The following is a 56,245-nucleotide window of genomic DNA, read 5'->3' on the forward strand; positions in this document are numbered from 1 at the left end:
AAGTATCCGCTGAGACAGCGCGCCGAAAGGCCTTAAACGCCAAGGCCAATGTGGCGGTCAGACAGGAATTCAGCGATGCCGATGGGGTTTATACCCGGGGAACTGTCGCCTATAATGACCAGGATTATGCCGGGGCTTCGGAACATTTCTCCCAGGTAATTCCCCTGTTTCTCACCGCTGCAAGAAATGCCGAGCTAAAGCGGGTAGTGGCTGAGGATGCTATCTCGACAGCCGAAACCAGGATAAGCAAAAGTGAAGAAACTGCGCGGGAAGCGGAGATTGTTTTACAGGGAGGAGTGCAATGAAACGGGGCGTGTTAATTTTATTAATTCTCTTTGCCTGTGGACTTTCAACGGTTTTTTCGCAGGAAGCTCCTGCGGATGTACGGAATAACCGGTACTATCTGGAGAGTGTGCGCCTTACCAAGCTGGCCCAGGAAAGTTACAGCTACGGTGATTACGACACCTCCGCCAATTATGCCGACGAAGCGCTCAGGTATGCCCAGCTATCGGATGAATATGTGGCGCTGCAGTTGAAAATAAAAGAGACCGATGATGCCATCGCCGCCGCGAAGATCCGTATTGACTGGGCGGTTTCGGTTGACGCTCCCCGGACATATCCGGAGGAATACGGAAAGTCGGAACAGGCTTATAACGAGGCGATTTCCTTCCGGGGTGAAGAATCCTGGGACGAGGCTATCGCCGCAGCCCGGCGGGTAATTGATTTCCTGGCCTATATTACCGGCCCTATACCGGCGCCCGCAGTTGTAATCGTTCCTGCGCCGGATCCCGCTCCGCCCGGAAAATCGGTATTACCCGCCCGGTATACGGTCCGCCCTTGGGCCAGTTCCAAGGACTGTCTCTGGAATATCGCCGGACGTTCCTGGGCTTACGGGGATCCCCATAAATGGCGGCTGATCTACAATGCGAATAAGGCAAAATTTCCTACCCCGGATAATCCCAACATCATAGAGCCGGGGATGGTTCTGGATATTCCCAGCGCTCAGGGTGAAAGCCGGGAAGGACTCTGGGACGCAGACAAAACCTACGAGTCTATTCGGTAGCCTGTAAATAGAGGCTGTATGCCGAGGCCATGAGGGCGTGTACATAGGGTGGACGCCCCAGGCCTTGGAATACTTCCCGGATCGGTACCAATTCTATGTCCACATATTCATCGTCATCCAAGTCCTGTGTGTCCAGGGCTCGTAAATCTTCGGCCAAAAAGAAATGAACATGGTTGGCCATAATTGCCGGGTTGGGGCTGAATACCCCGATTTTCCGGATTTTCCCCGGTGTATAGGCGGTTTCTTCCCGCATTTCCCGGGCTGCCGCTTCCAGTGCATCTTCCCCGGGCTCAAAAACTCCACCGGGAAATTCCAGGCTTAGTTCCTGGGAACCGTGGCGCCATTGGCGGACCATCACAAATTCCTTCCCCCGCTCTGTTTCAATTACCGGTACCACGATAGCCCAGTCCGGGGCGTCGATAACTGTAAAAACCCGGGACTCTCCCTCCGGTGATTTGCAGGTGGTGTCCCGGATCGACAAAACCCGGGAGCGGTAGACCTCTCGCCGGGATTCTTCGTGCCAGATAAGGTGGGCCGCTGATTCATGGTTGTTGCTCATGGGGATATGGTATATTTTTAGGGGTTTTTCGTATATGGCTTCGGACTTAGTAGTCGGATCGCAGTTTGCGGGAATACACCCGGTATGGTATACTAAATTTTAACGGAGCGAGGCAAAATGGTGGGAACCGTGTATGAAGAAATCATCAGGTGGGGCGTATTTTGTAACGTATCGGGCGCAGGGGGATTTTCCGGTTAGTTTTGACAATTCCCCGCTAAGGTCTTATGCTTTGTACATACGGTATAAAGCCGAGGAGGATTTTATGGCAATCATTACAATTTCACGTCAGTTGGCATCTCTTGGTGATGAAACCGCTAACGAATTGGCAAAACTACTGGATTACCGTTTTGTGGATAAGCTTAGCCTGGAGGAGCGGATAAAGTCCTACGGCGTTGAGGGGCGTAAGCTCGAAAAATACGATGAACGGAAGCCGTCATTTTTTGCGTCCCTTTCCCAGGATAGGGATGATTATCTGCATTATCTAAAAACCGCCATGCTTACCGAAGCCGGAGAGGGGAGCTGTGTTTTTATTGGCCGGGGCGCCACGGCGGTTTTTAAGCGTATTCCCGGGGTTCTTTCGGTGTTCCTGGTTGCCCCTATGGATATACGCTGTGAACGGGTAAAAAGCTATTTTCATTGTGACGATAAGCGGGCCCGGCAGATTATTGACCAGAGCGATCACGACCGGATTGGGTTCCATCGGTACTTCTTCGATATCGACTGGGAGGATCCTTCGAACTACCACATTACCCTGAACACGGGTAACCTGCACCCGGCCCTGGCGGCCGGGATCATCAAAGAACTGCGGGATCGGGCGCTTGCTTCCGATACGGAATCCCAAAGTGTAGCCCGGCTCAAAGAAATGACCCTTGGGCAGCAGATTATCCACCACGTTTTGTATGAAAAGGAACTGCCCATCCATTTCCTGGAAGCGGTGGTTTCCGGCGGGAATGTGGTCCTTTACGGGGTCGCGAATTCCCAGACCCTTGTGGAAGCCGCAGTTTCCGCTGCTAAGGAATTCGCCGGGGTTGCGGGAGTTCAGACGGAGATCCAGGTAGTTCAAGAATACAGCGTAATGCCCTAATTTTTTTTAAAAGATCTAAAGCAAAATGTACGGGAGCCCCCTAATACGGTTAGGAGGCTCTTATGTTACGGTTGTTTCTTTGTATACTCCCGGCGCTGATTATCGGGGGTTGTAGTTTGTCGGCGGGGGTGGAGGACCATGGTTCGCCCCAGGGAAGTTTACGGATAGTCACCTGGAATGTGCAGGCCCTTTTTGACGGGAGTCAAACCGGGACCGAGTATAGTGAATATCTTAATGAGGCCGGCTGGGCGGAGGATAAATTTTCCGCCCGGGTAAACGCCATTGCCCAGGCCATAGGCCGGATAGCCGACGGGGTTCCGGACATCATAGCCCTGGAGGAGATTGAAAACTCCCCGTGTTTGGAGGCTATCGCCCAAAGCGATCTTTCAAAGTACGGCTATGGGTATACCTTTTTTTCCAAGAACAAGGGAGCGTCCCTGGGAATTGGGGTATTAAGCCGTATCCCCTTTACGGAGACCCGGGTCCATGGCATGGTCTGGGACCAGGAGACCGCCCCGAGACCGGTATTGGAACTCTGGCTGAGGCCGGAGGATACTCCTCTGGTCCTCTTTGTCTGCCACTGGAAATCCAAGCTTGGCGGGGACGACAACACCGAAACCCTGCGCCGGGCTTCTGCCCGGGTTATCCTTAGGAGGATCCGGGAGATACGGGCGGAGTACCCTAATGTACCCGCCGTAATCATGGGGGACCTGAACGAAAACTACGATGAGTTTTACCGCCGGGACAGAAAGATACTCAGCGCCCTGCTGCCGGATGATCCGGATGCTGCGGATTTCATCCGTGCGGATTTCATCCCTGCAGATTACATCGGTACAGGAACGGGGAATGGGGAAAATTTTTTAATTCTGAGCAGTGAAAAACCACCGGCGGCATCCTACGTTGATTCGTCCATACCGGCCTTCTATTCACCCTGGGGACAGGAATTGCAGAAGGGTTCTTATTATTATAAGAACGACTGGGAAACTATCGATCATTTCCTGCTATCGGAACAGTTCTTTGATCGGGCGGGATGGGACTTTAGTTCCTGCCGGGTTCTGGATCAGGAGCCCTTTGTTAACGCCAAGGGAATCCCCGATACCTATAGCCCCCGTACCGGCCAGGGCTTGAGCGATCATCTCCCCCTGATGCTGGTGCTGACTAATTATTGACAGGTCAAGTATTGACCTCTATCATGAGTCGTGCGTAATAAATTGACCAACGAGCTGGCGGTCTGCGGGTTGAACGCCGTGAAAGCCCTGGGGGAGACCCATCCTGAACGGATCAACCGGTTCTTCCTCCGGGAAGACCGGCTGCCCTTGTTTACCAAGCTCTGCAAAAACCTGGCTGAATGGAAGCGGCCCTACAAGATCTGCGACGATGAAGAGCTGGAACGGGTTTGCAAGAGTAACCGCCACCAGGGTGTGGCGGCCATGATTGACGAGCCCCTGGTGGAGGGCCTTAGTCAGGAGGATCTTGATACCTGGGCCCGGGAAGGGAAGACGGGGCTTCTCCTCTCTGCCGTGGGCAACGACCACAACCTGGGAGCCATAGTCCGTTCCGCAGCTTTTTTCGATGTGTCCTACGTGGTGCTCTCCGACGCCGATGAGGCTGCCCAGCTTACCACCAGCGCCTACCGGGTTGCGGAAGGCGGTATGGAACATGTGGAGTTCCGGAAACTGAAAAATACACCAGGCTTCCTGAAAAGCGCCGCTAAATCGCTGCTTATTATCGGGGCGGACCATAGGGCGCGGCTTCGGATACGGGACCTGAAGGCCGTTGTTGGGGAGCATGGTGTCGGGCGTCCCGGGATTGCTCTGGTGATGGGTAATGAGGAAACCGGCCTTTCCCCGGAGATAAAGGAACACTGTACCAGCCTGGTGCGTATCCCCGGAAGCGGCGTCATGGAAAGTCTCAATGTGGCCCAGGCGGCAACCCTTTTCCTCCACGAAATCTATGAGCTCTGAACAAGATTCTGAACTAGCAACCTTTTTGCGGCTCCTTCGGGGCTTGCCGGGGGAACTCGCCCTGAAAATGCCGGTCCTACGGGATATCGCGGATCTGAGCGGAAACGGCGGCAGGAAAGATGGGGCTGCCGCAGATCCGGGAATAATCAGGCGGCGGCTTGACCGGCGATACGCCCGTATCGGTGTGGTCTACGGGGAACTGAGCAAACTGGATTTTAAGAAGGCAAAGCCCGGGACCGGTCTTGAGGATCTGGTCTTTGCACAGACCGATTTTGCGGTTTACCAAAAAATCAGCAGAGAAGATTTTAACATCTTCTTTGACGAAGGGCTGGATGACTTTGAGGATTCCTTCTATAAAAACAGTTTTACCATGGATCGCGCTGCGGTGCGGAAAGCTATTTTCCATTGGTATAAGCCGGAGGGGGAACACTATTCCTGTGCTGCAAACAGCGCGGAGAACCCCCTGCTCCTGGGGATCATGCGTACCCTGCATACCGCCCTGAATTTTGTCCCCCTGATACAAACGGAGGAGACCCTGAAGGAATGTGAGATCCTGATGCGTTTAGCCTTGGGGGAGGATGCCCTTGCGGGGCTGACCAAAAATTTCTCCGCCCTCTATTTTGGGCTGCTCCGCAGTCTCGACAAGGTTACGGTGATCCACCCGGACGGCATGAACACCGCCCTGTCCTTTCATACGGGCGAAACTCCGCCTGCGCTGTACGGAACATTTCACCCCTCCAACAAAGCCCACACTATTCGGCTGACTTAGGACCAGTAGGTCCTACCGGTCCTTAGATGGGGATGCTGAACTCGTTGGTAAAGAGGGTATCGCTCTGGAAATTGTTTATCATAAGCACCGGTTGATGGGTCGCGTCCAGGGTATCCCGCCAGAGGGCGCCCTCGGGGTCCACATGGCTGCGATGGGAAATTACCACCTTGGTAGGGAGGTGCACAAATTCATTGTTCACCAGACCGATGATGAGCTTCGTTTTTCCCGCCATGGCCGCATGGGCCGCAGCATTACCGAGCCGTTCGCAGTAAATCGAGTCGCTGGGCGCGGCAGGAGCGGAACGGATCATATAACTGGGATCGATGTACTTTAGGTTGGTCTCAATTTTTTTGTCATCAAAGTACTTTTGGATCCGGTCCCGCATATAGGTACCCACGTCGACCATCTTAACATTGCCGCCGGCATCGGTTTTTACTTCTTTTATCAGCTGATCCTGCAGGGCCCCTTCGGCAACAATTACTACCGCATGGTGCCGTTTGCTCAGCCGTTCCTCCAGGTGGTGGAAGAAGCCGTTGGGTCCTTCCAGATCGAAGGGTACCTCGGGGATGAGCACAAAGTTTACCTCGTGGCTGGCCAGGGCAGTATGGGCGGCGATAAATCCCGATTCCCGCCCCATTACTTTTACTAAGCCTATGCCGTTGATCTGGGAGTTGGCTTCCATGTGGGCAGCGGTTACAACTTCTACTGCCTTTGCAACGGCGGTGTCAAAACCAAAGGACCGTTCTATAAAGGCGAAATCGTTATCCACCGTCTTGGGGATACCCACGGTGGCGATCTTCAACCCCCGCCTCTCTATTTCGTTGGCAATGTCCAGGGAACCCCGCTGGGTCCCATCACCGCCGATGGTAAAGAGTATATTCATATTGAGCTGTTCAATGGCATCTACGATTTTAACGACCTCTTTACCGCCGCCCCGGGCGCTTCCCAGGAAAGTGCCACCCAGCTTATGGATATCATCCACTTCTTTCAGAGTAAGTGGCATGATATCAAACTTATATTCCGGCAGGAAACCCTTGTATCCGTAACGAATTCCCGAAACCCGGGTTACCCCGTACCGGGAAAGGCAGCGGACTATGGCCCGAATTACGTCGTTAATCCCCGGACAGAGACCTCCGCAGCTTACTATTCCTGCATGTACATGGTGGGGGGAAAAATAGATCATTTCCCGGGGGCCGGCGCATTCAACAACCTGGCTGCGTTTGATTGTAGCCTGTTCGCCCAGTTTTATCTGGGGTTTGAGAAGGACAAATTCGTCATCCGTGACATAGTTCGCGATCATATCGCCTAAGGTCTTTGACATGGCGATAGGCGAATGGACATTACGACTTCCTAATTCTTCAATAGTAAAATCGAAATTCTCGTTTTCACTCATAGCTGCCCCCTGTTTTCAATGAATATAATACTATAATACTCCTTATATAAGACCCTTTCAATGGGATAAAAAAAAAGGTATATTCTAAATAGCAAATATGGTAAATTTATGCTATATTATTACTATGCTATTAATAGGAGAACAGTATGCTTGAAGAACAGGTTAAAATCGCCCTGGATAATGTCCGCCCTTCCCTGCAGAACGATGGGGGAGATGTGGAATTTGTGTCCCTTTCAGACGATGGGATCGTGTCCCTTAAACTGACCGGCGCCTGCGGCACCTGCCCCATGGCTCAGATGACCCTTAAAATGGGGATTGAAAACTACCTGAAGAAGGAAGTTCCCGAAGTTAAGGCGGTTGTTGGGGTCTAAAAGCCCTATGGGTCCGAAAAAGCCGGGTTTCCTCCCCGTAAACCTCCGTGAAATGGGGGAGCGGGGTTGGGAATCCTGTGATTTTATCTTTGTTTCCGGCGACGCCTATGTGGATCATCCCTCGTTTGCCGCTGCGCTGATCTCCCGTTTTCTTGAAGCCCAGGGCTTCCGGGTTGGGGTTTTGCCCCAGCCTGACTGGAAAAATCCTCAATCCTACACTGTTTTAGGCCGTCCTCGCCTCGCCTTCCTGGTTGGAGCCGGTAACATGGATTCCATGGTTGCCCACTATACTGCCGCCCGGAAGCCCCGTTCGGAGGATGCCTATTCCCCCGGGGGCAAAGCGGGGTTTCGGCCTGACCGGGCAACTTTAAAATACGTTGAGGGTATCAGGGCGGCCTATAAGGACATACCGGTTATCATCGGCGGTATTGAAGCGGGGCTCCGCCGGTTTGCCCACTACGACTACTGGTCCGATACGGTACGCCGTTCGATTCTGCTGGATTCCAAGGCGGATATCCTGGTTTACGGCATGGGGGAGCGGCCCATCCTGGAAATAGCCCGCCGCCTGGGGAAGGGGGAACCGGTCTCGGCTATCCGGGATATCCGGGGTACCTGCGTCCGTTCCCAGGGTCTGCCGCCGGAACTTTCCACCGGGGCGCTCCGGCTGCCGGACTACGAAGCGGTGAAGGCCGGCGATCCCGCCTCCCTGCGAGCCTATGCGGAACACTTCATGCTCCAGAAGCTGCATGCCGATCCCGGGATCGCTAAGCCCTTGGCGGAACGGTCCGACGGGGACCGCTGGGTCCTCCAGAACCCCCCGGCCGTCCCCTTGGAAACTACGGAACTGGATCGGATCTACGAGCTCCCCTATATGCGCCGGGCCCATCCCATGTACGATGCTGCCGGCGGTGTTCCGGCTTTACAGGAAGTGTGTTTTTCCCTGGTTTCCAACCGGGGGTGTTTCGGCGGCTGTTCATTCTGCGCCATCACCTTCCACCAGGGCCGGGCGCTTACCAGCCGGAGCCCGGAGAGTCTGGTCCGGGAAGCGGAAACCCTGACTCACCATGCGGACTTTAAGGGTTATATCCACGATGTGGGCGGTCCCACCGCTAATTTTTACGGCGCTTCCTGCCCCCGCCAAGCCAAGGGCGGCTTCTGCCCGGAAAAGGAATGTCTCTACCCCAAGCCTTGTCCGCAGCTCAAGGTGAACCACCGGCCCTACATGGAAACCCTCAATGCGCTGCGAAACATCGGATCAATCAAAAAAGTCTTTATCCGATCCGGCATCCGTTTTGATTATATGGAACTGGATAAACAGCACGGCAGGGAATTCCTGGAAACCCTCTGCCAACACCATATAAGCGGCCAACTCAAAGTTGCCCCGGAGCATATCTCCGCACCGGTCCTTGCAGCCATGGGTAAGGGCGATCATGGGACCTACGAAAAGTTCCGCAGGGATTATACGGAAATGAATTCGCGGCTGGAACTCAAGCAGTATCTTATTCCCTATTTTATTTCCAGCCATCCCGGATCAACCCTGAAGGACGCCATAGAGTTGGCGCTATATATGAAGAAGAGCCGCTTTGTTCCGGACCAGGTACAGGATTTTTACCCAAGCCCGGGAACCATGGCCACGGTGATGTACCGTACCGGTCTGGACCCCCGGACCATGGAGGATATGTATGTGCCCAGGGGGGAACGAGAGAAACGGCTCCAGCGGAGCCTCCTGCAGTTTAACCACCCTGATAAGAAGGCCCTGGTGATTGAGGCGCTGCGGACTGCGGGACGGGCGGATCTTATTGGTATCCTTTTAACCTGATCGCCCGGGATATTTCATTTGTTCTGCTTAGAATACTTACAAAAAATGGTTTTACTATATATCTAAAATTCTGCGCATTCACCTTCATCCCCTTTGCCTTCAGGGCGGTTTTGATTTGCTCAAAGTCCCGGCGTAAAACAGGAATAAAGGCAAGGCTTATGGACACCATAAGGGATATATCTTTTCCGTCAATGTTAAATATCTTTAAAGGCTTGCTGAGGGTTTCGATTGTCCTGCAAAGATCGTTGGTGTTTACAACTTTTTTATAACACTGGGTAATGTTGCAAATTAAAATTAAACGGGCGCTTAGATAAAGTGCATGCTGCACAAATCCTAAAATAAAATTAAAAGACGCCGCTAAAAGGATGAAGGGCAAAAAAGAAAGAATGTATTTTACTGCGGCAAGGGGCCTTAGGCGGCAAAGGAACATCGCCGCAATATTGATTAAAAGAAAAACCGCAATAAAGGGCCATTCAAAAAAGAAAATACCTATGGTATAGACAAATATTGATAAAAACTTTACAGCGTTAAACATCGCTTCCTCCGGATGCGCCACTTCCTCTGGAAGCGCCTTTTATATATGCATAAATGTTATCCGCCACGTCATCCACGGACCATTTTTTTACAAAAATGTCTATGCCCTTTTGTTTCAATATATGGAGGAGGTCCATTATCAGGGGTATCTCCAGACCGAAGGACTTCATTTTTTCTATGTTGTCAAAGAGTTCCTGTTTTTTAATCTCGGCCTTAATACTGCCGTTTTCTATGACAACAATTCTATCGGCGGGAAGTACCTCATCGATCACATTGGTAACGTACACCACCGTAAGTCCGCTTTTATGCAGATCCGTAACAATATTTTGAATATCCTTTTTACCCTTAGGATCGAGCATTGCCGTGGGTTCATCAAAAACAATACACTGGGGATTCATGGCCAGGACGCTTGCAATGGCTACGCGCTGTTTTTGCCCCATGGAAAGTTCAAAGGAATCGGTAAAATCTTCTATGCCCATTGTTTTTGAAATTTCTTCAATCCGTTTGTCAATTTCGGCATCGGTAAAATTTAGATTTCGCAGGCCGAATGCAATATCATCCCGCACTTTTTCAAATACAATTTGGTTTTCCGGGTTTTGAAAAACCATGCCCATTGTTTTGCGTAATTCTATAAAGTTTTTTTTACTTTTCGTGTTTATGCCGTTTACAAATACAGCGCCCTTTGTAGGCTTTATGAGCCCCGAAACTACGCCGGCAAAGGTTGATTTTCCCGAACCGTTTCGGCCTACGACGGCGACAAATTCACCTTTCTGAATGGTAAGGTTTATATTTTTTAAAGCATGTTTACCCGAGGGATATATATACTCTAAGTTCTCTATGCTGATCATTTCTTTTAATCGACGCCATCTTCTGTATCGTCCCAGGATTCCGAGGAATCTTCCAGAAGATATTTTTTGACTGGCTTATCCAGGAAGATTTTTATGGCAAACATGGAGCCTATTTCTATGGGAATTTCAACAATGTTTGCAATAATTCTGCCCGCAATTACCACCATAAATGCTCTTTTATACAAGAGGGAAAGCCAAAGGGTTGTAAGGCCCAGGTGTATAAATATATGCACCACAAAAATACTGATTATGAGCCGTATCAGATAGGATTTATTTGAAGGCGCCTTGTACAGAAAAAGTCCGTAAACTAAACCGATTAATAGGGCATTAAGGGTAAAGCCCGGAAAAAAAGGCCCCTTGGGCATAAGAAGCATACCCAAAAGATCCACCGCAACGCCAAGGGCGGCGCCCCAAACCGGCCCTAAGAGTGTACCGGTTAAAATATACGGTACATAGGAAAAACTTAAACGTAAAATTAGGGTTTCTACAGAAATGAAACGTTCAAATACGATAAGGATAGCCAGGAGCAAGCCGGCAAGTACAACTTTCTTTACCTTAGGCATAAGGCACCTCTTTGTTTTGGTCCGTACAAGATTGGCACGGAAATTTCAGCAATTCGATGTTCCTTTAAGCCTGTCTGTTGAAGGCATAAACAAACAACTGAAGTATAAAGTATTTTTGCTTTAGTGTCAAGGAAATATGGAATTTACATGCGGCCCTTCCAAAAATGTTCTATTTATAGTAGATTACTTTTATGGAGAAAACTTTTGTGATGTTAAAGCCCGGTGTTTTGCAGCGCCGTATTGTCGGAGAAGTACTCAGCCGGTTTGAACGGAAGGGTCTCAAGATCCTCGCCCTAAAATTAGTGCAGATGGACCAGGCCATGGTGGAGGCCCATTACGCAGAGCATAAGGGGAAGGACTTTTACGAAAAGCTCGTGAGTTATACCCTCTCGGGGCCGGTGGTGGCCATGATCCTGGAGGGAGAGGAAGCCATCTCCGCCGTGCGCCGTCTGGTGGGGCCCACGGACATACACAACGCTCAGCCGGGAACTATCCGGGGAGATTTTGCATATCGGACCAGGCTTAATATCGTTCACGCTTCGGATTCGACCGCCAGCGCTGAACGGGAAATATCCCTGTTTTTTAAGCCTCAGGAGATCGTTGAATGGGAGGATGGGAATGACCAGTGGTACTGAGACCGGGGAAGGGCAAGTCGGGGCCCTTCCGAAATGGGACCTATCATCTATATATGTATCCTTTGATTCACCGGAGTACCGGCGGGATCTAAAATTGCTTACAGAAAAGATCACCGCCTTCCTGAAGCTTCTGGAAGCGCCCCTACCTGCGGATTCCGGACTGGCCGCCGCCCTGCTTGCCCTGATACGGGCCTACGAAGAAGCGGGGGATTTGAATGAAAACCTATCGGCCTATGCGGAGGCGATCTACACCGCCGATACCCGGGACAGCCGGGCTTTGACGGAGATCAATGCCATTGAAGCAGCGGCGCTGCCCCTGGGTAAAGGAGCGGTGATTTTCCGTAACCGGCTTGTGGAGGCAAGGGTTCCTGTATTAAAAGCCCTGGATTCCGATGCTGAACTGACGCCCTACGGATTTTTTATTCGGGAAAGCCTGGAGAAGGCGGCCTACCAGATGAGCCCTGAGTTGGAGGACCTTGCCAATGACCTTTCCCGATCCGGCGGTGATGCCTGGGGGCGGCTCCAGGAGGCTATTTCCTCCACCGTAACAGCGTTGTGGGATACGGCTTCGGGGGAGCGGAAGACCGTAATTGCCCTGCGGAATCTGGCGCACAGTCCGGATCGCAGCATCCGGGAGCGGGCCTACAGGGCAGAGCTTGAGGCCTGGGCCTCCATGGAGATACCCCTGGGGGCGTCCCTTAACGGTATTAAAGGAACTACCTTGACGGTGGATAAGCGGCGGGGCTGGAAATCGGCGCTGCAGAAATCGGCCTTCCAGTCCCGGTTGAGCGAAAAGGCCCTGGAGGTGCTTATCGCCGCCATGGAAAATTCTCTGCCCCTGTTCCGCCACTACCTTAAAGCGAAAGCATCTCTGCTGGGGCTTAAGGACTGCGCCTTTTACGACCTCTTTGCTCCGGTGGGGAATGCTACAAAAAAATGGACCTGGAGCGGCGCAACGGAATTTATCATCGGGAAATTTACTGCCTTTGATCCGGGTATGGGAGCCTTTGCCCGTAATGCGGTTTCACGCTCCTGGATAGATGCCCTTGGCCGGGAAGGTAAAATCGGCGGGGCCTATTGCACGGACTTTCCTTTGGCTGGCCTTCCCGGCGAAACGAATCGGGGGGAATCCCGGATACTCTGCAACTTCGAGGGATCCTTCGATTCGGTGTTCACCGTGGCCCACGAACTGGGCCATGGCTGGCACCATGAGTTGATCAAGGATCTAAGCCGGTTCCAATCCGCCTATCCCATGACCCTGGCGGAGACTGCCAGCATCTTTGCGGAGACCATCATCTTTGAGGGCGCTCTGGGCGCTTCCTCCAATGATGGTGACCGGATCGCTCTTATCGAGGGAAACCTCAAGGATTGCTGTCAGGTGATTATGGACATACTTTCCCGGTTCTACTTTGAGCGGGCTCTTTTTGAACGCCGGGACAAGGCGGAGCTAAGTGCAGAGGAACTCTGTGCCCTGATGATCGACGCCCAGAAAGCTACCTACGGGGATGGCCTGGACCCTGCGCAGCTTCACCCCTATATGTGGGCGGTTAAGAGCCACTATTACAGTCCCGGCCTTGCCTTCTATAATTACCCCTACGCTTTCGGGCAGCTTTTTTCGCTGGGGCTTTTCGCCCGGGCAAAGAAGGAAGGGCCGGGATTTGCGGCGGCGTACCGGAAGATACTCCGGCTCACCGGGCAGGCTTCCGCCGCTGATGTCGCCAAGTCTGCGGGGTTTGATATTGAGGATAGCGCCTTCTGGCAGGACGGTATTGCCCTTATCGCCGGACGGGTGGCGGAGTTTGAAAAACTTGCAGCAAGCTGGAGGCCATAAGGGGCGAGACGTACACTATTATTCATAATAACTCCATTTTTTATTTTCTATAAATATTTATTCACTAATTCGTTAAATCTATCTTGTGTCTTTGCAAATCCTTTTTCCTTTTTATTAAACCCTTTCTCAAATTCTTCCAATTCTTTCTCATCTATTTCATATGATTTCCCTTCATCAAATATTCCCTTTATTCCATTTAGGGCATTTGGGTATAATTCTAAAACCAATAACGCTGCGGGATATTTTTTGTCCTTATTTGTTATGGTATATTCCTTTGATTCTTTAAATCCAAATCTTTTATAATATTCAGGATCGCCATATATTATTATTGCCCTATACCCCAATTCTTTTGCTAAATTTATGGTATGTTTTATTAATGTACTTCCAATTCCATTGTTTTGATATTCCGGTGATACACTTAGTGGACCAAATGTTAATACGGTATATTCTTTATCCATGTTTTTAATTTTTGCTTTTACATATACAATGTTTCCAATAAGTTTATTGTTATAAATTGCTACAAAATCCAATTCTTTAATAAATTCAGTGGCTTTTCTTAAATTATGAACAAGTAAATGTTCACCACAACCTGGAAAATACACATTCCAGAATGCCTCTCTGGTTAGTTCCTCAACAATTCTATAATCTTTTTCTTCTTCAAGCCTTAAATTAATTTCCATAAAATCAAGAATATCCTTGCCATTTTTAGCTTCCATATTGTATGTTATGCATGATAATGTGTAATGTCAAGCTTTTTTATGCTTGTAGAATGCCGCCGGTAATGGTACAATTCAGGTATAACGTAAAACGTAAAGGAAAGGGTATGGCAAAAATAGGTATTTTGGGCGCCGGCGCCTGGGGAACCGCGGTGGCCAAGGTTATCGCCGATAAGGGAAACGATGTGCTGATCTGGAGTCACAGCAAGTCTACCCTGGAGGACATCAACGAGCGGCACGTCAACTCCCGGTACCTGTCCGAGGTGGCCCTGCCGAATAATCTCCAGGCCTGCGATGATATCCTTGAAACAGTTAACGGTAAGGAATACCTCATCCTGGCGGCCCCGTCACTCTATCTGCTGGATACGGTAAAACAGATTCTGACGGCGCCGTCCATACGGGAAGGGGAGACCGTCATTGCGGTGCTCACCAAGGGCTTCCTCCCCTCGTCCAAGGGGCCCCGGCTGATCCTGGAAACCCTGGAGGATTACCTGCCGGGATTTTACCGCCAATCCCTGGTCTATATCGCCGGGCCAAGCCATGCGGAAGAAGTTTCCCGGGGGAAGATCACCGGCCTTATCGCCGCCAGCGAGAATGCTAAGAATTCCATACGGTTCCGGGATCTGTTAAAAAGCCCCCGGCTTTTAGTTTTTTCTTCCTTCGATGTCCGGGGGGTTCAGGTTGCGGCGGCGGCGAAGAACGTTATCGCCATCGCCTTCGGGATGCTGGACGCTCTGAAGACCGCCAAATCCTATGCCGGCGTAGAGGATATGTTTGGAGACGGAACAGAATCGCTGCTTCTGGCTGCCGGGCTTAACGAGATACAGACCCTGGGCAAGGCTATGGGGGCGACCCATGCGGAAACCTTTACGTCCATCTCCGGCGTAGGGGACCTTGATGTTACCTGCCGTTCCGTATTCGGCAGAAACCGCCGCTTTGGCCGGGAAATTATCGAGAAGAATATTCTGGGCCCCTTTATCAATCTGGATGATCTCATCGCCCGGATCGCCGAGGTCGGGTACCTGCCCGAGGGGGTAGTGGCCGCCAGATATGTAAAAGCCCTGACGGAAAAATTCAAGCTCAAGATGCCCATATCCACGGGGCTCTATCAAATATTAAACCGCGAGACCGAGCCGGAAGATTTTCTGCGCTCCTTCTTAAAAGGAATGGAATAACCATGTTAGATAAACTAACCCAAAAAATTTCCGATGCCCTCCGTATTGTTTCGGGGAAGGCGACTATCACTGAGAAAAATATTGACGATGCGGTGGAGGCCATCAAGATGGCTTTGCTGGAGGCGGATGTAAACCTCCGGGTAGTCCGCCGTTTTGTTAATTCTACTATCGAAGAGGCCAAGGGTGAGAAAGTTCTCCGTTCGGTTGATCCGGGCCAGCAGTTTGTCAAGATTATCCACGACAAGTTAACCAGTTATCTGGGGGATACCACCCCGAATGCCAACGGACGTTCGGCACAGGAACTCCAGCTCAAGGGGCCGGACACTATTTCTGTTATCCTCATGTTGGGGCTTCAGGGTTCGGGGAAGACCACCAGTTCCGCTAAACTTGCCCTGCGGCTTAAAAAGGAAGGCCGCAAGCCCCTCCTGGTAGCCTGTGACCTAGTGCGGCCCGCGGCTATGGAACAATTAGCGGTACTGGGAAACCAGATCGGCGTACCGGTGTACAAAGAAGACGGAGCGAAAGATAGTGTTAAGGTTTTTAAGGATGCCTGGAACTATGCCGGAAAAAATCTGATCGACACCGTTATTGTTGATACCACGGGCCGGCTTCAGATAGACGAACCCATGATGGAGGAACTTTCCCTGCTCAAGAACGCCGCCAAGCCCGATGAACTCCTCCTGGTGGCGGATTCTATGACCGGCCAGTCCGCAGTGGATATCGCCAAGACCTTTGATGAAAAAATCGGCCTTACCGGAGTTATCCTTACCAAGTTCGATTCCGATACCCGGGGCGGCGCGGCGCTTTCCCTCAAGACCGTTACCGGCAAGCCCCTCAAGTTTGTGGGTACCGGGGAAAAGCCCGAAGACTTTGAACCCTTCCACCCCGAGCGTATGGCAAGCCGTATCCTTGGCATGGGGGATGTGGTCACCCTGGTGGAAAAAGCCCAGGAGGTGATCGACCAAAAGGAAGCGGAAGAGCTCCGGAAAAAAATGGAGAAGGAGAACTTCACCCTGGAGGACTGGCTGAGCCAGCTTCGTTCCATGAAGAAAATGGGTTCCCTTCAGTCCATGCTGGAAATGATCCCCGGTATGGCGGGGCAAATCAGCGAAGAGGATATCGACAAGGCGGAGCTGAAATACCAGGAGGCCATACTTTCTTCCATGACCCGGAAGGAACGGGCGAATCATCTGATCATCGGCCCCTCCCGCCGTTCCCGGATTGCCCGGGGTTCCGGTACGTCGGTGTCCGAGGTGGGAAGGCTTCTCAAAAAATTCGAGAAGATGCGGACCATGATGAAAAAGATGTCCAAGATGAGCAGGAATCCTGCGGCTGCTCAATCTATGTTTTCAAAGATGGGGCAGTTCCAGGGGCGGTGATTGTTTTTTCTCAATCATGGCCAGGGTGACCCCGGAGATTACCAGGGCTGCGCCCGCCCATTGAATGGGGTAGAGCCGTTCGCCCAGGAGAAAGAAGCCGCCGATGGCGGTTATCACGGGAATAAAATTGATAAAGATCGAGGAGATAGAAACTCCCAGGACTTCCAGAGCTTGGGCGTAGAGCCAGTACCCCAATGCGGAACAGCAGATCCCCAGGAAAACTACGTGGAGAATTACCGGGAGGCCCGGCATGGCCCAGCGGGAATGTTCGGCAAGGGAAAAGGGGATGAACCCGATGAAGCCGAAGACGGTCTGCCAGAACACGATGTGTATTCTGGAACAACGGGTAAAGAGAGGCCGGGTGAGGAAGCAGTAGGCTACCCAGCACAGGGCGGCCCCGCCCATGTAGATGTAGCCAAGGATGCTGCCTGAGACGGAGAAGGAAACCCCCGCCACAAGCCAAACACCGGCGATGGAAACCGCCGCACCCAGCCAGCGCCAAAGGGCGATGTATTTTACCCTTCCAAAGATCCGTTCCACCACCAGGGTGAGCACCGGAATTGAGGCGATAATAATAGAAGCTTCCGAGGCGCTAACCAGGGAAACCCCGTTGTTTTCGCAGAAAAAATAAATGGTAACTCCGAAGATCCCCGCTCCGGCGAGGAGGGGCAGATCCCGGAGTTTGAGTTTTTCCCCGGGCACTATCTTTTGTTTTATAAAAACCAGGAATACCAGGGCTATGGCAAAGCGGAGGACCCCAAGGGTCATGGGAGGGATTACCGCCACCGAAACTTTGATGGAAATGAAGGAGAATCCCCAGAAAAGGACACAGAGGATGATTGCTAAAAGAGCGTTGTTACGTTTATTCATGAATTTACCTGCGGCTACTATATACAATTTCCGTGATCTTTCATAGCGTGGAGAAATACTTTATAATGACCGGAGGAGTGGTGATGGGAATACGTATAGTATTGGCGTCGGTACATCTTTACGACGGTCCCGAGGCGGTTCCCCTGGGCGCAGCTTCGGTAGCCTCCGCCCTGAAAGCCGCTTTCCCGCAATTTGCTATCTCCCTGGTTGAAAGCTTTGTTGCCGACGGGGCGGATGTCCTGGCTGCAAAAATCATTGACGGGCTTCCGCAGGCTGCCGGATTTTCCATTTACAGTTGGAATCGATCTATTATGCTGGAAGCTGCAAAATGTATGCGTACCGGGAATCCGGACATTTTTCTTTTCTGCGGCGGTCCTGAGGCGACCGCCCTTCCCCAAGGCCTCTCTGTTTCCGATGGCGGTCCCTTCGACGCGGTAATCCCCGGTGAAGGGGAGGCTGCCGCAGTGGAACTTATTAGCCGCCGGTTTTTGGGGGCAGGTCCCGAACCGGCCAATTCCGTCAATGTGCTCTCACCCTGGCTTGACGGAACCCTTAGTGTCAAAGGCCGTGAGGGGGCGCTCTGGGAACTGGCCAGGGGCTGTCCCTATTCCTGCGCGTATTGTTATGAATCTAAGGGAAAGCGGCAGGTCCTGTATTTCTCCGGGGAGCGTATCCAGGAAGAACTGCGGCTTTTTGTCCGTGAACATATCCCCTATGTGTTTGTCCTGGACCCGACCTTCAACAGTAATAATAAGCGAGTCCTGGGGATCCTTGATATGATAGCCGGGGAGATCCGGAAAAATCCGGGATCCGAAATGCACTGGCACTTTGAGGTCCGGGGTGAACTGCTTACCCGGGAACAGGCCCGGCGTTTTGCGAGCCTGGGGGCGTCCCTCCAGATAGGTCTCCAGACCGCCGACCCCAGGGTTTCCGCCCTGATAGGCCGGGAACTGGATCGGAATCACTTCGCTTCCCGGATAGGGCTGCTCAATGAGGAGGGGGTGGTCTTCGGGCTGGACCTTATCTACGGCCTTCCCGGGGACAGCCTCGCGGGGTACCGGCGGAGCCTGGATTACGCCCTTTCCCTTTACCCCAATAGTCTGGATATGTTCCGGCTTTCGGTACTGCCGGGGACGGCCCTCTTTGACAAGGCAACGGAATACGGCTTGGAGGCGGATAGCAAAGCCCCCTATATGGTTCAGGCCGCGCCGGATTTTTCCGCCGCCGATTTAGCCCGGGCAGAAGCGCTATCCCAAGCGGCGGATCTGTTCTACAACCAGGGCAGGGCGGTGGCCTGGTTCAACCAGGTTTTAAAGCCCCTGCGGATTAAGCCCTCGGTTTTTCTGGAAGATTTTGCTGTCCGTACTAAAACTATATCTTCTATAGAGGAAATGCAGCTGGCTTACCTGGAAGAACGGTACCGGCAGGCGAAAAAAGAGGCGCTCCTTCCGGCGGTACGGGATCTAGTCCGGTTTCACGGCGCCTGGGGCCGGGCCCTGGCAGAGGGGGCATCCACGGAAATCGGTCTTACCTATCACCCCGATGATGTACTGGGAGAAAGAGCCCTGGATTTAGAGTCCTTTGTCCGCGGGGTTAAACCCCATCCGGGGAAGTTTCGGGTGCGGCCCGGAAAAGACGGACCCGAGACAGCGTGGATATAAGGGAATAATGTAGCTATACTATATCCATGGGTAAACCCAAAACACAGATAGAAACGGCGATACGTCACTGGTATAGTTCCCGCTTGGCGGTAGTCCTGGAAAGCATTCTCATCGGCTTTATCGTGGGCTTTGTGATTGTGCTATTTCGCATTTTGCTGAGCCGGGCCGATACGTTGCGGCATTGGGTTTATGGGATCCTCCTGCCGGGAAAACCCTGGTACTGGATAGCCGGTCTTGTCCTGGCGCTCTGTTTGGTCGGTCTCTTTCTAGGCTGGGCAGCCAAAGCAAGACCCATGATAAAAGGGAGCGGCATACCCCAGGTAAAAGGCGCCCTAAGCCGGGAACTGAGCCTGAACTGGGCGCCGGAGCTGCCCCTTAAGTTGATTACCGGAGTGCTTGGTCTTGGGGCCGGCCTTTCCCTGGGACGGGAGGGACCGTCCATACTGATCGGCGCCTATGTGGGCATGGGTGTGCTTAGCCTGTTCCGCAGGCCCTATGGGGAACGAAAATTTCTCATCACCGCCGCTTCCGCCGCCGGGTTGTCGGCGGCCTTTAACGCTCCCCTGGCAGGAGTGCTCTTTATTCTGGAAGAGATGCAGTCCTCCTTCACCCCCCTGATGATAGCCTGTGCCATGGGCGCTTCCATGGCGGCGGATACGGTGGCGGGCTATTTTTTCGGTCTGGGTCCGGTCTTTGATTTTCGGCATATCACCCTTCTTCCTATCCATGCCTTCCCCTGGGTGGTCCTTTTGGGTGTACTCTGCGCCCTCCTGGGCGATCTTTTCAAGCGCCTCCTCTACGGAGCCCTGGACTTCTACGATAAACTTGTGATCCCCCAGCTGATCCGCCCCATACTTCCCCTGATGGTCTCCATCCCCCTGGGTTTTTTCCTTTTCGATGTTACCGGCGGCGGTCACGGTCTGATAGAATCCCTATCCGATACGAACAGAACGCTAACAATGGTAGTAATACTGCTCGCAGGGAAACTACTCTTTACGGTATTCTCTTTCGGTTCCGGAACCTCCGGGGGAATTTTTCTGCCCCTCCTGGCCTGCGGCGCCCTTACCGGAGCAGGGCTGGGGAAGCTGCTGACCGGCTGGGGATTTATCGAAGACGCCCAGACCCTCAACTTTATGATCCTGGGGATGGCCGCCTTTTTTGCCGCCGTGGTTAAGGCCCCGGTTACGGGCATCGTTCTGATCCTGGAGATGAGCGGTAGTTTTAATCACATGGTGAGCCTGGTTCTAGTTGCCCTTTCCGCCTTTGTTACCACCGATGTGATCGCCTCAAGGCCTGTGTACGCAGTATTGCTGGAACGGATACTGCGAAACAAAAAGCAGCAAACCAATGTACCGGAGAAGCCTGAAGCTGACGATGGGTATGATCTTGGGTGAACCCCTTTCGCCGGACCCGCCGATTCTTGCAGTGGAGTTTCCCGCACCGTTCAGGGGCTTTTTGGTCCATGCCTGGGCGGATCATCGCCAGGATCGGCTCTATCTTACCGGCCGTCTTGAGGATGGACGTTCCTTCGCTGCAGTCCAGTTTTGGCGGCCATGTTTCCATATCTACGAACACGATACCGCCCGTTGCACAGAATTGCTGTCATCTATAAAATACGAAGTATTCCCTTCCGATCTCGAATCTTTTTCAGGGAAAGAAAAGCTGCTGCTTCTTTGTTTTTCCCGTTATGGGGATCGCTCCCGGGCAGCGAAAATTCTGGAACAGGCTGGGATACCCAGCCCTGACATGGATATGAAGCCCCAGGATGTATTTCTGGCTGAAAAATACATCCGTGGCTTCCTGCGGATCCGGGGCGATTCCCGTCCCGGCCGCCTGGTAAATTTGGTTTTTCCGGATGCGGAAATTCTCCCCCCCGATACTGATAGTAATCCTGTTAAGGTTCCCCTGCGGGTTGCTTCTATAGATATCGAAACCGATACCCGGAATGGGACCATACGCGCCGTGGCGATTGCCCTGACGGATTCGGATTTTTGCGGGACAAACGGGCTGGTCCGGGTCCTGGCGTCGGCCCTTTGTAATACCGATTGTATTACAAATGCCGGTACCGGACCTGTGTTTCATGCTGATGAACCATCTCTCCTCCGCTCCTTTGTGGCGGACATACAGGACATGGACCCGGATGTACTTACGGGCTGGAACTTTCTGGACTTCGATTTCCCACGGCTGGCTGAACGCTGTGAGCATTACGGCATCCCCTTTGCCCTGGGCCGCGCTGCGGGATCGGCAAATCAGGAGGGGACCAAGTTTTTTTCCGGTGAAGGCAGGCGATCCGCCGCAGCATTAGTGCCGGGGCGGCAGGTTATCGACGCCCTGCGAATAGTCCGGTCCGGCCCGCGGCGTTTTTCCGACTATACCCTGGAAACCGTATCACAGGCAGTATTGGGGGAAGGCAAGATCGTGGCCGCCTCGGGGAAAGATAAGATCGCTGAGCTGGATCGGCTCTACGCAGAGGACCCCCGGCTTTTTGGGGAGTATTGCTACAAGGATGCCGTCCTGGTTCCTGGGATTCTTGCCAAGACCGGGCTCTTCCGGCTTACCCTGGAGCGGGCTGCCCTAACCGGGGTTTCCCTGGATAAGGCATGGACCAGCGTGGTGAGCTTTGAACGGATCTACGGCATGGAACTCCGCCGCCGTTCCATTGCCCTGCCGCCGCCGAACCCGCCGGATTTCCAGGTGTCCGGGGCTGCCGGAGGAACCGTGCTGGAGCCTCTGCCCGGGCTTTTTAGTAATGTTGCGGTTTTCGATTTCCGCAGCCTCTATCCAACCATCATGCGGAGTTTTAACATCGATCCCTTAGCCCACGAGCGGGCTATTGCCAACGGGTGTTCTCCCCAAGATCAGTCCGCGATTATAGCCCCCAACGGCGCCGCCTTTTCCCGGCAGCCGGGGATACTGCCGGATCTTATTGCGAATTATTTTGCCGAGCGGCGGAGGGCCCTGGATGCGGGGGATGAAAACGCAGCATTTGTGTATAAGATACTGATGAACAGTTTCTATGGCGTTCTTGGAACTGCCAGCTGCCGTTACGGCCGCACGGAACTGGCGGGTTCCATCACCGGCTTTGCCCGGAAGTGGCTCCTCCTCTCCCAGGACTGGTTTACCGAACGGGGCTACCATGTGCTGTACGGCGACACGGATTCCCTCTTTGTGGAAACCGGTCTTGGCGATGAGGCCGGCCTGGATGAGTATATCAAAACATGCGGTAAGCTTACCACGGAACTGAATAGTTTTCTTACGGAACGGATATGGTCAGAGTATAATCTGGAATCATTTTTAGAACTACGGTTCGAAAAAGCCTATCGCCGTTTCCTTATCCCACACCTCCGGAATATCCACGCCCCTCAAGCGCTCCTGCTAGGGGGATCTTCCTCTCTTGATGAAGGTGAGACCCGTGGCCGGGCTAAGGGCTATGGAGGTTATCTTATAGATAGTGATGGCGCTATGTCGGTAGAAGTAAAGGGTATGGAGGCGGTACGGAGCGATGCTACCCCCCTGGCCCGGCGGATACAGGTGGAGCTGCTGGAACTCGTGTTCAGCGGGGGCGGCGAAGAGGCCTTTGGGAAACGGATGGGAGAAATACTGCGGGAACTCCGGCAGGGGGAACTGGATGGGGAACTGGTATACCGTAAGCGGCTCTCCCGGCCTCCGGAGACCTACACAGCCTCCACTCCGCCCCAGGTAAAGGCCGCCCGGCTATTGGGCTGGAAGGGCCGCAAAGGTACGGTGGAATATGTCTGGACCAGCTCCGGGCCTGAGCCGGCGTCCCTGCCCCACGCTCCCTTCGATTACGATCACTACACGGATGCCCAGGTACTTCCGGTAGCCCTGTCCATTGCCGCCGCTGCGGGGTGGGATACGGAACCTTTCCTCAAGAAGGGCAGGAGCCGTCAGTCCCGAAAGGATTTTGTCACAGGGCAGCTGGAATTGGAATTTTTGTGAAGCGATGATCCCCTTGTATGTTTTACCAATAGATACTAAAATTCATCTATTGTAATATCAATCAACATGGAGGGAATTATGAAAATTGATGGATACCACCATATCGGTGTGTGGGTTAAGGACGCTCAGAAAAGCCTAGATTTTTATACCACCGGGTTGGGCGGTAAGGTTACTTTCAGCTTTCCCATGGCCGAAAACGGCAAACTTATTTACCTGGTAGATCTGGGAAACAATGCGGTGGTGGAAATAATTCCCAGGGGGAACGGTGAGGAAGAGGTGAACGCCCATTTTGCCCACATTGCCCTGAGGACCGATGATACCCGGGCGGCATATGATCTGGCTATTAAGGCCGGCGCCGCTTCCAGCACCGCTCCCCAGGATGTACTGTTGGGAACCATGGCTGTAACTAACGCCTTTGTCCTAGGGCCGGATCATGAGGTGATAGAATTTTTTCAGGTGAATTAGAATAATCTGTATTATAGTGTTTCATTTCTCTACATAAGGGGCGCGAAAATCCGCAGTACATCCCGGCCAAAATTGCGTATGGCGCTGCGGGAACAATCTTCCAAGGTGATCTGTTTGGAGATAGGAATCGTCTTTAGAAAATCCTCTTTAACTTTACTGACGGCGCTGTTTTTATAGATCCAGACCCCGCACTCAAAGTGCAGATACAGGCTGCGGTAATCCAGGTTGGTGGTGCCCACGGTGGCAACCTTGTCGTCGGACACAAAGGTCTTTGAATGATTAAAGCCGCTGGTGTATTCGTAGACCTTTACCCCAGCCATGACCAGCTGCCGGTAATAGGATCGAGATACCGTCCGTACAAACCATTTGTCCCAGCGATGGGGGGTGATGATTCGCACATCAACACCGCTCTTTGCCGCCAGGGTCAGGGCGGAAAGGAGATTATCGTCTATTACCAGGTAGGGAGTGTTGATGTACACATATTCCTTAGCATTGTTGATGATCTGGATGTAGACATGTTCCCCTACGTTTTCTGTATCAATGGGGCTGTCCGCATAGGGCTGCACATAGCCGTCGGATGTTACCGGACAGGGAGCTTCCCGCCAGGGATAAAAATCCCCATAGCTCTCCATTACCTTTTTCCCCAAGTCCCACATTTGTAAAAAGATTAGGGTAAGACTCCAGGCGGCTTCACCTTCGATCATGATTGCTGCGTCCTTCCAGTGGCCGTATTTTGGGAAAATATTGATATACTCATCCGCCAGGTTCATGCCCCCGGTGAAGGCAACCTTGCCGTCGATGGAAACGATCTTCCGGTGATCCCGGTTGTTTTGCAGGGAGGAAAAGATAGGCTTAAAGAGGTTGAAGATAGTACAGCGAATCCCCCGCTGTTCCAGCTGCTGTTTAAAGTTCGGCGGCAGGGACATGAAGCACCCAAGGTCATCGTACATGAGCCGCACGTCCAGACCCTTCCGGGCTTTTCGTTCCATGATATCCAAAATGGGGTCCAGCATTTGCCCTTCGCTGAGTATGAAAAATTCCAGGAAGATATATCGTTCCGCCTTTTCCAGTTCCACCAGAACCTTTTTGAAAAAATCTTCCCCCGATGGAAAGTATTCGGCCTGGGTATGGACATAGATGGGAAACCCCGCGTATTCCTGAAGATACCGGGCCTGGGGCAGGCAGTCCTCGTAATTTTCCATGAGGAAGGGCAGGGAGTCTCCGGGAAGCAGGAAGAGAGGCCTGCACTGCTGTTCGCTTGCCGCGAAGTACCTTTTTAACTTGCGGGGATTAGACTGAAAATAAAAGATGATGTACAGGATCCCCCCGAAGATGGGGAAGAGCATGATAAGGAAAATCCAGGTTAGTTTATAGGCGGATTTTTCTTTTTTATTGACTATATATATACAAACCAGCACGCTTACCACATTCAGAGCCCAACTCGCATAGAGGGAATTCATACTTGTGCTGGCGATGAGGTACAGTATAAACGCTATTTGTATAAGCAGGATGGCCATAACAAAAATCCGCCTCCTGAATACAGCCCGAAACCATTTTTTTTCTTTCACCGAATACTCCGCTCCTTATGAAGTATATACCAAGCGGGGGATCAACACCAGATTAGGTGGGTTGGAATATACTTTATATTTGTTTAGTAGTAACTAATCCGGTAATCCCCAATCACCTTAAACCCAAGCTGCCGGTAGATTTTCTGTGCCGCCGGGTTGTCTTTCTTTACAAAGAGGGTAAGCCCCCTGCCTGCTTTGATGAGTTCCCCGACAAAAGCTGCGGTCATCCGGCGTCCTATGCCCTGGCCGCGGTATTCCGGGAGGACGTAAACACCGCCGATCTGGACGCGGGAAAAGGAGGCGGCGTTGGTGTTGATTTTCCCTACGATGCGGTTACCCAGGCAGGCTATGAGGGATTGTTCCCGGGTCAGGATTTTGCTTAGGTTTAAACGGCATGCTGTGGGGTTGAAAGCCGTGTCCCTGGGAAGAACTTCTTCCTGTTCGTATGCAGCCTGGAGAGGGTACAACAGTTCCAGGTCGGTAAGGCCCGGCTTGCGGAGAACAAGCCCTTGGGGGCCGGGGCAGTTTTCCCACCTGCTCTGACTATCCAGGGTCATGAGATCGTAATTTCGGTGTTCCGCAGCATGGTAACCCCGGCTTGCTAAAACGGCTTCCAGGAGCTCCGCTTCGTCAAGCATACCCAGGACCGCACGGATACTGATCCTGCCCAGGAAGCTTTTTATAAACCAGGGCAGGGGAGGATCCCGGGTACTGCCAAAGACGGGGAAGAGCATGCCGCCGAAGCGGAGGAGTACCGCCGAGATGGTTCCGTCCGGATCGGTGAGATACCACACCTGTTCATGCGGCGACTGTTTTTGCAAAAATTGTGCGCAGGCGTTTACACAGTAATACTCATGGGATCTGAGAAACTCCTCCGTTCGGATCCCGTCTGATTTGCCGGCCCTTCGCCACCGGTTTTTCATTGCAGGGGAAGCCGGCCCTGGGCGGGGATGCGGCCAAGCATGGAGGAGAAGCCTGCCACAAAGGATTCCGGCGCATAACTATAGACTGCCACGGCGCCGTCAACCCAGGGAACCTGATCGAGGTAAACCGGACTGAGAACGGAAAAAACGATAACCCGCTTTCCCAGCCATCGAAGGTTTTTAAGAACGTTCAGCCCCTCGGGATCGGAGAGGCAGAAGATGATCGTGTCCGACCGGCGGGCATAACCCTGCAGCTCTTCTATCGCCTCCTCCGATGGGGTGTACCAGTAGCCGGTGGATCCGGGATAGGCCGATTTGCCGGTGCTGAAAAAGTCCAGGTATTGACCTGCCAGGAGTACCCTCCCGGCCTTTTCCCGGCTTAGGGGGAAGATGGTCTGGTCTTGATCTTCACCCTTAAGAATAGTAACGCTGCGGGCTGCCAGGTCCAGGAAGAAACGGATTCCATCGGGATCGGGCAGACCCGCTTCCGCCTTGCGGAGGTCCGGCACGTAGGGTACTGCAGTTTCTCCCCGCAGGTGTTCCAGCTTCGTCTCAATAATTCTTCGGGCGGCATCCCGTACCCGGTCCCGGAAGACCGGTTCCTGCCGCATGGAGGAGAGCAGGCTGGTCCAGACCGGATCGCTCAGGTTGGGGGTTTTGGAGAGCATGATAATATCGTTACCCGAAAGAAGGGCCTGTTTCGCCGCCTGGGAAAGGCTTCCCGCCCAGGTGGTAGCGCCGTTCATCATCAGGTCATCGGTGATGATCAATCCCTGAAATCCTATCCGGTCCCGGAGTATATCCCGGAGAAACCAGGATGAAAGGGATGCCGGGGTGGACGCCGCCTGGGTATTGGGAAAGGCCAGGTGCCCGCTCATGATCGCCGGGATTTTTTCCTTGGCGAGCATACGGTATGGGATCAGCTCCCGGTCCCAGAGCACCTCGAAGGGAACCGTTATCCGGGGCAGGACCCCGTGGGAATCCAGGTCCGTATCGCCGTGCCCGGGGTAGTGTTTCGCCGTGGCGATAACCCCCGCCGCCTGCTGCCCCTTCATAAAGGCGGTTCCCAAAAGGCCCGCCCGCACAGGATCGTTACCGAAGGACCGGGGACCGATGACGGTGGAAGCCAGGTTCGTATAGATATCCACCGTGGGGGCGAAGTTCATATTGATACCCAGGAGCGCCAGTTCCCGGCCTATGTAGTAGCCCGAAAGGTAGGCGTCCCGTGGATACCCCGAGGCGCCGATAGCCATATTACCCGGGGTCTCGCTGGTGGCGCCCTTTACATGGCGTATCCAGCCCCCCTCCTGATCCGTGGCCACCAGGAGCGGTACCTTAAGTTTCCCCGCCAGGGACACCTGTTGCAGGGCCCCCACGGTTTCCGCCAGCCTGAGGGTATCCCCGGTATTCCACCCGAAGATCTTCACCCCGCCGATGTGCCGATCCCGGATCCAGTCCAGGATGAGCGGCGAAGGCTCCGCGCCCACCCAGCCAAGCATGAAGGTCTGAGCCAGGGCTTCTTCATCGGACATGGCTTCCACCAGGGCGGCCGCCAACTCCGACCTGTCACCGGTATCGGTAAAGCTAAGCGGAAAGATGTTTGCAGTACAAAGAAACAATGAAAGTAAAAACCATGATAGGGTACGGCTGCGAAGTGTCATATGTTGTATTCAATTATATTATGAAGAAATAGTCAATTCTATATGTAAATTGGGGATATATTTATATTCATAGGTGGATTATAATTCATAAAAATGGAGTATTTGTGGTGAAATTGAATATTTGTTCTAAAACTATCTTTATTTTTATAGTAAGGTATTTGGGGGCCAAAGGTACAGTTGGATCGAAAAAACTATGAGATACAATGAAGTAAAACCATCTTCCCATACCGATTTAGAAATTATTCTCAGCAGACTGGATAAAGAGGATCTCGCCGCCTTCATACTGGAATATGCGGCTCAGAATGATGAATTCCATGATACTCTTTTAATCCGTTTTTCTGAAAAGGCCGATGTAGTTGAACATGCTAAAAACATAATCAGGTCATCAATAAACAGGGCTAAGCATCGCGGTTTTGTGGATTACCGTAATGCCCGCAGGGCCGTGGAGGGGACTTGGCAAATTCTGAATACAGCCGCTGCTACGGGAGAGACCGGAGATATCCTTACGGCAGTGCAACTTTGTATAACAGTGCTGCGCGAAATGGTAAAACTCATAAATCATGCAGATGATTCTGACGGAACGATAGGGGATCCCATCCGCTATTCTCTGGAGCTGTTAAGCGAAATCACGGGGAAAATAAAGAGCGGGTATTTGAAAGGGGAGGAAGTTTTTAATGTCATTTTTAAGCATGCAAGGGAAAAAATATACGATGGTTGGGAAGAATGGCGTCTTCAAATACTGGGATCCTGCGTTCCGCTCTGCTATTCAAATCCGATACGAAAGAAATTGCAAAACCAGCTTGAATCTATGATACCTGAAAAGACAAATGATTCTTATATTGGCAGGTGGATATTAGGGGGTGTACAAAATATAAACTATAAAATCATGAGTTCCTTTGATGATCCGGAAATTGCTTTTCAATATATTGAAGAAAATCTTGATAATCGGGATTTTAGAAAGATTGCCATTGAGCATGCTGTGGCCGAAAAGAAATATGAAAGGGCGTTGGAACTATGTTCTGGGGGTGAAAAAGCAGAGACCGGATATAAAGAGAAAGTTGATGAATGGCAGCATCTTAAGTACATGATCTATGAAGAACAAAAAGATGTAACTAAACAAAAAGAACTGGCCCTTATGTTAACCCTTGGGGGTGATTTTTCCTATTACCAAAAATTGAAGACCCTCTACCTCGTAGAAGAATGGCCTGATGTTTTACAGAATATCTTGGAGAAATTGGAAAAGAGCAATCATAAATATGGTGTTTATATACAAATTTGCATCCATGAACATTTGCAGGAAAAGCTTTTGGCCTATTGCCGGGAGAATCATTCCTCAGCCGTTGAACTCTATCCTCACCTAATTCCCAAATTTTCTGATGAGTTGAATGAAATCTTTATGGCTTATATTAGGCAGGAAGCAATCCGGGCGTCCAACAGACATGAATATAAAGCGGTTACCGGAATCATTAAACATCACGTTAAGGCTTGTGGAAAGGAGAAGGCGAAATTTATTATAACGGAATTACTTGCCGCCTATCCCAGACGACCGGCCTTTATTGATGAGCTGAATAAAATTAAGGTTTAATACCCTATAGCATTGAGTTGCAATTATTTGCGTAATTTTTTGCTAATTATATGTAATATATAGAATTAGCAAATGCAATTAATGATATATGCGGCCCCTTGTTGTTAGGTATCAACCATGAGCATAGGAGAAAAATTTCCGATGTGTGTCCTTTGCAGTTTTTGTATAAGAAATGATAGTCGAAAATAACACATCAGAATTCAGAGCCGGGCAACACAAGATAAAGCTGGTTTTTGAAACCGTTCGTGTTGCTGACGGCGGCAAGTGGATTAGGTGGGGCGGAAGGGCAGGATATTGACTTTAAGAGGGTAATACCGCATAATAACATTATGAACCAAGAAATCCCATATTTGAATGACATTATTTCAATTATTTGTTCCCTTGTTTCTCCTGATGGGATAATTCTTTTTGGCTCCTATGCCCGTGGTGATAATAAAGAAAATAGTGATATAGATTTGTTGATCTTAAAACGAGGATTAAAAAACGAACGTGAGATGACAAATAAATTATACAAAGAATTTTTTGATAAAAAAATACATAAGCCTGTAGATTTGTTGGCAATAGATAACGACAAGTATGTTGCATTAAGCAACGAAATAGGGTTAATCTATAAAACAATAAAAAATGAAGGGCAATTGATATATGGAACGATATGAATCATGGCTTGATAGGGCTAAAAGCAGTTTTGAATTATCGAAGATAACAACCAATGAATTAATCTATTATGAAGATCTCTGCTTCCAAGCACAGCAAGCCGTAGAAAAAGCACTAAAAGGTTTACTGATTTATTTTGGCGATGATCCGGATTTTACACATAATTTAGGAATACTATTAGCTACACTAATAAAATATACTGAAATACCGGAGGAAATAGAAGAATCAATAAAACTAAATAATTTTGCTGTCCAAACAAGGTATCCTGGTGAATATGAAGAAATAACAAAAGACGAGTACGAAGAATGTATCAGAATAACGGGCAATTGCCTTAAGTGGGTTGAAGAAATAATAATCGCGGATAAAAGGAAAAATGAAAACGACGCGGCATCCGGTTTACAAAATGATAAAGTGATTCGTTAGTAAATCAGACTGGTAGTTCAAAATGCTCACAAGCATTGTTAATTTCCGATGAATTAGCCCTTACGAAAACGGAGTGAACATGAAATCTATAAAATCGCTGATCCATCGATATATCTTTTCGGATGAACTTTCTCTGGATGCGAGAATTTTAAACATGGTATGCGCCTTTGGTTTGGCAGCGGCGGTGGCCGCCACAGCCGCCCGCATCATAGAAAAAGCTCCTCCCATCGCTATGCTTGCCATGGCTGCCATGTTTGTTTTCATTATCGGCCTCCTTATTATGAGTAATCGTTTTAAGCTGTATAAGATCGGAATCTTGATTACCTTGATTTCTCTTGGCGATATCCTATTCCCCGTCATTTATTTTACCAATGGCGGCATCAACAGCGGTATGGCGGCGTATTTTGTGCTGAGTATGGTCATCATCTTTCTCTTGTCCCGGGGAAAGAGCTTCGTTGTTATCCTTATACCCCATATTATTATTATTCTGGCCTGTTATTTTATAGGCTATCGTTATCCGGATTTGATCCGTCCCGTAAGTAGTTTTCAACTATATGTGGATACTATCCAGTCCCTGCTGGTTTCGGGTTTTTTTATCGGCTTTGTTATTAAATTCCAGAGCCGGATTTACAATGACGAAAAGCACAAGGTCGAAATTACGGGAAGAGAACTTGCCCGGCAGGATCAGCTCCTCCATGTCATAAACGAAGCTGCAACGCTTCTGCTTGCTCCCGATGCAAATACCTTCAAGGCGGCCCTGGATACCAGTATGGAGATGATGGCCCGCTGCGTGGACGTGGATCGTATCCATGTCTGGAGAAATCAGATTGAGGGTGATCAGATGTCCTACTCGATCGTGTATGGATGGGCTGCTTCCCCTGAATTGAAACAGGAAAAAATGTCCTTTCTGTACAATCAAAGCTTTCCGGACTGGGCGGCAAAGCTTTTTGCCGGTCAATGTATAGGGGGTCCCCTTACCAGCCTTTCCAAAACTGAGCAGGAACGGCTTGGGCCTTATGGCGTACGGTCTATTCTGGTGGTTCCCCTGTTTTTACAGGATTCCTTTTGGGGCTTTGTTAGTTTTGATGACTGCCGGAATGACCGGGATTTTCCCGATGCTGAGGTCGGGATTCTGCGTTCCGGGGGAATGCTCATCGCCAACGCCATACTGCGTTTTGAAATGACCGAAAACCTTATCCAAGCCCGGGAAGAAGCCCTTTCCAGTACCAAGGCTAAGGGAGATTTTTTGGCGAACATGAGCCACGAAATGCGTACCCCCATGAACGCAATCATCGGCATGACCAATATCGCCAAATCCTCTGCGGACCCGGAAAAGAAGGATTATTGTCTTTCTAAAATAGAGGATGCTTCCAATCATCTTTTGGGGGTCATCAACGACGTGTTGGATATGTCAAAAATCGAAGCGAACAAATTTGAACTTTCCTTTACGGAATTCAATTTTGAAAAAATCCTTCAGCGGGTGGTGAATGTAAATAATTTTCGGGTTGAGGAAAAGGAACAGAATTTTACTGTAAAGCTGGATAAAAATATTCCCCGTACTCTTATTGGGGATGATCAAAGGTTGGCCCAGGTTATTACCAACCTTCTTTCCAACGCCATCAAATTTACGCCCCAGCATGGTTCCATCCAACTGAGTACCTTTTTTGAAAAAGAAGAAAACGGCGTCTGTACTATCCGGATTGAGGTAAGCGATTCGGGGATCGGGATCAGCGAAGATCAGCAGCGCAAACTCTTTACGTCCTTCGAGCAGGCGGATAGTAATACTTCCCGGCGTTTTGGCGGTACCGGCCTTGGGCTTGCGATTTCCAAGCGTATCGTCGAAATGATGGATGGGCATATATGGATAGTGTCGGAACTTGACAAGGGTTCAACCTTTGCTTTTACCATTCAGGCAAAACGGGGATCGGAAAAGAACGGTCTCCTCCGGCCTGGGATAAATTGGAAAAATATCCGGCTTCTTGCGGTGGACGATGATCCGGATATATGCGCCTATTTTCTGGATCTAGCCCAGCAGCTCGATCTCCACTGCGATACTGCCGCCGGTGGAACCGAGGCCCTCGCCATGATTGAACAAAAGGGGCCCTACGATATTTATTTTGTTGATTGGAAAATGCCCGGCATGGATGGTGTGGAATTTTCCCGCCGCGTTAAGGAGCGGAGTTCGGGGACCTCCGCGGTTTCACAACCAGAGTCGGTTGTGATCATGATATCCGCGGTGGAATGGAGTACCGTTATGGACGAGGCACGGCAAGCCGGTGTGGACAAATTCCTCTCTAAGCCCCTCTTCCCTTCCGCCATCGCCGACTGTATCAACGAATGTCTGGGCGCCGAAAATGTACTTGCGGAGAATCAGCAGCCGGGGCATATTGATCGTTTTGAAGGGTCTCATCTCCTGCTGGCGGAGGACATCGACATTAACCGGGAGATCGTACTTGCCCTGCTGGAACCGACGGCTATTGAGATTGATACTGCGGAAAACGGAAGGGAAGCGGTGGAAATGTTCAGCGGGAACCCGGACAAGTACGATATGATTTTTATGGATATCCAAATGCCCGAAATGGACGGCTATGAGGCGACTCGGCGTATCCGTGCCCTGGATAATAAGCGGGCGAAGGAAATTCCCATCATTGCCATGACTGCCAACGTGTTCCGGGAGGATGTCGAAAGATGCCTTGAAGCAGGGATGAACGGCCACGTCGGCAAGCCTCTGGCCATGGACGAGGTGTTGACAAAACTCCGTACCTTTTTGCGCAATAATACTGCGGGTTGAAAAATTAACTCAAATTGCTAGAGCAAAGCCATCCCGCCCGGCTTCTTTTGCCCGGTAGAGAGCCTCATCGGATTTGCTGAATAATTCCTGGTATACCTGTCCATCCTGCGGAGTAAAGGATATTCCGATACTTGCGGTGATACCCTTCTCGCCGCCCGGCGGAATAATTTTCAGCCATTCATCGCGAATCTGCCGGGCCTTTTGTTCCGCCATAGCGACAGAACCGATACTTTTGCAGAAGACCGCAAATTCATCGCCCCCCAATCTGCCGACAATATCCGACTCACGAACCACTCTCTGCAGAGCGTGTGCGCATTCCGACAGAACCATGTCTCCTGCGGCATGGCCGTAATTATCATTGACCGCTTTAAAATAATCTACATCAATCATCAAAAAGGCATTAATCTGACCTGTATCCTGCCGGAGGCGCAGGACGGCGCCTACCTGCTGCTCGAAAGCGCCTCTGTTGCAAAGCGAAGTCAGCACATCCGTTTCTGATTTGATGGTAACAATGTTCAAGCTGGTGATGTACTCGTCAATCTTCCGCACCATGGATTTCAAGGATTCGGCAAGGCTTTGCATCTCATCCCCGGTGTTGATATCCATAGATAGAATATCGGATGCACCGATTGATTTCCCGCCCTTCGGAGGAGAACCCTGCTCGTCGGGTTTTCCGGAGGGTTCCAGGCTGTTGACAAGAAAGCTATCCGCCGCCTTTGCCATAATATTGATCGGGCGGATGATGGCTTTCTGAATAATATATAGATATATTACCGCAAACAACGCAGTAATTATAAGTATGATAATTGCAAGCTGCCAGAGATATGCAGATTGCATGGCTACCACCTGGTTCACATCAAAATCAATTCCCACATATCCTTTACACGTTCCGTCGCTGCCAAAGAGCGGCTCGCTCACGGTTATTATCCAGCCGTATTGGGTCATTCCCATGACGGTGTCAACTTTTCCACCCTTTCGCAGCTGCTGTGCTGTGGCGTCAGGGTAAAGACGTCCAACCGTTTCGTCATCGTCAATATATGTATAGGGATCATAATGCCCCAATTCACACCACATATCCGATGGGTCGGTATCATATATATACGTAATTCCATCCTCTGCCGCCCGAAACACATACAATGCCTGAGCCTCACATTCAAGATGAGCTTTCGTAAGTAATTCCATGGTGTCATCGTACTTTTTATCGGTGGTAAGGGTATCGAGATATGTATCCAGGGAATCGGGATCAATAATTGCTGCCACAATGCCTGCGGTGGTTTCTCCCATTCTAAAATAATATTCTTCCGTTGATTTTTTGAAGCGTAAATACCCAATTATCATCATAGCGCCGCTTAGCACCACAATCATAAGGACAATTAAGGCTGTTAGCCATCTGCCTACCGAGCGACTGGTTTTTCGTCCCTGCATTGTTTGGTTTTTCATTTGTATGCCTGCTAGTTTAACCTCATTTAGCAAAAACATTCAATGTATGGGAATATACCACACATATGTATAGTTATATGTCTATAAATCATGAAACAGCGAATAATTTTCAAAAAACCCACAAAAAAAATTAATACCCGCTAAAAATACCGGTACATTGAATTTGCCTGGAATACGGGCGATCCTTAATACTCAGATCATGATATCCTCTAAAAAAAACTGGAAAATTGACCTGAAAAAGAAAATCTGCCGGAATGATGTAATTGGAATCGAAGTTTCGTTTATTATTACAAACGAAAACAAGCTCTTTGGTAATATCACCAGAACGGACATGGGCTTGCATCAGTATATCGCCAAAATTGAATGTGATCTGGAGGGTATTCCTGAACAGTTAATTAACTTGGCCAGATATTATTTTGCAAAAAAATACTACAAAAAGAACAATCCTTATGAAAATTTGCCGAATCCGGTTTTAATCCTGCAAGGGTATGGCTCATGACTTTAGCGTATCGATATATTCCGCGGCGCAATGGGCGGCGATGGCTCCTTCGGCAGCGGCGACTACCACCTGGCGGAAAGGGCTGCAGCGGACGTCCCCGGCGGCGAAGAGGCCCGGGATAGAACTGGCCATGCGCTGATCCGTGATGATATAGCCTGTTTCGTTGGTTTTTGCATCCGGGACGAGGGCGGTCTGGGGGGTGGTTCCGGCGAAGATGAATACTGCGCTGACCGACTCTTCGTACTGGGTTTTGTCGGCGGTGTTTTCCAGCAGTATTGATGTGACCTGTTTTTCACCCCGGATTTCCAGGGGGCGGGTATTGAGGCGTACATCAATGCGGGGGTTCCGGAGGACCCGCTGGGCCAGGCCTTGTTGGGCGCGGAAGGTATCACGGCGGTGGACCAGGATGACCTGATCGGTCAAGAGCGAAAGGTATTGGGCTTCATCACAGGCTGCGTCACCGCCGCCAACCACCAGGACCTTCTTGCCCTTAAAGAAAGGGCCGTCACAGGTGGCACAGTAGGAGACGCCCCGGCCTGCGTACTCCGCCTCGCCGCTTATGCCCAAACTCCGGTGGGTAGCGCCGGTGGCGAGGATTACCGCGTAGGCGCGGAGTTCCTTGCCGCTGCCCAGGCTTGCGGTGAAAAGGCCGCCTTCCTTCTTGAGTGAAAGGACCGCATCGCCGATGATTTTGGCGCCGAAGTTTTCAGCCTGGCGGCGCATGTCCTGGGCAAAATCGAAACCCGACCGGGGGGTGGCATCGCCGGGGTAGTTTTCCAGCTTGTCGATCACCAGGGTCTGACCGCCCGGAGACATCTGCTCTATGGCCAGGACCTTAAGGTTGGCCCGGCTGCCGTATTGGGCGGCGCTCAGGCCCGCGGGACCGGCTCCTAAAATTAATAAATCAGCGTCTGCCTGTGCCATGAATGCTCCTAACACTATAATAAGTAATGCCCCATAGTACCGTCAATAGGAATATGGTACAATTCACATTGATGAAAAGGATGTTTTTTTCGGGGTTGTTTCTTTGATCCTGGCGGAATTGGTGTTCATACCCTGTCTGTCCGCACAGACGGTTCAGTTCCCTGCCCTGGAGCCGGATCCACGGGCTCTTGAATTTGCCCGGCGTGGGGATTATTCCTGGCGGGATATCGGGGAGATTGCCCTATGGGCTTCTTCCATCGGAACCCAGGGGGCGTCCAATGAAGCTGCCCAGGCGGAGCTTATCAGAAATACTGTGGCGGAGCTCCTGGCCATGCCGGATCTGCCCATGGACGCCAAGGGGCGTGGAGAATTTGTTCTCACCTTTGTTCACCAGCGTTTTCTCAAGGGCTATGTGGAAAATCAAACCCGGCTGGATGAGGTTTTCAGGACCGGGCGGTATAACTGTGTTTCTTCGGCGGTACTCTACGCCGTCTTTGCCGCTGCGGCGGGACTGGATGTTTCGGGGGTGATGACCAAGGACCACGCCTTTATCACGGTGAACACCGGCGCTGAGTCTATCGACGTGGAGACCACCAACCCCATGGGCTTTGATCCGGGGAATCGCCGGGAATTCCACGACGGCTTCGGAAAGCTTACGGGCTATGCCTATGTTCCCGCCCGGAATTACCGGGACCGGACTTCTATCAGCCAACTGGAACTGGTTTCCCTCATCTTAACTAACCGCATATCCGAACTGGAACGCCGGAACCGTTTTGCTGAGGCAGTTCCCTTGGCGATAAATCGGGCCGCGTTCCTCAGGGATCGCCGTAACCCTGTGTCCTCCCCCTTCTTTACAGACCCCCAGCGGGATCTGATAGACCGGCTGCTAAACTATGGATCAGCCCTCATGAAATCCGGGCAGGAAGCAACGGCCCTCCAATGGGCGGCTCTGGCGAGTAACCGGTACCCCGATGATGACCGATGGCAGGAATTTATCTACGCCGCTTTGAATAATCTTCTGGTTAAGCTTGTACGGGCTCAGCGTATAGCAGATGCCCGGAACACCCTGGATGCTAATACTTCTATTCTGAGCCGGGATAATTTTAACCGTCTGGAAGCGCTGGTACTGGACGCAGAATTGGTGCAGCGATCCGAGGCAGTACGGACCGCGGAGGAAGCCCAGGCAGTTTTACTGGCCCTTGACACTGCCCGGAGCAGGGGGGCCATCAACGAAGGCAGGGCTAAGGAGCTGCGTAATTTTATCATCCTTAAGGAAGGGGAACGGCTCTCCTCCGCCGAGGGTTCCCTGGCTGCCATACGCTACACCGATGCTGCCATAGCCCGGTATGGCCGGGATTCCCAGCTGGAAAGCGCCATCCGCATATACCGTAATAACCGCTTGGCAGAACTGCACAATGCCTTTGCGGATCTGTACAACAACGGAGACTACGATGGGGCTGCCCGGGTCATCCGCGCGGCTTTGGAGGAATTCCCGGGGAACCGGAATCTGACCCAGGATCTTAACCTGGTGGAGCGGGCTTTGAAAAGCCGGTGATGAAAATCATCTCTCCCACGGGTGGTTTTAGCCTTGTTATGTTATTTTTCCATAAGATCGGCGTATAACCCTGCTAAACGTTTCCGTAAATGTAACACCGCGTAATGTTTGCGTGATAAAACCGTATTAACCGGCGTATGGGTTTTTTCCGCCACCTCTTTTACCGAAAGCCCCATGTATTCCGTCAGCTCAAAAACTTCCCGTTGTTCCTTAGGTAATTCTTCCAGAGCATTGTTTATCTCATCTAAAACAAAGGATCGCAGATATTCTGTCTCCGGCGTTGTTTCGGTGTCAAAGACAAGGTCCGCTATATCCTGTAAAACAAATTCATCATTCTCATCATCATAGTACACGGGCATTTGTTCATCATGCTTTTTGTTCTGATGGTTGATTATCTTGTTGCGCGCTACCCGGTAGAGCCATGCCGCGGTTTGTTCCACCGGCTGGGCTAAACTGTTCACCCGTGTAAATTGGTAGAAAACTTCCTGAAGAATATCATCTGAATCCTCAGGAAGGCGTACCCGTTTACGGATGAACCTTGAGAGCCTTTCGCGGTATGTATTAAAAACTTCGGTAACCGTCTGTATTTTAATTTTTCCTTTCTATAATTATCGGTTTGTCTCTGAACGTACAAAGGCAATGGTTCCTGCTACAAAAAACACTGCGGTGAATGCGCCGATGATCATCAAATCAAGGGCGGGGGCAAAGAGGGTAATGGTATTGGCAGCGCCCATGGTTTGATAAAATACCCCGCGGGCAAAGTCAATGCAATAGGTCATGGGCAGAAGGCGGCTCAGGACGGCCATGAGGCCCGTAGAGTGGTTCACCGGGATCAATGCGCCGGAAAGAAACATCTGTACCATGGACAGCATCATAACAACAAACCCGGCGGTGGCGCTCTTGCGGATAAAGCCTATGCACAGGAGGGCGAGGGAACCTGCGGCAAGGCACATGAGGGGTGATACGGCCAGGAGAAGCAAAAATTGTGAACCGCTCAAGCGTGCGCCTATACAAAGTCCCACGGCGAGGGTTGCAAAAAATTGTATATAACTCATCAGGGATGCACCGATTATTTTTCCAAAGATGATGGCATAACGGGAAATCGGTGAGACGAGGATCTCTTGGGTAAAATCATTTTCTCGATCCTCAACCAGGGAGGTGATCCCCATCATGGTTATCATAAATAAGCCGTTGACCAGCATCCCGACCAGCATAAACTGGTTAAAGTCAAAGCCCATATTGAAGCCCATATTTTGAGACAGCTGGCTGCCGAACATTCCCAGCATCATAACCGGCCAAATGAGGGCCATGATAATGCGGGAGGGCGATTTAAGGCTTAACATAAATTCCCGGCTTGCGATGGTAAGCACGGCGTTTACTTCCCGGGCAGCTTTGTTCATGTGGGTATTCATGCGGCGCCCCCTTCGGTAAGCAGGTTGATATAGGCGTCTTCCAGGGAGCCCTGGCGCCGTAGTTCCTTTAACTCCTCCGGCGTACCCTCAAAAGCAATGCTGCCCTTGTTTATCAAACAAAGATGATCCACCTGTTCTGCTTCGTCAATATAGTGGGTGGTGAGAAATACGGTGGTGCCGTATTCCCTGCGGGTTTGGTTGATATAGTCCCAGAGGGACCGGCGGCTTACCGGGTCAAGCCCCTGGGATGGCTCATCAAGGAACAGCACCTCGGGCTGATGGATAAGGCTGCGCACAATTTCTATTTTCCGCTGCATGCCACCGGAAAAAGTTTTGAGGGGCTTCCAGAGTTTGTCCGCAATGCCCATAATCTCCGCGAGCGTAATAACCCGTTCCCGGTAGCTCTTCGGCATCCAGCTGAAAAATGGGCGGTAGCCGTACATTCCATAGAGGCAGGCGTGGAGCCGGATATTTTCTTCCGCCGAAAGGTCCAGATCCAAGCTGGGCTTTTGGAAGATGATGCCGATATGCGCCCGCGCTTCCCGGGCGTTTTTTTCAATGTCGAAACCCGCAACACGAATTTCGCCGGAACTTTTCCCCAGGGTGGTGGTAAGTATCGAAATGGTGGTAGTTTTTCCCGCGCCGTTAGGTCCCAGGAAGGCAAAGAATTCGCCTTCCTCAACAGAAAAACTGATGTTGTCCACCGCTGGTTTACCAGCGCCCTTATACTGTTTGGTCAAATTTTGAACGTCTATAGCCATTTTCATTTTGTATCGTCCTCTTTTTTTGTATTATCGTGGTCATGGCCGTTATGGCCGCCCCAAAAGTCGTGAAACCCATGGCGCTTTGCGATAAATTCCCTGCGTTCCTCCTCCGACATCTGCATCCATTTTTCCCGAAATGGATTGTCGTGTCCCCGGCCTCCGCGGGAAGTTTCGCTGGAAGTTCCGGCAAGTCCTATTCCCGCCAAACGGTGGCTTCCTCCAAGCCCCATTCCCCCAAAGAGGATACGGGCCAGCGCCAAAAGCCCCACTGCCTGAAGATAGTTTATCTCGGGCAGGCCGAAAATCGCCGGAAATAACCAATTCCATAGGAACAGCACGACGCCACCGAACAGGACAATGATTACTAGAAAAATGCCCATGTAGGGTAATCTACTAAAAGGTTTGTTCATTTTTTTATTCTCCTTATCTATGTAGACAAGTGAGCTGGGGAAATATTTTATATTTCTGATGAATTTCTGGCGATAGCCCTAATCCTTATTGGAACCTGCAGCGCCGCCTTTGCCGGACCTGCCCGAGGCGGCCCTCCAGAGTTTTTTTATCACCCCTATTTTCCCAAAAAGGAGCCAGAAAAGCAGGGTGAGGATCAGGATGGAGGGGATACCGTAGATCACAATCCCCAAAAGAACCACGAGAACGGCGGAAACAAATTCTCCAAAGCCGTTAAAGAGTTCACGGAAACGATCCCCTAGACCAGGCGCAGAATAGGAACTGCTCGCCGGGTTGATTATAGTGAGTTCCAGGGTTGCAAAATCCACCAGGTTTGCCAGATAGCGGAGTTCCTTTCCCGTTCCGTCAATTTCATCCTGCAGCTCTGCGATCCGTTCCTCCACCGAGAGGATCTCCTCAATATCCTTTGCCTTTCCCAGATAATTCTGAAAGGTTTTAAGCAGTTCCCGTTTCGTCCCAAGCCTTCCCTCAAGGTCATAATAACGGAGGGTTACATCTTCGGCGTTTTCAGAACGGTAGAGCAGCCTGCCCATGCCATTCATCTCCGCAAGCAGTGAATCGTAGGATGCCGAGGGAACCCGGATCGTATAGCTTCGGGAATTTTCGTTGATACTGGATGAGGAGGCATAGGCGCCGTATTTTTCCATCGCCGCGGTGATCGAGGCATCCGCTGCCGCCGGGTCCTCAACCCTGAGGCGGAGATCCGCCCGCTTCACCAGTTTTCGCTGGACCGGAACAGCAGCGGTCCCGGCGGAAGTATCATCTCCGGGAGCCCCTTCAGCGTAATCCGCATCAGCTGCCGGCAACGCTTCTCTTTGATCCGCCGCCGATATGCTGCTTTTCGCAGAGGCAAATCCCCTCGACGCCTGTTGTCCGCCCCTGGCAGAACAGCCACCGGCGAAAATCACCGTCACTAAAAGAACTATCCCGAGCGTACCGCACTTTTTCATAGATACCTGCCTTATTCTTCCGCTAAATCATTCGTTAATATATTTATCCAATCCCGGCGAGCATACATAAATCGGTATAGAAATATTTCATTTGTTTTTTCTTCCACATAATATAGCAGCATATAATTTTTTATCTTTATAAATCTAATCCCTCTTGATGCTAAATATTTATTATGAACTAATGGCCTCGAAAAAGGATTTTCTTTTAATTTCTCATATACTTTTTTTAATTCAGCGACATGCTTTTCCGCTGCCATAGGCACTTTTAAGATGTTTCTTATGTAAGCAATTACTGAAACTATATCATCATTAATCGTGGAAGAAAATGTCAATGTATACATTTTTATTTTCCCAATGCAGTATCCATATTTTTGATAATCTCGGCCTCCGTTAATGTTCTTCCATTTTTTATATCATCTATTCCTTCCTGAAGTAATTTATACAATTCGTTTTTCCCTGATAACGCTTCATATGTTTCTATACTCATTACAGCAAGATCCCCCTCACCATTTTTAGTTATAAATATTGGTTCCATGTATTTATGGCAAAATGCGGAAATTTCACTATACTTATTTCGTAAATCGGCGCTTTTCTTTATAACCGGCATAAAAAACCTCCAAAAGTATCTATACCTAAATATTATCAATATTTTGATATTTTATCAAGCGTTATTCCGGATGGGCTGTAAAGGCTGAAACCCATCCGGACCCTTTCTTTACCGTCCTATTCCTATTATACTAATGAAGATATTCAATTTTCAGGAGGAATCATGGCTCATTGCGTAGTTCCGGAAGCGGAAGCTATTTTAGATAAGGAATACTCCGTTTTGGACAAGGGGTTTATACGCCTGGTGGATTATCTGGGGGGGGATGAGCGGGTGGTGCAGTCCGCCCGGGTTTCCTACGGCGAGGGGACCAAGAGTTATCGGGAAGATGCGGGGCTCATCGACTACCTGCTCCGGCACCGACATACCAGCCCCTTTGAACAGATTGCCCTGACGTTCCACATAAAGATGCCCATCTTTGTAGCCCGCCAGTGGATACGTCACCGGACGGCCAAGCTGAACGAGATTTCCGGTCGTTATTCGGTGATGAAGGACGACTTTTATGTTCCTGCTCCCGGGGATGTTGCACTCCAGAGTACGGACAATAAACAGGGCCGCTCGGAAGAAACCCTGAATGGGGGGGCGGTGGAAAAGGTGCGCTCCTCCCTGGGTGAGGAGCAGAAACACGCCTACGGGGAGTATACGGCGCTGATCGACCAGGGCATAGCCCGGGAATTGGCCCGGATCAACCTGCCCTTGTCCTTATATACCGAATTGTACTGGCAGATTGATCTTCATAACCTGTTCCATTTTCTGGAACTCCGGCTGGACGTTCATGCCCAGAAGGAAATCCGCCTTTACGCCGAGGTTTTGTTGGAAATCACCAAAAAGGTGGCACCCCGGTGCTGCGAATCCTTTGAACGGCATCTCTTTGGGGGGGTGAGCTTCTCCAAGGAGGAATTCGCCGAGCTAAAAAGGCGCCTTGATGGTAATTCCGCTTCCGGGAGCGGTCTGAGCGGTAAGGCGCTGGAACGGTTTGAAGAGAAGATCCGTAGTGGAAAACAGGCATAAGGTAAAATAAAATTAAGGGAGAGGTTTAAAATGAAAGGACCAATTTTAGTCGTATTAGCCGCCGGTATGGGAAGCCGTTATGGCGGGCTTAAACAAATGGACCGGATAGGGAAGAGCGGTGAAGTGCTGCTGGACTTTTCGGTGTTCGATGCCAAACGGGCGGGGTTTACCAAGATTGTGTTTATTATCCGCCACGATATCGAAAAGGATTTCAGGGAAATTGTTTTGAGCCGGATCAAGGACCATATCGAATGTGAGCTGGCCTTCCAGGATCTGGACACCCTTATCCCGGCGGATGTTCTGGCGAAAAGCCGGGAAATAGGCCGGACCAAACCCTGGGGAACCGCCCATGCTCTGCTCTGCGCCCGGGACAAAATCGACGCCCCCTTCACGGTGCTTAATGCGGATGACTTTTACGGCCGGGAGGCCTTTGCGGCTATGGGAAAATATTTGGCGGATCCCGCTATCACCGACGGCGCCATTGTGCCCTTCCGGCTGGAGAGTACCCTCAGCCCCCAGGGTACGGTTACCCGCGGAGTCTGCGAGGTGACCCAAGGCTATCTTTCCTCGGTGGATGAACTTAAGTCTATCGAAAAAAAGGACGGCAAGATTTTCAACACCGGTTCTGATGGGGCGCGGCAGGATCTTGCTGCGGATACCCCGGTATCCATGAACTTCTGGGGCTTCCCGGTGAGTATCTTCCCAAAACTGCAAAACTATTTTGATGATTTTCTTAAGACCTCGGGTTCGGAGCTGAAGAGCGAATGTTACCTCCCCCTCGCGGCGGACTGGTTCATAAAAAAAGGGTTCCTCAAAATTAAGGTTCTCAAGGCGGATTCCGAATGGTTCGGGGTTACTTATAAAGAGGATCGGGAAGCTGCGGTTAACCGTATTGCGGAACTGGTTTCCCAGGGGGTTTACCCGGCATCGCTTTGGTAACGGAACAGAAAAAATAGACTGTGGGGAGATTCTTGCAGGAATTATCTGCATAAACGGGAGGAGGAGGGGTATCCCCGGCCGAACGTGCATGTAGAGCCTGCTTGCGGAGCCCCTTCGGGTCTCCTCCAGCAGAGAATTCCATATACGTTCGGTCGGGGATACCCCTCCTCCTCCCGCCTATGTTAGCTATACTGTGGGGAATAGCTAATCGGTAACTATGTTTTGTTATAATACAACGTTATTGCGATAGTATTACTATACTGATCTCATACTAGGTATACCCTTCCCGAAAAGCGTCCACTTCCCATACTCCTGACACCGGCGGATGGGGGAGGGGGCGTCCCTGGCCGAATGCATTATGGAATTCCTCGCTGGAGGAGACCCGCAGGGGCTCCGTAAGCGAATTCTACATGCGCATGAGCGCCAGGGATGCCCCCTCCCCCATCCGTCTTTGCCGACAAGTCCGGGAAAAAGTGTACGCTTTTCAATCCTACTTGAGACGCTTCCTCAGCTTCCGCCTATTTTTCCGCATATTCTCTCTTTCCTGCAATTCTTCCGCAGTAGGCGGCTTTGACGGATCCGGAGCATCGGGATAGATACGCACCGCTTCGTTGTCGGGAAGTTTGCGGGCGATAAAGAACCAAACTATGGCCAGGAGTACCATGCAGAAGGAAAAGACCTGACCGGTGGAGAAACACAGGGGCGGATGAGCCTGGGCGGGGGAGAGAGTTGTGGGAATGAGTTGGATGCGGTAACCCAGATCGGAATCGGGCTCCCGGAAGTATTCGATGAAAAACCGGAAGATACCGTAGCCGCCCAGGTAGAGGCTGAGCAGGAAGCCCTTGAAGGGTTTTCGATTCCGCCAGATCCAGATGATCAGCCAGAGGATCAACCCTTCGAAGAGGGCCTCGAAAAGCTGGGAGGGGTAGCGGGGCAGGTTCACCAGGGTGGAGCCGCCGGGAATGGTGACGCCGGTTTTTTCCGCGGCCTCCCGGACCCAGCTTTCCTGCGGGGAAAGGGGTTGGGCATAGGGGAAGATTATCCCCAGGGTGCCTGTGGTTACCCGGCCATAGAGTTCGCCGTTGATAAAGTTTCCCAGGCGGCCGAAGGTGTAGCCCAGGGGAATGCTGGCGGCGTACATGTCGCCGATTTCCCGGAAGTCAAACCGTTTTACCGCCGAATAGATCAGGATCGACAGGGCGCCGCCTATAACACCGCCGTGGTAACTCATGCCCTGGAGACCGGTGAAGCGGCCGTTCTGGAAGGGCCAGAATATCAGCCAGGGCTGGCGGCGGTAGATGTCCCGGGTTTCGTAGACAAAGGTGGCAAAGACCCGGGCGCCAACCAGCAGGGCCAGGATGCCCCAGAAGAAGAGCCCCGAAAGATCATCTTCGCTCATGGGGAAATGCCTTTCCCGCACCTGTTTACGGTAGAGCAGAAAAGCGATACCAAAGGCTACAATATACATGAGCCCGTACCAACGGAAGGGAAGGCCGGGGATTATCTCCGCCTTCAGCCATGGGGGAAACTGTACGGCAAGTAGGTTCATGGTTTAAATCCCTTTTGCATAGCGTTGGACAGGGTATACTTCAGAAAGTTATTTTCTTTTTTCAGCTTGGAGATTTCGATCTGCTGGGTCTTCACCGTTTCTATCAGATCCCCCTGGCTTAAAGCGCCGGAGTGCATCAATTCTTCCACATACTCCATCTTGTTTTCAAAGTCGATCTCCGCTTCTACCGTAGCTTCCTGGAACGTTTCGTTGATTTCCTCATCGGTCAGGGTAAAGTGGTCCTCGTCGGACTGGAGGATCTTGTCGGCAATGCGGTAGATGGCCTGGGAAATGACTGCCTGGGGTTTATAAATAGTTACGGGCATCCTGGAGGCAAGACTGGTATCCTGTATGGAGTCCCGGTATACAACCCCCAGGTGTTCAATTTTAAGATCCAGGTATATCTCGCAGGACCGGCGTATCTTCGTGGCAATATCCGCATCCTTGGGGTCCTGAACCATATTCATGATCAACCGGGGGTGGAGGCGATCCACATGGGCCTTAAACTTATTGTAGGACTTACCGTCGATCTTCTTAATTTCCTGAAGCATCTTGGGCAGGTAGAGCCGCTGCAGCCCGGAACCTTCCTTGCGGAGTTTTTCCAGGTAGTTGTAGGCCTTGGTTTCCTTGGCAAAGGCGGTGTACATGATCCGGAAGATAGTATTCTTGAGGAACACGTAGGCGTTCAAGGTGGCGGTTACCGTTGGGGCGGAGACGATGATCCCCTGGCCGGAGAGGAGGAAGAAATCCAGGATAGACTGATGGGTCCCGGCTCCTAAATCGAGGATCAGGATGTCTGCGTTCAGGGATAGGAGCCGCTTAACCAGGGCCTGGCGTTGGCTGGTCTTGAGGTTAGCGGTTCCGGGGATTTCCATATCCCCGGGAATGAACTTGAGGTTGGGTATGTCCGTATTGGCTACAACCTTGGAAAAATCCGAACGGGGATCGTTGAGAAAAGTCCCGATACCCAGCTGGGGGGCCTGGTAGCCAATGACCAGATGGAGGTTCGACGCCCCCAGGTCAAGATCCGCCAGAATGACCCGCTGACCCGCCTGGGCAAAGGCTACCGCAAGATTGGCCGCTACCATGGATTTGCCGACTCCGCCCTTGCCGCTGGCGATTGGAATGATACGCATTTTTAACCTTCCTCAGGAGCATCTTCGGGGAGCTCCTTTTCCCGTGGCAGCGTTTCCACGACCAGGATTCGTTTTTTCAATACCGCCCCACCAAGAACCGTAAGGGCGTCTCCGGCGGACAGAAGCAGGGCGGTTCCGATTATGGTAAAAATTCCCCGGGGAATACCAATCAAGTCGCCCTTAATGGTGGGTAATAAAAAAGCAAGCCACGCAAAGACCGCAATTACCGCAAGGATCTTCCCCGCCATGTACAGGGCGATATAGGGCTTATAGGCTTCAAGCCGGATCCATAGGAAAAAGCTCATCAGGGGAAACAGGCCGTTGGGGACGGCGTAAAAAACGTGGGGGAATATACCGCCCTCTCCGGATCCCCCGGGGGGAATAAAGGCTACAAGGAGACTCGTCATCACAACCAGCCGGATAAAATCGTAGATAAAAAAAATGAGCCGCAAGGGCCGATATGGTTCCATCATAGAAAATTCTACGGTTCTCGGGGATTAGGGTCAAGGGGGTTGGAGATCATCCCTGGCCCTTTCTGATATGCAGGGGTATGGAGCTTAGTTCCTTATTATCAATATATAAGACAAAATTCACCACCCCTTGATTGGCGAAATGCAGATTGGAAAAGGTAAACACCAGATGGGCTATGGCGGCGGCGCTTCCTTCCCCATGGACATCCACATGACCGTTTATGGGCTCAATGTTCAGCTCCCCGTTCAGGTCTAGGGTCTCAATCCGGAAACTATGGGTGTTGAATTCCCACATATCAAAGCGAATCCGGATAACCACTGCTAATTGGGGGTGGACGCAGGGAAAATTCCGGGCGATGATTGTGTCGAAGGTCCCCACTATGGTAAGTTTACCGCCGTTTTCCTGGGCAAAATCACAAAATGTAAATATTTCAGTTTTCATTGCTTGTTCTTAAAGCATGGGTTATATCCTTGATAAAATCAATATGCACAGGTACTATTAAGCCACCATGACCGATTTTGTTCACCTCCATGTCCATTCCGACTTTTCTTTATTAGACGGCGCCGCCTCGGTAGAAGCCCTGGCCGCCAAGGCAGCGTCCCTGGGGATGAAACATTTGGCTATCACGGACCACGGCAATATGTTCGGAGCCCTGAAGTTCCGTAACGCCTGTTTGGGCGACAAGGACCACCCCTTGGACCGCGCACCGGTACATCCCATTATCGGCAGCGAATTTTACATGGCCCCGGGGTCCCGGACCGAGCGGAAGGGCGGCGAGAACGGGAACAAGTACTACCATCTGATCCTCCTTGCTACCAACGAAGAGGGATACCGGAACCTCATGAAGCTTTCATCCTATTCGTATACCCAGGGGTTCTACTATAAGCCCCGAATCGACCGGGAGTTGCTGGAAAAATACTATGCCGGGCTTATCTGTCTTTCCGCCTGTCTGGCGGGGGAAATTCCCAGTCTGATCCTTCGGGGGCAGATCCAGGAGGCGGAAAAAACCGCACTCTGGTTTAACAGCCTCTTTGGGCAGGACAATTTTTACCTGGAAGTTCAGGATCACCGTATTAAGGAGCAAAGGCAGGTAAACCCCATAATCGCCGAAATTGCCGGGCGTACCGGCATCCCGCTGGTGGCCACTAACGATATCCACTATATAGAAAAGGAAGATGCCGTTGCCCAGGATCTGCTCCTTTGCATCGGTACCCAGGCGAAGCGGGGGGATGAAAAGCGCATGCGCTTTGAAACTGACGAGTTTTACTTCAAAACCGGGGACGAAATGGCAGCCCTGTTCCCGGAAGCCCAATACCCTGGCGCTATCGTCAATACGGTGCGGATCGCCGAGCGCTGTAAAACCGAGATTCCCAGCCCGGGACCCCTGCTGCCGGATTTTGAAATTCCTACGGGATACGCCAATGCGGATGAATACCTGCGGCAGCAGACCATGGAGGGGCTGGAAAAACGGTATCCCGCTATGGGCACTGAAGTTGCCCAGCGGGCGGAATATGAGCTTGGGGTCATTATCTCCATGGGCTTTACGGGCTACTTCCTCATCGTGGCGGATTTTATCAATTGGGCCAAGGAGCATGATATCCCAGTGGGGCCTGGGCGTGGTTCCGGGGCGGGCTCCATTGTGGCCTACGCCCTGCGGATTACCAACAACGACCCTATTAAGTACAAGCTGCTCTTTGAGCGTTTCCTCAACCCTGAACGGATATCCATGCCCGACTTTGACGTGGACTTTGCCAATGAGGGCCGTCAGGATGTGATCGACTATGTGACTGAAAAATACGGCAAGGAAAAGGTGGGGCAGATTATCACCTTTGGTACCATGAAGGCTAAGGCTGCAGTTAAAGATGTGGCCCGGGCGCTGGACATAAGCATTGACGAGTCCAACATGCTGACCAAGCTTATCCCGGAAGACCCTAAGATGACCCTGAAAAAAGCCTTTGAGCAGGAGCCCCGGCTGCGGGAACTGGAACAGGACCCTAAGTATCAGGAACTTTTTGCCATGGCCCGCAAGCTGGAGGGGAAGAACCGCAATTCCAGCATCCATGCTTCGGGGATCGTGATCGGGAAAACCGATTTGACCGACTATGTGCCCCTGTATCAGGATAAGAGCGGCGTTGCGGCGAGCCAGTACACCATGGACCTGATTGAACCCCAGGGTCTGGTAAAGATGGATTTTTTAGGACTTAAAACCCTGGACCTTATTGACCATTCGGTAAAACTTATCCGCCGCCGGGGTGGTGAATATGCGGACTTTGACATCGAAACCATAAGCGAGATCGGAACGGCGGAGTCCGATGCGGTTTTTAAAATGTTGGGGGAGGGGAAGAGCTACGGGGTGTTCCAGTTTGAATCTGAGGGAATGCAGAAGGTCCTTAAGGATGCCCAGCCCACCAGTATTGAAGACCTTATCGCCTTAAACGCCTTATATAGGCCGGGGCCTATGGATAATATCCCCCAGTTTATCGCTTCCAAACACGGCCGCCAGTCCATCGTCTATCCCGATCCCAGCCTGGAAGACATTTTGAAAGAGACCTATGGGGTTATCGTCTATCAGGAACAGGTCATGCAGGTGGCGCAGATCATTGCAGGGTACAGCCTAGGGCAGGCAGATATACTGCGCAGGGCTATGGGAAAGAAGAAACGGGAAATACTGGACAAGGAAAAGGTTCCCTTCATTGCCGGGGCGCTTAAGCGGGGCTTTAAAGAGGCGGACGCGGACCGGATATTCGAAATCCTGGCGCCCTTCGCCGGCTATGGGTTTAACAAGAGCCATGCTGCGGCCTATGCGGTGCTGGCCTATCAAACCGCGTACCTTAAGGCGAATTTTCCGGTGGAATTTATGGCCGCCAATATGTCCAATGAAATTTCCAGCGTGGATAAGCTCCCCCTCTATATCGATGAGGCCCGGCGTATGGGAATTTCCATTGATCCCCCGGACGTCAACCGTTCGGACCGGCTTTTCACCGTGGTGGATGGCCGCATTGTTTACGGCTTTGTGGGCATTAAGGGCCTGGGGGACGCTTCCGCAGAGGAGATTATAAACTGCCGCAAAGACGGCTCCTACAAGAATTTTATAGATTTCCTTGACCGGGTGAACATTAAAACGGTGGGTAAAAAGGTGGTGGAGATCCTCGTTAAGACCGGAGCCTTCGATGCCTTTGGCCAGACCAGACAGACACTGCTGCTGAATATGGAAATGGCGGTGGAACATGCCCAGAGCAAAAAGGCGGACAGGGAGCTGGGACAGGCCAGTCTCTTTGAGGATACGGACGAACAGGCCTACCCGGATTACCAGTTTACGATCCACCCGGAAATGGACCGCATGGAAAAGCTCAATATCGAAAAGGAACTTATCGGTTTTTATTTTTCCGGCCACCCCATGGATGATTACAGGGAGGCCTGGGAACAGTTTGTAAAGCTGGATCTCTCCGATACCGACAAGGCCCTCGAAAGGGATTATACCCTGATAGGGATATTGAAGACCCTGAAACCCTACACCAATAAGAGCGGCAAGTCTATGGCCTTTGGGTCCCTTTCGGATTACCGGGGCGAAATAGATTTGGTGTTTTTTGAAAAAACATGGGAAAGCTGCCGCGACAGGATTGCTGTGGGGGATACTGTTGCCATTAAGGGCCGTCTGGATAAACAGCGTGGCAGTCCAAGCCTGCGGGTAGATTCGTTACTCCCCGGGGATCGGCTTAAAATAAAAGAAGACCTTTTGGAATACTGTTCCTCCGCAGGCAGCTCTTCGGGAAACTTCGCCGGAAGCGGCGCTTCTGGAGGAAGTGATACTTCCGGGGCTGCCGTCTCCCGTGGAAGCGGCGCTTCCGGCGGAACTGCCGGTCATGTTCCGGAAAATTTTACGGAAGATCTGACGCTCCTGGATAATTATAAGGACGCCTGGGAACAGTTTGTAAAGCTGGACCTCTCAAAGCCGGAGGCCGCCTCCGAAGGGGAGTATACCCTGATAGGGATACTGACACGCCTCAACCCCATACTGACTAAGAAGGATAATAAGCCCATGGCTTTTGGATCCCTTACCGATTACCGGGGCGAAATAGATCTGGTCTTTTTTCCAAGTACCTGGGAATTCAACCGGGACAATGTTGAAGAAAATCGTTGTATTGCGGTTAAGGGAAAACTGGACAAGAGCCGGGAGAAATTGAGCTTCCAGGTAAGTTCGGTGCTTGAACTAGGAAAGCTCAGGCGAAAGGCCGCTAAAATAAACGATGGGGCCGAAACATCTCCTGCCGTTCCTGCGGGGCCTTCCTATCGGGAACTGCATATACGGCTGGATAAGAAGGCGGCGGAACGGGAGGAGAACCTTTTCCCCCTGCGGGATTATCTCTATGGAAGTTCCGGTTCCTGTTCGGTTTTTATCCACGTTCCTATTTTAGAGGACGAGGCGGTGATCCGTACCGCCGCCCAAATTACTGCATCTGCGGAGGCTTCTTGTATTGAAGCCCTAACCCTTTGTACCGGAGTTGTCGAAGTATGGCCGGAATAATGAACATACTGGGGGGGATCACCAGCCTTTACATGATCCTCATCTTTATCCGTATCATGCTTACCTGGTTTACCGGGGCAAATTACGGCAAGGCGTACCATCTTTTAAGCGGCATCACCGACCCCTACCTTAACTGGTTTCGCCGTTTCTCCTTCCTCCGGGTAGCCAATCTGGATTTAACTCCCGTCGTAGCCTTAGCGCTCCTGACGGTGGTGAACAATATTTTTCTTACCCTGGGCCGCTACGGTACCCTTACCATTGGTATTATCCTTTCCATGCTGTGTTCCGTCCTCTGGTCCGTGGTTTCCTTTGTCCTGAGTTTCTTTATCATTTTCCTGGTACTGCGGCTTATCGCCTACCTTGCCAACCGGGATGTGTACCACGGTTTCTGGCGGATCATCGACACGGTCTCCCAACCCATACTGTACCGCATTAACCGGATGATTTTTGGGAGACGGCTGGTACGGTTCATGACCGGTATCCTCACTTCTATTGGGGTTCTGCTGGCTCTCCGGGTCGGGTTGGAACTGCTGGTCCGGTTTGTACTGGATCTTCTGGTCCGGCTCCCCTTCTAATGTTCCTGCGGGAGCTTACCGCGTCGGCGGATCACCTCAAGGGCGCCGGTCCCGCTTCGGTTAAAGCCCTGGCCAAGGCCGGTATAAACAGTGTTGCTGCGCTTCTCTGTTATTATCCCCGGGACTGGGAAGACCGGAGCCGTTCGGTGCCCCTGGCGGATTATTCCCGGTACCCCGCGGTGTGTACCGTGGTCCGGGTTATCGCCCATGACTGGTTTGGTTTCGGCGCCATGAAAACCCTCAAGATTCATGTGGAGGACGAAAGCGGCCGTGCGGTTTTGGTTTGTTTTAACCGCCCCTTCCTGGAAAAACAGCTCGTAACCGGAATGCAGTACCGGTTGTGGGGCCGCTTCTACTATAAATACGGGGAACTCCAGTCCACCGCCTTTGAGTTCGAACCCGTGGAGGGGGCCGTTAAAGGCTTCGGCCATGTGCTGCCGGTGTATCCTCTCACCGCGGGCCTTAACCAGGGTCTGTTCCGCCGGCTTATCCGCCAAGCCCTGACCCAATACGCTAAACCCCTGGAGGATGAAATCCCGCCGGCCATAATCCAACGGGACGGCCTCCTCCCCAAAAGCGAAGCTATCCGCGCCTACCACTTTCCCGCTTCCGTGGAAGAACTGGACAGGGCCCGGAAAACCCTGATCTACGAAGAGCTTTTCTACCTGGAAGTGATAATTGGGCGGAGAGCCATGGAGCGGAAAAATACGGCGCCCCTGGTACAAAAAAAGCGGGAAGCCGGGAAGGATGGAGAACTTTCGGCTTTGCAGAAGCGGCTTCTGGAGCGGCTCCCCTTCAGCCTGACCGCGGGGCAAAGCGCGGCGGTTACGGAGATTAACCGGGACATGGATGGGGAGTATCCCATGGCGCGGCTGCTCCAGGGGGATGTTGGTTCGGGGAAGACCCTGGTAGCGTTTCTGGCGGCGCTCCGTGCGGTAGAATCACTATCTGGGGAAGGCGGGCAAGCGTCGTCGCCACATGGGCAGGCGGCGATCCTGGCTCCCACAGAATTACTGGCACGGCAGCATGCGGAGAACGCCGCGCGGCTTCTGGAACCGGTGGGCATCAGGCCGGCATTTTTGACGGGAAACCTTAAGGCAGCCGGACGCTCCAACCTTTTAAAGGCCCTGGCCGCCGGGGATATCGATATCGTGGTGGGAACCCACGCCCTCTTTTCCCGGGACGTGGTTTACCGGGATCTCCGGCTGGTGGTGGTGGACGAACAGCATCGCTTTGGGGTAACCCAGCGGCAGGCCATCATGGCCAAGGGTGATCACCCGGACCTTCTGATGATGAGCGCCACCCCCATACCCCGGACCCTGGCCCTTACCGTTTTTGGGGATATGGATGTTTCAGTGATCCCCGATCTGCCCCCGGGGCGGAAACCCGTAAAAACCCATCTGGCCAAGGAATCTAACGAGGCTAAGGTCTACGACTTTGTCCGTAAGGAACTTGCCGCGGGGCATCAGGCCTATTTTGTCTATCCCCTTATCGAAGCTGATACAAACAAGGACCTAAAGGATGCGGCTTCCATGGCGGACCGGCTGGGACGGCAGGTCTTTAAGGGGATGCGGGTTGCCCTGGTCCATTCAAAACTGGACGAGGAAGAAAAGCGGCGGACCATGGAGGCTTTCCGGCTGGGAGAAATAGCAATACTGGTGGCTACCAGCGTGGTGGAGGTAGGGGTGGATGTACCCAACGCCACCTGCATGGTCATAGAACACGCCGAACGCTTCGGCCTTGCCGCCCTGCACCAGCTCCGGGGCCGGGTCGGCCGCGGGGAGGCGCAGTCCTACTGTTTTCTGGTCTACTCCGATGCGCCGCCGGACCCGCCGGAATCCTTTGTCCAGGATGTCCTTACCGAGGACGGCAAGGTCCGGCTTAAGGTGATGCTGGAAAACAACGATGGCTTTGTTATCGCCGAGGAGGACCTCAAACTCCGGGGTCCCGGTCAGATTGCCGGTATCGAACAGTCGGGTTACCTGTCCCTGGGGGTAGCTGACCCCATTCGGGATGCCGAGGAACTTGCCCGGGCCCGTACCGACGCCTTTGCCATACTGGAGGAAGACCCGGGACTGCTGCTCCCGGAACACCGCCGCATAGCCCAGGTGCTGGAACGGGCGCCGCCGTTTTCGAATGTAACTCTTTAGGGTAATGAATTATTACGCAATCAACCAATCTAATACATTGATTTGTTTAATGCCCTTGTGCGATAAATCCATATAATCCATGCTTAGCAAAAATTTGGGATAATGATCGTCGATTTTATCCAGTGGGTCGATTTCCCGTGCAAAGGTTTTAGGGTCAATGACGGTTTGCGCCACTTGGTAATATTCTGTGATATCGCCTTCCTTTTCGGCAACGAAATCCACCTCCTGGCTGCCAATCTTGCCTATCGATATGTTGTAACCCCGATGGAGCAATTCAAGGTATACAATGTTTTCTAAGATATGTCCTATATCACCCTCATTCCGTTTGAGCAGAAAATACCGTAACCCGATATCCGCAACATAATACTTATCATTGGTTTTGAGCAGCTCTTTGCCTTTTACATCATATCTGCCGACTTTATACAAAATGAAACTTTTAAGGAGCGCTTCCAGATAATTTTCTATAGTCCGTGCATCGATCTTAAAGTTATCGCTGGCCATTTTATTTTTTATATTGTTTATGGATGTTTCATTACCGATATTATCAAAAATAAACTGTACCACTTTTTCCAGACGGCCAAGGTCTGCAATTCCTGTACGCTGCATTACATCTTTTAAGATCACCGCATTATATACAGCATCCAAATAATCATTGATCTGAGTGCGGTTACCCTTAAAATTCAGCGTATAAGGGAACGAACTGTTTCTTAGATAATCATTGAATTTTTTGGGCAGGTTGGTCTTATCAGAGAACGTGGACACATATTCCTTAAATGACAGTGGAAACATTTTGATCTCCACATATCTGCCGGATAACAGAGTCGCCAGTTCACCTGACAGCAGGTAGGCATTGGATCCGGTAACATATAGATCCACATTTTTTTTCAAATGCAAGCTGTCCAGCGCCCGCTGAAAATCCGTTACATTTTGAATTTCATCGAGAAAAATATAATTTTTTTTATTTGAAATGAGTCGTGTTTCTATGTGATCATTCAAGGTTTCCCACTCCAGCAGATTCCTGCTGCGCGCGTCTTCGAGATTGATGCTTTGAATTTGGGCAGGCTTTACTCCCCCATGGGTAATCAAATAATCCTGATACAATTCAAACATGGTGGATTTACCGCAGCGGCGCATTCCTGTGATAACCTTGATCAGCTGCGCGGTATCTTTGTAACTTATCAGCTTATTGAGATATATTGGACGGTTTATCAGCATTCTGAAATTATATCCCTCCTCAAATATATAATCAAGAGTTTTTGCATTTCAATGCTAAAACTTTGTATTTCTGATAGATTTTTGCATTGTAATCTAAACATATAACATCGGGTCAGAATGACCCACAATTCAGCCGGATTTGGGGAAATGGGCCTTTTTGAACCAATCAGTCGTTTAGAGATGCTTGGATGTGAGCGCCTGTCCTTTTTTCTAAATTATCCGCTCCCCACGGGACGTATCGAGTATTTATAATTCTTTATTATACAACGAATTATAAATACTACCCTCAAACACAAGTTAAATTTTATGAGTCACTGCAAATTTGGCATGGTTTTTGCTTGATATATAGTAACATTTAATAGGAGGCCCTAATGGCGACAATGACAATGAAAAAAACGACTAACAAATCCAGGAATATCCAGCGCGGTTCTTCCCCGAACCACAGTTCTGATGAAAATATTCTCTCCATGTATCTGAAAGAAATCAACCGGATTCCGCTTCTGACCAGGGAAGAAGAAGACGCTGCAGCCCGGGAAGCGGCCAAGGGTAACCGGGCGGCCCAGCACAAGCTGGTCAACGCTAATCTCCGCTTTGTGGTCAATGTGGCTAAAAAATACCAAGGCCAGGGGCTTCCCCTTTCGGACCTTATCAGCGAAGGGAATATCGGTCTTATGAACGCCATCGAACGGTACGATGTGGATAAGGGCTACCACTTTATCTCCTACGCGGTTTGGTGGATACGGCAGGCTGTTCTCAAGGCGATTTGCGAAAAATCCCGGATGATTCGGCTGCCC

General features: G+C 51.2%; 52 protein-coding genes (2 of these 52 only partly in view). 28 read left to right on the top strand and 24 right to left on the bottom strand.

What is annotated here, in order from left to right; genetic code table 11:
* Both TPRIMZ1_RS0105305 and TPRIMZ1_RS0105310 read left to right on the top strand, forming a co-directional pair.
* Positions 1–305, top strand: partial view of a hypothetical protein gene (locus TPRIMZ1_RS0105305; RefSeq protein WP_010256025.1) — the 3' portion only. 823 nt of this gene lie to the left of the window's left edge; 305 of the gene's 1,128 nt are visible here — the last part of the coding sequence; the start codon falls outside the window, past its left edge; the stop codon is at positions 303–305.
* Positions 302–1,063, top strand: coding sequence for a LysM peptidoglycan-binding domain-containing protein (locus TPRIMZ1_RS0105310; protein WP_010256027.1), 762 nt, complete (start codon positions 302–304; stop codon positions 1,061–1,063). The genes TPRIMZ1_RS0105305 and TPRIMZ1_RS0105310 overlap by 4 nt, the downstream gene beginning before the upstream one ends.
* On the opposite strand, the gene TPRIMZ1_RS0105315 is transcribed toward TPRIMZ1_RS0105310, so the two are convergent.
* Positions 1,053–1,622 (bottom strand): NUDIX hydrolase, encoded by a 570-nt coding sequence (locus TPRIMZ1_RS0105315; protein ID WP_010256029.1) that lies wholly within the window; start codon positions 1,620–1,622, stop codon positions 1,053–1,055. The genes TPRIMZ1_RS0105310 and TPRIMZ1_RS0105315 overlap by 11 nt on opposite strands.
* Before the next feature lie 262 nt (positions 1,623–1,884).
* On the opposite strand from TPRIMZ1_RS0105315, the gene TPRIMZ1_RS0105320 reads away from it, so the two are divergent.
* The 4 genes from TPRIMZ1_RS0105320 to TPRIMZ1_RS0105335 all read left to right on the top strand — a co-directional run bounded on the left by TPRIMZ1_RS0105320 (position 1,885) and on the right by TPRIMZ1_RS0105335 (position 5,439).
* The gene (locus tag TPRIMZ1_RS0105320) at positions 1,885–2,706 is read left to right on the top strand and encodes a cytidylate kinase family protein (protein WP_026043539.1); all 822 of its coding nucleotides are present in this window, start codon (positions 1,885–1,887) and stop codon (positions 2,704–2,706) included.
* 62 nt (positions 2,707–2,768) lie between these two features.
* Positions 2,769–3,875, top strand: coding sequence for an endonuclease/exonuclease/phosphatase family protein (locus tag TPRIMZ1_RS0105325; RefSeq protein WP_010256032.1), 1,107 nt, complete (start codon positions 2,769–2,771; stop codon positions 3,873–3,875).
* Between the two features lie 30 nt (positions 3,876–3,905).
* Positions 3,906–4,670, top strand: a complete 765-nt coding sequence (locus tag TPRIMZ1_RS0105330) for a TrmH family RNA methyltransferase (protein ID WP_026043540.1) — start codon at positions 3,906–3,908, stop codon at positions 4,668–4,670.
* On the top strand, positions 4,660–5,439 hold the full coding sequence (locus TPRIMZ1_RS0105335; protein WP_010256034.1) for a hypothetical protein: 780 nt from the start codon (positions 4,660–4,662) through the stop codon (positions 5,437–5,439). Before TPRIMZ1_RS0105330 ends, TPRIMZ1_RS0105335 begins: the two co-directional genes overlap by 11 nt.
* Positions 5,440–5,461: 22 nt before the next feature.
* Here TPRIMZ1_RS0105335 and TPRIMZ1_RS0105340 read toward each other — a convergent pair whose 3' ends face one another.
* Positions 5,462–6,832 (bottom strand): ATP-dependent 6-phosphofructokinase, encoded by a 1,371-nt coding sequence (locus tag TPRIMZ1_RS0105340; protein WP_010256035.1) that lies wholly within the window; start codon positions 6,830–6,832, stop codon positions 5,462–5,464.
* A gap of 146 nt (positions 6,833–6,978) precedes the next feature.
* Between TPRIMZ1_RS0105340 and TPRIMZ1_RS0105345 the strand changes: the two genes are divergently transcribed.
* A complete protein-coding gene (locus TPRIMZ1_RS0105345; protein WP_010256036.1) occupies positions 6,979–7,203 on the top strand; it encodes a NifU family protein in 225 nt (74 codons plus the stop codon).
* A gap of 7 nt (positions 7,204–7,210) precedes the next feature.
* The gene (locus TPRIMZ1_RS0105350) at positions 7,211–9,022 is read left to right on the top strand and encodes a YgiQ family radical SAM protein (protein WP_010256037.1); all 1,812 of its coding nucleotides are present in this window, start codon (positions 7,211–7,213) and stop codon (positions 9,020–9,022) included.
* On the opposite strand, the gene TPRIMZ1_RS0105355 is transcribed toward TPRIMZ1_RS0105350, so the two are convergent.
* Genes TPRIMZ1_RS0105355 through TPRIMZ1_RS0105365 form a run of 3 tightly spaced genes read right to left on the bottom strand, consistent with a single transcriptional unit; the run spans position 9,000 to position 10,967 of the window.
* Positions 9,000–9,557 carry an energy-coupling factor transporter transmembrane component T family protein gene (locus TPRIMZ1_RS0105355; protein WP_010256038.1) on the bottom strand — a complete coding sequence of 186 codons (558 nt, stop codon included), beginning with the start codon at positions 9,555–9,557 and terminating at the stop codon, positions 9,000–9,002. The two genes, TPRIMZ1_RS0105350 and TPRIMZ1_RS0105355, sit on opposite strands and share 23 nt — an antisense overlap.
* Positions 9,550–10,404, bottom strand: a complete 855-nt coding sequence (locus tag TPRIMZ1_RS0105360; RefSeq protein WP_010256039.1) for an ATP-binding cassette domain-containing protein — start codon at positions 10,402–10,404, stop codon at positions 9,550–9,552. The genes TPRIMZ1_RS0105355 and TPRIMZ1_RS0105360 overlap by 8 nt, the downstream gene beginning before the upstream one ends.
* 5 nt (positions 10,405–10,409) lie before the next feature.
* Positions 10,410–10,967: a folate family ECF transporter S component gene (locus tag TPRIMZ1_RS0105365; protein ID WP_010256041.1), complete on the bottom strand. Its 558-nt coding sequence runs from the start codon at positions 10,965–10,967 to the stop codon at positions 10,410–10,412.
* A 191-nt stretch (positions 10,968–11,158) separates the two neighbouring features.
* On the opposite strand from TPRIMZ1_RS0105365, the gene ndk reads away from it, so the two are divergent.
* Together ndk and TPRIMZ1_RS0105375 are read left to right on the top strand one after the other, a co-directional pair.
* A complete protein-coding gene (ndk, locus tag TPRIMZ1_RS0105370) occupies positions 11,159–11,602 on the top strand; it encodes a nucleoside-diphosphate kinase (protein ID WP_026043541.1) in 444 nt (147 codons plus the stop codon).
* On the top strand, positions 11,586–13,433 hold the full coding sequence (locus tag TPRIMZ1_RS0105375; protein ID WP_010256044.1) for a M3 family oligoendopeptidase: 1,848 nt from the start codon (positions 11,586–11,588) through the stop codon (positions 13,431–13,433). The genes ndk and TPRIMZ1_RS0105375 overlap by 17 nt, the downstream gene beginning before the upstream one ends.
* Positions 13,434–13,480: 47 nt before the next feature.
* Here the strand turns inward: TPRIMZ1_RS0105375 and TPRIMZ1_RS0105380 are convergent, their stop codons facing one another.
* Positions 13,481–14,149 (bottom strand): GNAT family N-acetyltransferase, encoded by a 669-nt coding sequence (locus TPRIMZ1_RS0105380; RefSeq protein WP_010256047.1) that lies wholly within the window; start codon positions 14,147–14,149, stop codon positions 13,481–13,483.
* Positions 14,150–14,256: 107 nt separating this feature from the next.
* On the opposite strand from TPRIMZ1_RS0105380, the gene TPRIMZ1_RS0105385 reads away from it, so the two are divergent.
* Both TPRIMZ1_RS0105385 and ffh read left to right on the top strand, forming a co-directional pair.
* The gene (locus tag TPRIMZ1_RS0105385) at positions 14,257–15,324 is read left to right on the top strand and encodes an NAD(P)H-dependent glycerol-3-phosphate dehydrogenase (RefSeq protein ID WP_026043542.1); all 1,068 of its coding nucleotides are present in this window, start codon (positions 14,257–14,259) and stop codon (positions 15,322–15,324) included.
* Positions 15,325–15,326: 2 nt separating this feature from the next.
* The gene (gene ffh, locus TPRIMZ1_RS0105390) at positions 15,327–16,703 is read left to right on the top strand and encodes a signal recognition particle protein (RefSeq protein ID WP_010256051.1); all 1,377 of its coding nucleotides are present in this window, start codon (positions 15,327–15,329) and stop codon (positions 16,701–16,703) included.
* On the opposite strand, the gene TPRIMZ1_RS0105395 is transcribed toward ffh, so the two are convergent.
* Positions 16,674–17,573 carry a DMT family transporter gene (locus TPRIMZ1_RS0105395; RefSeq protein ID WP_010256054.1) on the bottom strand — a complete coding sequence of 300 codons (900 nt, stop codon included), beginning with the start codon at positions 17,571–17,573 and terminating at the stop codon, positions 16,674–16,676. The genes ffh and TPRIMZ1_RS0105395 overlap by 30 nt on opposite strands.
* An 83-nt stretch (positions 17,574–17,656) precedes the next feature.
* Between TPRIMZ1_RS0105395 and TPRIMZ1_RS0105400 the strand changes: the two genes are divergently transcribed.
* From TPRIMZ1_RS0105400 to TPRIMZ1_RS0105415, 4 genes are all read left to right on the top strand, one after another.
* A complete protein-coding gene (locus TPRIMZ1_RS0105400; RefSeq protein ID WP_010256056.1) occupies positions 17,657–19,234 on the top strand; it encodes a B12-binding domain-containing radical SAM protein in 1,578 nt (525 codons plus the stop codon).
* Positions 19,235–19,260: 26 nt separating this feature from the next.
* Entirely contained in the window at positions 19,261–20,628 is a 1,368-nt protein-coding gene (locus TPRIMZ1_RS0105405; protein ID WP_010256059.1) for a ClC family H(+)/Cl(-) exchange transporter, read from the top strand.
* Positions 20,582–23,194 carry a DNA polymerase domain-containing protein gene (locus TPRIMZ1_RS0105410; RefSeq protein WP_232616747.1) on the top strand — a complete coding sequence of 871 codons (2,613 nt, stop codon included), beginning with the start codon at positions 20,582–20,584 and terminating at the stop codon, positions 23,192–23,194. The genes TPRIMZ1_RS0105405 and TPRIMZ1_RS0105410 overlap by 47 nt, the downstream gene beginning before the upstream one ends.
* Positions 23,195–23,272: 78 nt before the next feature.
* Positions 23,273–23,659 carry a VOC family protein gene (locus TPRIMZ1_RS0105415; protein WP_010256065.1) on the top strand — a complete coding sequence of 129 codons (387 nt, stop codon included), beginning with the start codon at positions 23,273–23,275 and terminating at the stop codon, positions 23,657–23,659.
* Positions 23,660–23,688: 29 nt separating this feature from the next.
* Here TPRIMZ1_RS0105415 and cls read toward each other — a convergent pair whose 3' ends face one another.
* The 3 genes from cls to TPRIMZ1_RS0105430 form a co-directional block, all read right to left on the bottom strand.
* Positions 23,689–25,176 carry a cardiolipin synthase gene (gene cls / locus TPRIMZ1_RS0105420; RefSeq protein WP_051004284.1) on the bottom strand — a complete coding sequence of 496 codons (1,488 nt, stop codon included), beginning with the start codon at positions 25,174–25,176 and terminating at the stop codon, positions 23,689–23,691.
* Positions 25,177–25,310: 134 nt separating this feature from the next.
* Positions 25,311–26,150 carry a GNAT family N-acetyltransferase gene (locus tag TPRIMZ1_RS0105425; protein WP_010256071.1) on the bottom strand — a complete coding sequence of 280 codons (840 nt, stop codon included), beginning with the start codon at positions 26,148–26,150 and terminating at the stop codon, positions 25,311–25,313.
* Positions 26,147–27,811: a glycoside hydrolase family 3 protein gene (locus tag TPRIMZ1_RS0105430; RefSeq protein WP_081503624.1), complete on the bottom strand. Its 1,665-nt coding sequence runs from the start codon at positions 27,809–27,811 to the stop codon at positions 26,147–26,149. Before TPRIMZ1_RS0105430 ends, TPRIMZ1_RS0105425 begins: the two co-directional genes overlap by 4 nt.
* 193 nt (positions 27,812–28,004) lie before the next feature.
* On the opposite strand from TPRIMZ1_RS0105430, the gene TPRIMZ1_RS0105435 reads away from it, so the two are divergent.
* The 4 genes from TPRIMZ1_RS0105435 to TPRIMZ1_RS0105450 all read left to right on the top strand — a co-directional run bounded on the left by TPRIMZ1_RS0105435 (position 28,005) and on the right by TPRIMZ1_RS0105450 (position 33,264).
* Complete coding sequence (locus TPRIMZ1_RS0105435; RefSeq protein WP_010256076.1) at positions 28,005–29,396, top strand: zinc finger SWIM domain-containing protein; 1,392 nt, start codon at positions 28,005–28,007, stop codon at positions 29,394–29,396.
* A 245-nt stretch (positions 29,397–29,641) separates the two neighbouring features.
* Positions 29,642–30,052, top strand: coding sequence for a nucleotidyltransferase domain-containing protein (locus TPRIMZ1_RS18515; protein ID WP_038077915.1), 411 nt, complete (start codon positions 29,642–29,644; stop codon positions 30,050–30,052).
* The gene (locus TPRIMZ1_RS18520; protein WP_010256079.1) at positions 30,039–30,473 is read left to right on the top strand and encodes a HEPN domain-containing protein; all 435 of its coding nucleotides are present in this window, start codon (positions 30,039–30,041) and stop codon (positions 30,471–30,473) included. The genes TPRIMZ1_RS18515 and TPRIMZ1_RS18520 overlap by 14 nt, the downstream gene beginning before the upstream one ends.
* A gap of 79 nt (positions 30,474–30,552) precedes the next feature.
* Positions 30,553–33,264 (top strand): response regulator, encoded by a 2,712-nt coding sequence (locus TPRIMZ1_RS0105450; protein WP_010256082.1) that lies wholly within the window; start codon positions 30,553–30,555, stop codon positions 33,262–33,264.
* Between the two features lie 9 nt (positions 33,265–33,273).
* Here TPRIMZ1_RS0105450 and TPRIMZ1_RS0105455 read toward each other — a convergent pair whose 3' ends face one another.
* Positions 33,274–34,704, bottom strand: coding sequence for a GGDEF domain-containing protein (locus TPRIMZ1_RS0105455; protein ID WP_100217008.1), 1,431 nt, complete (start codon positions 34,702–34,704; stop codon positions 33,274–33,276).
* Between the two features lie 199 nt (positions 34,705–34,903).
* Between TPRIMZ1_RS0105455 and TPRIMZ1_RS0105460 the strand changes: the two genes are divergently transcribed.
* Positions 34,904–35,203, top strand: coding sequence for a hypothetical protein (locus TPRIMZ1_RS0105460; protein ID WP_010256087.1), 300 nt, complete (start codon positions 34,904–34,906; stop codon positions 35,201–35,203).
* On the opposite strand, the gene trxB is transcribed toward TPRIMZ1_RS0105460, so the two are convergent.
* Positions 35,198–36,127, bottom strand: coding sequence for a thioredoxin-disulfide reductase (trxB, locus tag TPRIMZ1_RS0105465; RefSeq protein ID WP_010256091.1), 930 nt, complete (start codon positions 36,125–36,127; stop codon positions 35,198–35,200). The two genes, TPRIMZ1_RS0105460 and trxB, sit on opposite strands and share 6 nt — an antisense overlap.
* A 103-nt stretch (positions 36,128–36,230) precedes the next feature.
* Between trxB and TPRIMZ1_RS0105470 the strand changes: the two genes are divergently transcribed.
* Positions 36,231–37,682: a hypothetical protein gene (locus TPRIMZ1_RS0105470; protein WP_010256093.1), complete on the top strand. Its 1,452-nt coding sequence runs from the start codon at positions 36,231–36,233 to the stop codon at positions 37,680–37,682.
* A 41-nt stretch (positions 37,683–37,723) separates the two neighbouring features.
* Here the strand turns inward: TPRIMZ1_RS0105470 and TPRIMZ1_RS0105475 are convergent, their stop codons facing one another.
* The 7 genes from TPRIMZ1_RS0105475 to TPRIMZ1_RS0105505 all read right to left on the bottom strand — a co-directional run bounded on the left by TPRIMZ1_RS0105475 (position 37,724) and on the right by TPRIMZ1_RS0105505 (position 41,883).
* Positions 37,724–38,275: an RNA polymerase sigma factor gene (locus tag TPRIMZ1_RS0105475; RefSeq protein ID WP_051004282.1), complete on the bottom strand. Its 552-nt coding sequence runs from the start codon at positions 38,273–38,275 to the stop codon at positions 37,724–37,726.
* 15 nt (positions 38,276–38,290) lie between these two features.
* The gene (locus tag TPRIMZ1_RS0105480) at positions 38,291–39,094 is read right to left on the bottom strand and encodes an ABC transporter permease (RefSeq protein WP_010256096.1); all 804 of its coding nucleotides are present in this window, start codon (positions 39,092–39,094) and stop codon (positions 38,291–38,293) included.
* Positions 39,091–39,861, bottom strand: coding sequence for an ABC transporter ATP-binding protein (locus TPRIMZ1_RS0105485; protein ID WP_010256099.1), 771 nt, complete (start codon positions 39,859–39,861; stop codon positions 39,091–39,093). Before TPRIMZ1_RS0105485 ends, TPRIMZ1_RS0105480 begins: the two co-directional genes overlap by 4 nt.
* Complete coding sequence (locus TPRIMZ1_RS0105490) at positions 39,858–40,268, bottom strand: hypothetical protein (protein ID WP_010256102.1); 411 nt, start codon at positions 40,266–40,268, stop codon at positions 39,858–39,860. The genes TPRIMZ1_RS0105485 and TPRIMZ1_RS0105490 overlap by 4 nt, the downstream gene beginning before the upstream one ends.
* Before the next feature lie 78 nt (positions 40,269–40,346).
* A complete protein-coding gene (locus tag TPRIMZ1_RS0105495; protein WP_010256105.1) occupies positions 40,347–41,276 on the bottom strand; it encodes a DUF4349 domain-containing protein in 930 nt (309 codons plus the stop codon).
* A gap of 11 nt (positions 41,277–41,287) precedes the next feature.
* On the bottom strand, positions 41,288–41,617 hold the full coding sequence (locus tag TPRIMZ1_RS0105500; protein WP_010256108.1) for a type II toxin-antitoxin system RelE/ParE family toxin: 330 nt from the start codon (positions 41,615–41,617) through the stop codon (positions 41,288–41,290).
* Between the two features lie 2 nt (positions 41,618–41,619).
* Positions 41,620–41,883 (bottom strand): type II toxin-antitoxin system prevent-host-death family antitoxin, encoded by a 264-nt coding sequence (locus tag TPRIMZ1_RS0105505; protein ID WP_010256110.1) that lies wholly within the window; start codon positions 41,881–41,883, stop codon positions 41,620–41,622.
* Between the two features lie 162 nt (positions 41,884–42,045).
* On the opposite strand from TPRIMZ1_RS0105505, the gene thyX reads away from it, so the two are divergent.
* Together thyX and TPRIMZ1_RS0105515 are read left to right on the top strand one after the other, a co-directional pair.
* The gene (gene thyX, locus TPRIMZ1_RS0105510) at positions 42,046–42,891 is read left to right on the top strand and encodes an FAD-dependent thymidylate synthase (RefSeq protein WP_010256113.1); all 846 of its coding nucleotides are present in this window, start codon (positions 42,046–42,048) and stop codon (positions 42,889–42,891) included.
* Between the two features lie 30 nt (positions 42,892–42,921).
* The gene (locus tag TPRIMZ1_RS0105515) at positions 42,922–43,830 is read left to right on the top strand and encodes a nucleotidyltransferase family protein (RefSeq protein ID WP_010256117.1); all 909 of its coding nucleotides are present in this window, start codon (positions 42,922–42,924) and stop codon (positions 43,828–43,830) included.
* Between the two features lie 490 nt (positions 43,831–44,320).
* Here the strand turns inward: TPRIMZ1_RS0105515 and lgt are convergent, their stop codons facing one another.
* From lgt to TPRIMZ1_RS0105535, 4 genes are read right to left on the bottom strand one after another with little or no spacing between them, the layout of a single operon-like run.
* Positions 44,321–45,379, bottom strand: coding sequence for a prolipoprotein diacylglyceryl transferase (lgt, locus tag TPRIMZ1_RS0105520; RefSeq protein WP_010256121.1), 1,059 nt, complete (start codon positions 45,377–45,379; stop codon positions 44,321–44,323).
* Entirely contained in the window at positions 45,376–46,515 is a 1,140-nt protein-coding gene (locus TPRIMZ1_RS0105525; RefSeq protein WP_010256125.1) for a P-loop NTPase, read from the bottom strand. Before TPRIMZ1_RS0105525 ends, lgt begins: the two co-directional genes overlap by 4 nt.
* A 2-nt stretch (positions 46,516–46,517) precedes the next feature.
* Positions 46,518–46,988, bottom strand: coding sequence for a hypothetical protein (locus tag TPRIMZ1_RS0105530; protein ID WP_010256128.1), 471 nt, complete (start codon positions 46,986–46,988; stop codon positions 46,518–46,520).
* Positions 46,989–47,034: 46 nt separating this feature from the next.
* On the bottom strand, positions 47,035–47,427 hold the full coding sequence (locus TPRIMZ1_RS0105535; protein WP_010256131.1) for a DUF6941 family protein: 393 nt from the start codon (positions 47,425–47,427) through the stop codon (positions 47,035–47,037).
* A gap of 67 nt (positions 47,428–47,494) precedes the next feature.
* On the opposite strand from TPRIMZ1_RS0105535, the gene dnaE reads away from it, so the two are divergent.
* From dnaE to recG, 3 genes are read left to right on the top strand one after another with little or no spacing between them, the layout of a single operon-like run.
* Positions 47,495–51,511, top strand: coding sequence for a DNA polymerase III subunit alpha (dnaE, locus tag TPRIMZ1_RS0105540; RefSeq protein WP_010256133.1), 4,017 nt, complete (start codon positions 47,495–47,497; stop codon positions 51,509–51,511).
* Entirely contained in the window at positions 51,499–52,086 is a 588-nt protein-coding gene (locus tag TPRIMZ1_RS0105545; RefSeq protein WP_010256135.1) for a YggT family protein, read from the top strand. Before dnaE ends, TPRIMZ1_RS0105545 begins: the two co-directional genes overlap by 13 nt.
* Complete coding sequence (gene recG / locus TPRIMZ1_RS0105550) at positions 52,086–54,236, top strand: ATP-dependent DNA helicase RecG (RefSeq protein ID WP_010256137.1); 2,151 nt, start codon at positions 52,086–52,088, stop codon at positions 54,234–54,236. The genes TPRIMZ1_RS0105545 and recG overlap by 1 nt, the downstream gene beginning before the upstream one ends.
* A 12-nt stretch (positions 54,237–54,248) precedes the next feature.
* Here the strand turns inward: recG and TPRIMZ1_RS0105555 are convergent, their stop codons facing one another.
* Positions 54,249–55,451 carry an ATP-binding protein gene (locus TPRIMZ1_RS0105555; RefSeq protein ID WP_010256139.1) on the bottom strand — a complete coding sequence of 401 codons (1,203 nt, stop codon included), beginning with the start codon at positions 55,449–55,451 and terminating at the stop codon, positions 54,249–54,251.
* A 371-nt stretch (positions 55,452–55,822) separates the two neighbouring features.
* On the opposite strand from TPRIMZ1_RS0105555, the gene TPRIMZ1_RS0105560 reads away from it, so the two are divergent.
* On the top strand, positions 55,823–56,245 hold the beginning of the coding sequence (locus tag TPRIMZ1_RS0105560; RefSeq protein ID WP_038077923.1) for a sigma-70 family RNA polymerase sigma factor. 483 nt of this gene lie beyond the right edge of the window; only the first 423 of its 906 coding nucleotides appear in the window; its start codon is at positions 55,823–55,825; the stop codon falls past the right edge of the window.

Source organism: Treponema primitia ZAS-1 (assembly GCF_000297095.1).
Taxonomy (GTDB): domain Bacteria; phylum Spirochaetota; class Spirochaetia; order Treponematales; family Breznakiellaceae; genus Termitinema; species Termitinema primitia_A.

What these genes read in the sequence shown, in the direction of transcription:
- TPRIMZ1_RS0105310 (WP_010256027.1), top strand. Translation starts at nt 302, where the DNA reads ATGAAACGGGGCGTGTTAATTTTATTAATTCTCTTTGCCTGTGGACTT.
- TPRIMZ1_RS0105315 (WP_010256029.1), bottom strand. Translation starts at nt 1,622, where the DNA reads ATGAGCAACAACCATGAATCAGCGGCCCACCTTATCTGGCACGAAGAA.
- TPRIMZ1_RS0105320 (WP_026043539.1), top strand. Translation starts at nt 1,885, where the DNA reads ATGGCAATCATTACAATTTCACGTCAGTTGGCATCTCTTGGTGATGAA.
- TPRIMZ1_RS0105325 (WP_010256032.1), top strand. Translation starts at nt 2,769, where the DNA reads ATGTTACGGTTGTTTCTTTGTATACTCCCGGCGCTGATTATCGGGGGT.
- TPRIMZ1_RS0105335 (WP_010256034.1), top strand. Translation starts at nt 4,660, where the DNA reads ATGAGCTCTGAACAAGATTCTGAACTAGCAACCTTTTTGCGGCTCCTT.
- TPRIMZ1_RS0105340 (WP_010256035.1), bottom strand. Translation starts at nt 6,832, where the DNA reads ATGAGTGAAAACGAGAATTTCGATTTTACTATTGAAGAATTAGGAAGT.
- TPRIMZ1_RS0105345 (WP_010256036.1), top strand. Translation starts at nt 6,979, where the DNA reads ATGCTTGAAGAACAGGTTAAAATCGCCCTGGATAATGTCCGCCCTTCC.
- TPRIMZ1_RS0105350 (WP_010256037.1), top strand. Translation starts at nt 7,211, where the DNA reads ATGGGTCCGAAAAAGCCGGGTTTCCTCCCCGTAAACCTCCGTGAAATG.
- TPRIMZ1_RS0105355 (WP_010256038.1), bottom strand. Translation starts at nt 9,557, where the DNA reads ATGTTTAACGCTGTAAAGTTTTTATCAATATTTGTCTATACCATAGGT.
- TPRIMZ1_RS0105360 (WP_010256039.1), bottom strand. Translation starts at nt 10,404, where the DNA reads ATGATCAGCATAGAGAACTTAGAGTATATATATCCCTCGGGTAAACAT.
- TPRIMZ1_RS0105365 (WP_010256041.1), bottom strand. Translation starts at nt 10,967, where the DNA reads ATGCCTAAGGTAAAGAAAGTTGTACTTGCCGGCTTGCTCCTGGCTATC.
- ndk (WP_026043541.1), top strand. Translation starts at nt 11,159, where the DNA reads ATGGAGAAAACTTTTGTGATGTTAAAGCCCGGTGTTTTGCAGCGCCGT.
- TPRIMZ1_RS0105375 (WP_010256044.1), top strand. Translation starts at nt 11,586, where the DNA reads ATGACCAGTGGTACTGAGACCGGGGAAGGGCAAGTCGGGGCCCTTCCG.
- TPRIMZ1_RS0105380 (WP_010256047.1), bottom strand. Translation starts at nt 14,149, where the DNA reads ATGGAAGCTAAAAATGGCAAGGATATTCTTGATTTTATGGAAATTAAT.
- TPRIMZ1_RS0105385 (WP_026043542.1), top strand. Translation starts at nt 14,257, where the DNA reads ATGGCAAAAATAGGTATTTTGGGCGCCGGCGCCTGGGGAACCGCGGTG.
- ffh (WP_010256051.1), top strand. Translation starts at nt 15,327, where the DNA reads ATGTTAGATAAACTAACCCAAAAAATTTCCGATGCCCTCCGTATTGTT.
- TPRIMZ1_RS0105395 (WP_010256054.1), bottom strand. Translation starts at nt 17,573, where the DNA reads ATGAATAAACGTAACAACGCTCTTTTAGCAATCATCCTCTGTGTCCTT.
- TPRIMZ1_RS0105400 (WP_010256056.1), top strand. Translation starts at nt 17,657, where the DNA reads ATGGGAATACGTATAGTATTGGCGTCGGTACATCTTTACGACGGTCCC.
- TPRIMZ1_RS0105405 (WP_010256059.1), top strand. Translation starts at nt 19,261, where the DNA reads ATGGGTAAACCCAAAACACAGATAGAAACGGCGATACGTCACTGGTAT.
- TPRIMZ1_RS0105410 (WP_232616747.1), top strand. Translation starts at nt 20,582, where the DNA reads ATGTACCGGAGAAGCCTGAAGCTGACGATGGGTATGATCTTGGGTGAA.
- TPRIMZ1_RS0105415 (WP_010256065.1), top strand. Translation starts at nt 23,273, where the DNA reads ATGAAAATTGATGGATACCACCATATCGGTGTGTGGGTTAAGGACGCT.
- cls (WP_051004284.1), bottom strand. Translation starts at nt 25,176, where the DNA reads ATGGCCATCCTGCTTATACAAATAGCGTTTATACTGTACCTCATCGCC.
- TPRIMZ1_RS0105425 (WP_010256071.1), bottom strand. Translation starts at nt 26,150, where the DNA reads ATGAAAAACCGGTGGCGAAGGGCCGGCAAATCAGACGGGATCCGAACG.
- TPRIMZ1_RS0105430 (WP_081503624.1), bottom strand. Translation starts at nt 27,811, where the DNA reads ATGACACTTCGCAGCCGTACCCTATCATGGTTTTTACTTTCATTGTTT.
- TPRIMZ1_RS0105435 (WP_010256076.1), top strand. Translation starts at nt 28,005, where the DNA reads ATGAGATACAATGAAGTAAAACCATCTTCCCATACCGATTTAGAAATT.
- TPRIMZ1_RS18520 (WP_010256079.1), top strand. Translation starts at nt 30,039, where the DNA reads ATGGAACGATATGAATCATGGCTTGATAGGGCTAAAAGCAGTTTTGAA.
- TPRIMZ1_RS0105450 (WP_010256082.1), top strand. Translation starts at nt 30,553, where the DNA reads ATGAAATCTATAAAATCGCTGATCCATCGATATATCTTTTCGGATGAA.
- TPRIMZ1_RS0105455 (WP_100217008.1), bottom strand. Translation starts at nt 34,704, where the DNA reads ATGAAAAACCAAACAATGCAGGGACGAAAAACCAGTCGCTCGGTAGGC.
- TPRIMZ1_RS0105460 (WP_010256087.1), top strand. Translation starts at nt 34,904, where the DNA reads ATGATATCCTCTAAAAAAAACTGGAAAATTGACCTGAAAAAGAAAATC.
- trxB (WP_010256091.1), bottom strand. Translation starts at nt 36,127, where the DNA reads ATGGCACAGGCAGACGCTGATTTATTAATTTTAGGAGCCGGTCCCGCG.
- TPRIMZ1_RS0105480 (WP_010256096.1), bottom strand. Translation starts at nt 39,094, where the DNA reads ATGAATACCCACATGAACAAAGCTGCCCGGGAAGTAAACGCCGTGCTT.
- TPRIMZ1_RS0105485 (WP_010256099.1), bottom strand. Translation starts at nt 39,861, where the DNA reads ATGAAAATGGCTATAGACGTTCAAAATTTGACCAAACAGTATAAGGGC.
- TPRIMZ1_RS0105490 (WP_010256102.1), bottom strand. Translation starts at nt 40,268, where the DNA reads ATGAACAAACCTTTTAGTAGATTACCCTACATGGGCATTTTTCTAGTA.
- TPRIMZ1_RS0105495 (WP_010256105.1), bottom strand. Translation starts at nt 41,276, where the DNA reads ATGAAAAAGTGCGGTACGCTCGGGATAGTTCTTTTAGTGACGGTGATT.
- TPRIMZ1_RS0105500 (WP_010256108.1), bottom strand. Translation starts at nt 41,617, where the DNA reads ATGTATACATTGACATTTTCTTCCACGATTAATGATGATATAGTTTCA.
- TPRIMZ1_RS0105505 (WP_010256110.1), bottom strand. Translation starts at nt 41,883, where the DNA reads ATGCCGGTTATAAAGAAAAGCGCCGATTTACGAAATAAGTATAGTGAA.
- thyX (WP_010256113.1), top strand. Translation starts at nt 42,046, where the DNA reads ATGGCTCATTGCGTAGTTCCGGAAGCGGAAGCTATTTTAGATAAGGAA.
- TPRIMZ1_RS0105515 (WP_010256117.1), top strand. Translation starts at nt 42,922, where the DNA reads ATGAAAGGACCAATTTTAGTCGTATTAGCCGCCGGTATGGGAAGCCGT.
- lgt (WP_010256121.1), bottom strand. Translation starts at nt 45,379, where the DNA reads ATGAACCTACTTGCCGTACAGTTTCCCCCATGGCTGAAGGCGGAGATA.
- TPRIMZ1_RS0105525 (WP_010256125.1), bottom strand. Translation starts at nt 46,515, where the DNA reads ATGCGTATCATTCCAATCGCCAGCGGCAAGGGCGGAGTCGGCAAATCC.
- TPRIMZ1_RS0105530 (WP_010256128.1), bottom strand. Translation starts at nt 46,988, where the DNA reads ATGATGGAACCATATCGGCCCTTGCGGCTCATTTTTTTTATCTACGAT.
- TPRIMZ1_RS0105535 (WP_010256131.1), bottom strand. Translation starts at nt 47,427, where the DNA reads ATGAAAACTGAAATATTTACATTTTGTGATTTTGCCCAGGAAAACGGC.
- dnaE (WP_010256133.1), top strand. Translation starts at nt 47,495, where the DNA reads ATGACCGATTTTGTTCACCTCCATGTCCATTCCGACTTTTCTTTATTA.
- TPRIMZ1_RS0105545 (WP_010256135.1), top strand. Translation starts at nt 51,499, where the DNA reads ATGGCCGGAATAATGAACATACTGGGGGGGATCACCAGCCTTTACATG.
- recG (WP_010256137.1), top strand. Translation starts at nt 52,086, where the DNA reads ATGTTCCTGCGGGAGCTTACCGCGTCGGCGGATCACCTCAAGGGCGCC.
- TPRIMZ1_RS0105555 (WP_010256139.1), bottom strand. Translation starts at nt 55,451, where the DNA reads ATGCTGATAAACCGTCCAATATATCTCAATAAGCTGATAAGTTACAAA.